Source organism: Allorhizobium sp. DMC15 (assembly GCF_056314065.1).
In genome coordinates this window covers 1-57,671 of record NZ_JBQUZB010000001.1, presented here as the reverse complement: position 1 = coordinate 57,671, position 57,671 = coordinate 1, and the positions used below count along the sequence as shown (strand labels likewise).

At 60.2% G+C, this 57,671-nt stretch carries 50 protein-coding genes and 1 tRNA gene (1 of these 51 running past the window's edge); 30 read left to right on the top strand and 21 right to left on the bottom strand.

Annotation, left to right across the window (positions count from 1 at the left end; translation table 11 throughout):
* The 6 genes in view from ACT53S_RS00255 to deoA are tightly spaced (at most 10 nt apart) and all read left to right on the top strand, a layout consistent with a single transcriptional unit that may run on beyond the window.
* Nucleotides 1-980, top strand: the 3' portion of a protein-coding gene (locus ACT53S_RS00255; protein ID WP_476065516.1) for an ABC transporter permease. It extends 124 nt beyond the left edge of the window; the window shows 980 of its 1,104 coding nt (coding positions 125-1,104); the start codon falls outside the window, past its left edge; the stop codon is at nucleotides 978-980.
* 10 nt (nucleotides 981-990) lie between these two features.
* Nucleotides 991-1,962: an ABC transporter permease gene (locus tag ACT53S_RS00250; protein ID WP_476065515.1), complete on the top strand. Its 972-nt coding sequence runs from the start codon at nucleotides 991-993 to the stop codon at nucleotides 1,960-1,962.
* Nucleotides 1,963-1,965: 3 nt separating this feature from the next.
* The gene (locus ACT53S_RS00245; protein ID WP_142072342.1) at nucleotides 1,966-2,358 is read left to right on the top strand and encodes a cytidine deaminase; all 393 of its coding nucleotides are present in this window, start codon (nucleotides 1,966-1,968) and stop codon (nucleotides 2,356-2,358) included.
* Nucleotides 2,355-3,161 carry a purine-nucleoside phosphorylase gene (locus ACT53S_RS00240; RefSeq protein WP_476065514.1) on the top strand — a complete coding sequence of 269 codons (807 nt, stop codon included), beginning with the start codon at nucleotides 2,355-2,357 and terminating at the stop codon, nucleotides 3,159-3,161. Before ACT53S_RS00245 ends, ACT53S_RS00240 begins: the two co-directional genes overlap by 4 nt.
* Entirely contained in the window at nucleotides 3,154-3,924 is a 771-nt protein-coding gene (gene deoC / locus ACT53S_RS00235) for a deoxyribose-phosphate aldolase (RefSeq protein ID WP_476065513.1), read from the top strand. The genes ACT53S_RS00240 and deoC overlap by 8 nt, the downstream gene beginning before the upstream one ends.
* A 2-nt stretch (nucleotides 3,925-3,926) precedes the next feature.
* Nucleotides 3,927-5,240: a thymidine phosphorylase gene (deoA, locus tag ACT53S_RS00230; protein WP_476065512.1), complete on the top strand. Its 1,314-nt coding sequence runs from the start codon at nucleotides 3,927-3,929 to the stop codon at nucleotides 5,238-5,240.
* Between the two features lie 9 nt (nucleotides 5,241-5,249).
* Here deoA and ACT53S_RS00225 read toward each other — a convergent pair whose 3' ends face one another.
* The 7 genes from ACT53S_RS00225 to ACT53S_RS00195 form a co-directional block, all read right to left on the bottom strand.
* On the bottom strand, nucleotides 5,250-5,768 hold the full coding sequence (locus ACT53S_RS00225; protein ID WP_476065511.1) for a TIGR02281 family clan AA aspartic protease: 519 nt from the start codon (nucleotides 5,766-5,768) through the stop codon (nucleotides 5,250-5,252).
* A gap of 123 nt (nucleotides 5,769-5,891) precedes the next feature.
* The gene (upp, locus tag ACT53S_RS00220) at nucleotides 5,892-6,521 is read right to left on the bottom strand and encodes a uracil phosphoribosyltransferase (RefSeq protein WP_476065510.1); all 630 of its coding nucleotides are present in this window, start codon (nucleotides 6,519-6,521) and stop codon (nucleotides 5,892-5,894) included.
* 104 nt (nucleotides 6,522-6,625) lie between these two features.
* Entirely contained in the window at nucleotides 6,626-7,600 is a 975-nt protein-coding gene (locus ACT53S_RS00215; RefSeq protein WP_476065509.1) for an adenosine deaminase, read from the bottom strand.
* The gene (locus tag ACT53S_RS00210; protein WP_476065508.1) at nucleotides 7,597-8,817 is read right to left on the bottom strand and encodes a phosphopentomutase; all 1,221 of its coding nucleotides are present in this window, start codon (nucleotides 8,815-8,817) and stop codon (nucleotides 7,597-7,599) included. The genes ACT53S_RS00215 and ACT53S_RS00210 overlap by 4 nt, the downstream gene beginning before the upstream one ends.
* A gap of 91 nt (nucleotides 8,818-8,908) precedes the next feature.
* Nucleotides 8,909-9,526, bottom strand: coding sequence for a TadE/TadG family type IV pilus assembly protein (locus ACT53S_RS00205; protein WP_476065507.1), 618 nt, complete (start codon nucleotides 9,524-9,526; stop codon nucleotides 8,909-8,911).
* Complete coding sequence (locus tag ACT53S_RS00200) at nucleotides 9,523-10,158, bottom strand: TadE/TadG family type IV pilus assembly protein (protein WP_113378389.1); 636 nt, start codon at nucleotides 10,156-10,158, stop codon at nucleotides 9,523-9,525. Before ACT53S_RS00200 ends, ACT53S_RS00205 begins: the two co-directional genes overlap by 4 nt.
* Before the next feature lie 108 nt (nucleotides 10,159-10,266).
* Complete coding sequence (locus ACT53S_RS00195; protein ID WP_476066609.1) at nucleotides 10,267-10,614, bottom strand: pilus assembly protein N-terminal domain-containing protein; 348 nt, start codon at nucleotides 10,612-10,614, stop codon at nucleotides 10,267-10,269.
* Nucleotides 10,615-11,138: 524 nt separating this feature from the next.
* Between ACT53S_RS00195 and ACT53S_RS00190 the strand changes: the two genes are divergently transcribed.
* From ACT53S_RS00190 to ACT53S_RS00145, 10 genes are all read left to right on the top strand, one after another.
* Complete coding sequence (locus ACT53S_RS00190) at nucleotides 11,139-11,309, top strand: Flp family type IVb pilin (protein ID WP_113378391.1); 171 nt, start codon at nucleotides 11,139-11,141, stop codon at nucleotides 11,307-11,309.
* Between the two features lie 53 nt (nucleotides 11,310-11,362).
* The gene (locus ACT53S_RS00185) at nucleotides 11,363-11,536 is read left to right on the top strand and encodes a Flp family type IVb pilin (RefSeq protein WP_476065506.1); all 174 of its coding nucleotides are present in this window, start codon (nucleotides 11,363-11,365) and stop codon (nucleotides 11,534-11,536) included.
* 138 nt (nucleotides 11,537-11,674) lie between these two features.
* Complete coding sequence (locus ACT53S_RS00180; RefSeq protein ID WP_142072327.1) at nucleotides 11,675-12,184, top strand: A24 family peptidase; 510 nt, start codon at nucleotides 11,675-11,677, stop codon at nucleotides 12,182-12,184.
* A 112-nt stretch (nucleotides 12,185-12,296) separates the two neighbouring features.
* The gene (cpaB, locus tag ACT53S_RS00175) at nucleotides 12,297-13,112 is read left to right on the top strand and encodes a Flp pilus assembly protein CpaB (protein ID WP_113378394.1); all 816 of its coding nucleotides are present in this window, start codon (nucleotides 12,297-12,299) and stop codon (nucleotides 13,110-13,112) included.
* Nucleotides 13,113-13,125: 13 nt separating this feature from the next.
* Nucleotides 13,126-14,682 (top strand): type II and III secretion system protein family protein, encoded by a 1,557-nt coding sequence (locus tag ACT53S_RS00170; RefSeq protein ID WP_476065505.1) that lies wholly within the window; start codon nucleotides 13,126-13,128, stop codon nucleotides 14,680-14,682.
* A gap of 19 nt (nucleotides 14,683-14,701) precedes the next feature.
* Nucleotides 14,702-15,418: a CpaD family pilus assembly protein gene (locus ACT53S_RS00165; RefSeq protein WP_476065504.1), complete on the top strand. Its 717-nt coding sequence runs from the start codon at nucleotides 14,702-14,704 to the stop codon at nucleotides 15,416-15,418.
* 34 nt (nucleotides 15,419-15,452) lie between these two features.
* The gene (locus ACT53S_RS00160) at nucleotides 15,453-16,742 is read left to right on the top strand and encodes a CpaE/TadZ family protein (protein WP_476065503.1); all 1,290 of its coding nucleotides are present in this window, start codon (nucleotides 15,453-15,455) and stop codon (nucleotides 16,740-16,742) included.
* Between the two features lie 26 nt (nucleotides 16,743-16,768).
* A complete protein-coding gene (locus ACT53S_RS00155) occupies nucleotides 16,769-18,253 on the top strand; it encodes a TadA family conjugal transfer-associated ATPase (protein ID WP_113378397.1) in 1,485 nt (494 codons plus the stop codon).
* Nucleotides 18,254-18,257: 4 nt separating this feature from the next.
* A complete protein-coding gene (locus tag ACT53S_RS00150) occupies nucleotides 18,258-19,262 on the top strand; it encodes a type II secretion system F family protein (protein ID WP_113378398.1) in 1,005 nt (334 codons plus the stop codon).
* A gap of 12 nt (nucleotides 19,263-19,274) precedes the next feature.
* Nucleotides 19,275-20,261 (top strand): type II secretion system F family protein, encoded by a 987-nt coding sequence (locus tag ACT53S_RS00145; protein WP_113378399.1) that lies wholly within the window; start codon nucleotides 19,275-19,277, stop codon nucleotides 20,259-20,261.
* Nucleotides 20,262-20,279: 18 nt separating this feature from the next.
* Here the strand turns inward: ACT53S_RS00145 and ACT53S_RS00140 are convergent, their stop codons facing one another.
* The 11 genes from ACT53S_RS00140 to ACT53S_RS00090 all read right to left on the bottom strand — a co-directional run bounded on the left by ACT53S_RS00140 (nucleotide 20,280) and on the right by ACT53S_RS00090 (nucleotide 30,550).
* Nucleotides 20,280-20,441 carry a hypothetical protein gene (locus ACT53S_RS00140; RefSeq protein ID WP_174238548.1) on the bottom strand — a complete coding sequence of 54 codons (162 nt, stop codon included), beginning with the start codon at nucleotides 20,439-20,441 and terminating at the stop codon, nucleotides 20,280-20,282.
* A gap of 86 nt (nucleotides 20,442-20,527) precedes the next feature.
* Complete coding sequence (locus ACT53S_RS00135; protein ID WP_476065502.1) at nucleotides 20,528-20,992, bottom strand: CoxG family protein; 465 nt, start codon at nucleotides 20,990-20,992, stop codon at nucleotides 20,528-20,530.
* 102 nt (nucleotides 20,993-21,094) lie between these two features.
* Entirely contained in the window at nucleotides 21,095-22,399 is a 1,305-nt protein-coding gene (gene pncB, locus ACT53S_RS00130; RefSeq protein ID WP_476065501.1) for a nicotinate phosphoribosyltransferase, read from the bottom strand.
* A 118-nt stretch (nucleotides 22,400-22,517) separates the two neighbouring features.
* Nucleotides 22,518-22,814, bottom strand: coding sequence for a hypothetical protein (locus tag ACT53S_RS00125; RefSeq protein ID WP_113378402.1), 297 nt, complete (start codon nucleotides 22,812-22,814; stop codon nucleotides 22,518-22,520).
* 91 nt (nucleotides 22,815-22,905) lie between these two features.
* Nucleotides 22,906-23,868 carry a 2-hydroxyacid dehydrogenase gene (locus tag ACT53S_RS00120; protein WP_476065500.1) on the bottom strand — a complete coding sequence of 321 codons (963 nt, stop codon included), beginning with the start codon at nucleotides 23,866-23,868 and terminating at the stop codon, nucleotides 22,906-22,908.
* 12 nt (nucleotides 23,869-23,880) lie between these two features.
* Nucleotides 23,881-25,509, bottom strand: a complete 1,629-nt coding sequence (locus ACT53S_RS00115) for an ABC transporter ATP-binding protein (RefSeq protein ID WP_113378404.1) — start codon at nucleotides 25,507-25,509, stop codon at nucleotides 23,881-23,883.
* Nucleotides 25,506-26,009 (bottom strand): type II toxin-antitoxin system VapC family toxin, encoded by a 504-nt coding sequence (locus ACT53S_RS00110; RefSeq protein ID WP_476065499.1) that lies wholly within the window; start codon nucleotides 26,007-26,009, stop codon nucleotides 25,506-25,508. The genes ACT53S_RS00115 and ACT53S_RS00110 overlap by 4 nt, the downstream gene beginning before the upstream one ends.
* Complete coding sequence (locus ACT53S_RS00105; RefSeq protein WP_142072317.1) at nucleotides 26,009-26,260, bottom strand: hypothetical protein; 252 nt, start codon at nucleotides 26,258-26,260, stop codon at nucleotides 26,009-26,011. Before ACT53S_RS00105 ends, ACT53S_RS00110 begins: the two co-directional genes overlap by 1 nt.
* A 67-nt stretch (nucleotides 26,261-26,327) precedes the next feature.
* Complete coding sequence (locus ACT53S_RS00100) at nucleotides 26,328-27,464, bottom strand: ABC transporter permease (protein WP_476065498.1); 1,137 nt, start codon at nucleotides 27,462-27,464, stop codon at nucleotides 26,328-26,330.
* On the bottom strand, nucleotides 27,464-28,558 hold the full coding sequence (locus tag ACT53S_RS00095; RefSeq protein WP_113378408.1) for a microcin C ABC transporter permease YejB: 1,095 nt from the start codon (nucleotides 28,556-28,558) through the stop codon (nucleotides 27,464-27,466). The genes ACT53S_RS00100 and ACT53S_RS00095 overlap by 1 nt, the downstream gene beginning before the upstream one ends.
* Before the next feature lie 135 nt (nucleotides 28,559-28,693).
* Complete coding sequence (locus ACT53S_RS00090; RefSeq protein WP_476065497.1) at nucleotides 28,694-30,550, bottom strand: extracellular solute-binding protein; 1,857 nt, start codon at nucleotides 30,548-30,550, stop codon at nucleotides 28,694-28,696.
* 179 nt (nucleotides 30,551-30,729) lie between these two features.
* Between ACT53S_RS00090 and mepA the strand changes: the two genes are divergently transcribed.
* The 7 genes from mepA (at nucleotide 30,730) to ACT53S_RS00055 (ending at nucleotide 46,087) form a co-directional block, all read left to right on the top strand.
* Nucleotides 30,730-31,794, top strand: coding sequence for a penicillin-insensitive murein endopeptidase (gene mepA / locus ACT53S_RS00085; protein WP_476065496.1), 1,065 nt, complete (start codon nucleotides 30,730-30,732; stop codon nucleotides 31,792-31,794).
* A 92-nt stretch (nucleotides 31,795-31,886) separates the two neighbouring features.
* A complete protein-coding gene (locus ACT53S_RS00080) occupies nucleotides 31,887-32,267 on the top strand; it encodes a methylglyoxal synthase (RefSeq protein WP_113378411.1) in 381 nt (126 codons plus the stop codon).
* Nucleotides 32,268-32,294: 27 nt separating this feature from the next.
* A complete protein-coding gene (locus ACT53S_RS00075; protein WP_476065495.1) occupies nucleotides 32,295-33,338 on the top strand; it encodes a glucokinase in 1,044 nt (347 codons plus the stop codon).
* A gap of 106 nt (nucleotides 33,339-33,444) precedes the next feature.
* Entirely contained in the window at nucleotides 33,445-35,235 is a 1,791-nt protein-coding gene (locus ACT53S_RS00070) for an ABC transporter ATP-binding protein (RefSeq protein WP_476066608.1), read from the top strand.
* A gap of 18 nt (nucleotides 35,236-35,253) precedes the next feature.
* Nucleotides 35,254-36,066: a 4-hydroxy-tetrahydrodipicolinate reductase gene (gene dapB, locus ACT53S_RS00065; protein ID WP_476066607.1), complete on the top strand. Its 813-nt coding sequence runs from the start codon at nucleotides 35,254-35,256 to the stop codon at nucleotides 36,064-36,066.
* A gap of 21 nt (nucleotides 36,067-36,087) precedes the next feature.
* The gene (locus ACT53S_RS00060; RefSeq protein ID WP_113378415.1) at nucleotides 36,088-36,723 is read left to right on the top strand and encodes a 2,3-bisphosphoglycerate-dependent phosphoglycerate mutase; all 636 of its coding nucleotides are present in this window, start codon (nucleotides 36,088-36,090) and stop codon (nucleotides 36,721-36,723) included.
* A gap of 655 nt (nucleotides 36,724-37,378) precedes the next feature.
* Nucleotides 37,379-46,087, top strand: coding sequence for a DUF5801 repeats-in-toxin domain-containing protein (locus tag ACT53S_RS00055; protein ID WP_476065494.1), 8,709 nt, complete (start codon nucleotides 37,379-37,381; stop codon nucleotides 46,085-46,087).
* A 169-nt stretch (nucleotides 46,088-46,256) separates the two neighbouring features.
* Here ACT53S_RS00055 and rhaI read toward each other — a convergent pair whose 3' ends face one another.
* Together rhaI and ACT53S_RS00045 are read right to left on the bottom strand one after the other, a co-directional pair.
* Nucleotides 46,257-47,549, bottom strand: coding sequence for an L-rhamnose catabolism isomerase (rhaI, locus tag ACT53S_RS00050; protein ID WP_476065493.1), 1,293 nt, complete (start codon nucleotides 47,547-47,549; stop codon nucleotides 46,257-46,259).
* 169 nt (nucleotides 47,550-47,718) lie between these two features.
* Nucleotides 47,719-49,815, bottom strand: coding sequence for a bifunctional rhamnulose-1-phosphate aldolase/short-chain dehydrogenase (locus ACT53S_RS00045; RefSeq protein WP_476065492.1), 2,097 nt, complete (start codon nucleotides 49,813-49,815; stop codon nucleotides 47,719-47,721).
* 201 nt (nucleotides 49,816-50,016) lie between these two features.
* Here ACT53S_RS00045 and ACT53S_RS00040 point away from each other — a divergent pair, with 201 nt between their 5' ends.
* The 7 genes from ACT53S_RS00040 to ACT53S_RS00010 all read left to right on the top strand — a co-directional run bounded on the left by ACT53S_RS00040 (nucleotide 50,017) and on the right by ACT53S_RS00010 (nucleotide 57,179).
* Nucleotides 50,017-50,829 (top strand): DeoR/GlpR family DNA-binding transcription regulator, encoded by an 813-nt coding sequence (locus ACT53S_RS00040; RefSeq protein ID WP_476065491.1) that lies wholly within the window; start codon nucleotides 50,017-50,019, stop codon nucleotides 50,827-50,829.
* Nucleotides 50,830-50,881: 52 nt separating this feature from the next.
* Nucleotides 50,882-51,877 (top strand): rhamnose ABC transporter substrate-binding protein, encoded by a 996-nt coding sequence (rhaS, locus tag ACT53S_RS00035; RefSeq protein WP_476065490.1) that lies wholly within the window; start codon nucleotides 50,882-50,884, stop codon nucleotides 51,875-51,877.
* A gap of 61 nt (nucleotides 51,878-51,938) precedes the next feature.
* Nucleotides 51,939-53,474, top strand: coding sequence for a sugar ABC transporter ATP-binding protein (locus ACT53S_RS00030; protein ID WP_476065489.1), 1,536 nt, complete (start codon nucleotides 51,939-51,941; stop codon nucleotides 53,472-53,474).
* Between the two features lie 9 nt (nucleotides 53,475-53,483).
* Nucleotides 53,484-54,476, top strand: coding sequence for an ABC transporter permease (locus ACT53S_RS00025; RefSeq protein ID WP_476065488.1), 993 nt, complete (start codon nucleotides 53,484-53,486; stop codon nucleotides 54,474-54,476).
* Entirely contained in the window at nucleotides 54,473-55,480 is a 1,008-nt protein-coding gene (locus ACT53S_RS00020; RefSeq protein WP_476065487.1) for an ABC transporter permease, read from the top strand. The genes ACT53S_RS00025 and ACT53S_RS00020 overlap by 4 nt, the downstream gene beginning before the upstream one ends.
* Nucleotides 55,480-55,803 carry an L-rhamnose mutarotase gene (locus ACT53S_RS00015; RefSeq protein ID WP_476065486.1) on the top strand — a complete coding sequence of 108 codons (324 nt, stop codon included), beginning with the start codon at nucleotides 55,480-55,482 and terminating at the stop codon, nucleotides 55,801-55,803. Before ACT53S_RS00020 ends, ACT53S_RS00015 begins: the two co-directional genes overlap by 1 nt.
* Entirely contained in the window at nucleotides 55,800-57,179 is a 1,380-nt protein-coding gene (locus ACT53S_RS00010; RefSeq protein ID WP_476065485.1) for an FGGY-family carbohydrate kinase, read from the top strand. Before ACT53S_RS00015 ends, ACT53S_RS00010 begins: the two co-directional genes overlap by 4 nt.
* 415 nt (nucleotides 57,180-57,594) lie before the next feature.
* On the opposite strand, the gene ACT53S_RS00005 is transcribed toward ACT53S_RS00010, so the two are convergent.
* Nucleotides 57,595-57,671 (bottom strand) — tRNA-Met (locus ACT53S_RS00005).

Genomic DNA, 57,671 nt, shown 5'->3' with positions numbered 1-57,671 from the left:
AGGCCCTGCAATTGATGCTGCAGGGTGCGCTCGGGCGCGGCGAAGGCATTGGCTTCACGCTGTTTTACGCGACCAACTTCATCTTCACCGGCCTGTCGGTGGCGGTCGCTTATCATGCCGGCCTGTTCAACATCGGCTCTGAAGGTCAGGCCTATGTCGGCGGCCTTGGAGCGGCACTGGCGGCGCTTGCGCTCGACCATTATGTGCCGTGGTATGTCACGATGCCCTTTGCGATCATCGGAGCAGCGCTGTTCGGCGCCGCCTGGGCGTTGATCCCGGCTTTGCTGCAGGCCAAGCGCGGCAGCCATATCGTCATCACCACCATCATGTTCAACTTCATCGGCGCGGCACTGATGGTCTATCTGCTGGTGAACGTATTCATCGTTCCCGGCAAGATGGCACCGGAAACCCGCACCTTCCTGGAAGGCGGGCAGCTGCCGAAGCTCGACTGGCTGATTGCGATGTTTGGCGGCAAGCTCGGGCCCGCTCCGTTCAACGTCTCCTTCCTGATCGCACTCGTGATGTGCTTCGTGGTTTGGGTGTTGATCTGGCGCACGAAGCTCGGCTTCGAGATGCGGACCATGGGGCTCAGCCGGTCAGCTGCCGATTATGCCGGAATTTCCTATACGAAGATCGTTGTGATCACGATGCTGATTTCCGGTGGTCTCGCTGGCATGATGGCGCTCAATCCGGTGCTCGGCGCCTCGGCGCGCCTGCAGGTGGAATTCGTCGGTGGCGCAGGCTTTGTCGGCATTGCCGTTTCTCTGATGGGGCGCAACCATCCGCTCGGCATCGTGATTGCCGCCATCCTGTTCGGCGTTCTCTACCAGGGCGGCGCAGAACTCTCCTTCGACATGCCGAATATCACCCGCGACATGATCGTGGTGATCCAGGGTCTCGTCATCCTGTTTGCCGGTGCGCTCGAATTCATGTGCCGGCCGATGATCGTTCGCGCCTACCAGTCTTTCGTGAAGGGTTGAGGATCAGACCATGGATACTTTCGACATCCTCATCAGCATTCTCGGATCCACCATCCGCCTGTCGATCCCGCTGATTTTCACGGCGCTTGCCGGTCTCTTCTCGGAGCGCGCTGGCATTTTCGATATCGGGCTTGAGGGCAAGATGCTGGCTGCCGCATTTGCGGCTGCGTGCACCGCCCATCTGACCGGTTCTGCCTGGGCTGGCCTTGCCGCCGGCATCGGCATTTCGCTGTTCTTCTCGCTGATCCACGGTTTTGCCTCGATCACCAATCGCGGCAACCAGATCGTCTCGGGCGTGGCGCTGAACTTCGTTGCGGCCGGCCTGACCGTCGTGCTCGGCCAGGCCTGGTTCGGCCAGGGCGGCCGCACGCCGCAGGTGACCAATGACGGCCGCTTTGCGCCGATCATCCTGCCGGGTGCCGACGCGATGCGCGACGTACCCTTCATCGGGCCGATCTATGCGAATGTGATTTCCGGCAACAACATCCTCACCTATCTTGCCTTCCTCGCCGTGCCGCTGTCCTGGTGGGTGCTCTACCGAACGCGTTTCGGGCTGCGGCTGCGCGCCGTCGGCGAAAATCCGGGCGCCGTCGATACGGCCGGCATCTCGGTAACCTTCCTCCGTTACCGCGCCGTTCTGGTGGCCGGCTTCCTCTGCGGTTTTTCCGGCACCTATCTGGCGATCGCGCAATCAGCGGCCTTCATCAAGGACATGTCGGCGGGCAAGGGCTACATCGCGCTTGCGGCGCTCATCTTCGCCAAGTGGAAGCCTGTGCCGGTCATGTTTGCCTGCCTGTTGTTCGGCTTTCTCGACGCGCTCGCCAACTTCATGCAGGGCAAAGCAATCCCGGGCATCGGCGAAGTGCCGGTGCAGATCTTCCAGGCTCTGCCCTATATCCTCACCTGTATCCTGCTGGCCGGCTTCATCGGTGCTGCCAACCCGCCGAAAGCCGGTGGCGTGCCCTACACCAAGGAGCGTTGATCCATGGCGCATGATCTGTTCGAAGCCGCGCGCGGCGCGATGCAATTCGCCCACGCGCCCTATTCCAAGTTCCCCGTGGGAGCTGCGATCCGGGCCGATGACGGCAAGATCTATACAGGCGCGAACATCGAGAACCTCTCCTTCCCGCAGGGCTGGTGCGCGGAACCGACCGCCATCGGCTGCATGATCATGGGCGGGGGCAAGAAGATCGTCGAGATGGCGGTCATTGCCGAGAAACTGGCGCTCTGCCCGCCCTGCGGCGGATGCCGGCAGAAAATCTCGGAATTCGCCTCTGCAGATACCAAGATCTATCTCTGCGACGAGGTGGGCGTGCAGAAGACCATGACCATGGACGAACTTCTGCCGCTGAGCTTCAAGACGGACGTGATTGGATGAAGCCCGCCGTCGATCTTCTCGTCGAGCGGCTGAACGGCCTCGTTCCCCGTCACGGCATCGTCCTGGGCTCGGGATTGGGCTCACTGGTGAACGAGGTTCGGGATGCGGTTCGTGTTCCCTATTCCGAGCTGCCCGGCTTTCCCTTGAGTGCCGTATCCGGTCATGCTGGCGAGCTTGTCGCCGGCATACTGGGGAAAACGCCGGTCATCATGCTTGCCGGTCGTGTGCACTATTACGAGCATGGCGATCCGACAGCAATGCGGATTCCCATCGAAGTGCTGATGGGGCTGGGGGTCACGACGCTGATCCTGACCAATGCGGCGGGGTCTCTGCGCGAGGACATGCCGCCGGGTTCGGTCATGCAAATCACCGACCACATCAATTTCTCCGGCAAGAACCCGCTGATCGGCGAGCCGAACGACGCGCGGTTCGTCGGCATGACTTCGGCCTATGACGCGCAGCTGCAAGCTGCCATGCGCGAAGCCGCAGCCGCAGAAGAAGTCCCGCTCTCTCGCGGTGTCTATATGTGGTTCTCCGGCCCCAGCTTCGAGACACCCGCTGAGATCCGCATGGCGCGGGTGCTGGGGGCTGACGCGGTGGGTATGTCAACCGTACCGGAAGTCATTCTCGCGCGCTTTTTCGGCCTAAGGGTTGCGGCAGCCTCCGTGATCACCAATTATGGAGCCGGCATGACCGGTGGCGAACTGAGCCACGAAGAAACCAAAGACATGGCGCCGATCGGCGGCGAACGTCTGGCCCGCATCCTCAAGCGGATGATCGGCGGAGGTAACGATATTGGATAACCAGGAACTGCGCGCGGTTGCGACCAAGGCGCTGTCGCTTCTCGACCTCACCAACCTGAAGGATGATTGCACGCCGGAGCAGATCGTTTCGCTCTGCGGCAAGGCCCAGACCGCTTATGGTCCTACGGCCGCGATCTGCATCTGGCCACGCTTCGTGATGCAGGCGCGCACGCTGCTTGGGCCGGACAGTCCGATCCGCATCGCGACCGTGGTCAACTTTCCCTCTGGCACGATGAAGATCGAGGATGTGCTGGCGGAGACGCGCGACGCTGTTGCCGACGGCGCCGACGATATCGACCTTGTCATTCCATATCGTGCCTTGGCTTCGGGTGACGAGAAGGCTGTGACGGACATGGTGACCGCCGTGAAGGCAGCCTGCGGCCATGCGATCCTGAAGACGATCCTGGAAACCGGCGAACTCAAGGACGTGGCTCTCATCCGCAAGGCATCCGACCTTGCCATCGCGGCAGGTGCGGATTTCGTCAAGACTTCGACCGGCAAAGTTGGCGTCAATGCCACGCTGGAGGCGGCAGACATCATGCTGCAATCGATCCGGGACAGCCGCAAGAAAGTCGGGTTCAAGCCGGCCGGCGGGATCTCGACGGTTGCGGACGCCGCCCTCTATCTGCGGCTCGCGGATACGATCATGGGAGAAGATTGGGTCATGCCGTCGACCTTCCGTTTCGGGGCATCCGGTTTGCTGGACGACATCCTCGCAGTGCTATCCGGCGAGCGATCGACCGCGGTGGCTTCAGGATACTGACCATGCTACTGCCGCAGGAGATCATTCGTCGGAAACGGGATGGGGAAGTGCTCTCGGCTGACGAGATTGCTGCCTTCGTCGAAGGGTTGTCGAATGAAACGATCTCCGAAGGCCAGGTCGCGGCCTTTGCCATGGCGGTCTTCTTTCGCGGCATGACGCCGGACGAAATCGTCGCGCTGACGCTGGCCATGCGTGATTCAGGCGACGTCCTCTCCTGGGCCGGAGTGGGCAAGCCCATCGCCGACAAGCATTCGACGGGAGGTGTCGGAGACAATGTCTCGCTGATGCTGGCGCCGATCGTGGCTGCCTGCGGGCTGGCGGTCCCGATGATTTCAGGGCGCGGGCTTGGGCATACCGGCGGCACGCTGGACAAGCTGCAGTCGATCCCCGGTTATGACGTGATGCCGGACAATACCATCTTCCGCCGCACGGTGGACCGCGCGGGCTGTGCCATCATCGGCCAGACGGGCGATCTCGCGCCGGCGGACAAGCGGCTCTATGCGATCCGCGACGTGACAGCGACGGTGGAATCCATCCCGCTGATCACGGCCTCCATCCTGTCGAAGAAACTGGCGGCCGGGCTGGACAGCCTGGTGCTCGACGTCAAGGTCGGCAATGGCGCCTTCATGGCCAAGGCGGAAGACGCCGAAGCGCTCGCCCGTTCGCTGGTGCGTGTGGCCAATGGCGCCGGTGTCCGGACAACCGCGCTACTGACCGACATGAATCAGCCGCTTGCCGACTGCGCCGGCAATGCGATCGAGGTGCAGAACGCGGTCGACTTCCTCAAGGGCCTGAAGGGCGGCACACGTCTTGAAGAAGTAACGCTCGCCTTTGGAGCGGAGATGCTGATCAATGCCGGCGTGGAGAGCGATCACGGCGTCGCCCTCAAACGTTGCGTCGAGGCTCTCGCCTCCGGCAAGGCGGCCGAGATCTTCGGAAAGATGGTGCGCGAGCTGGGCGGCCCCGCCGACTTCATGGACAAAGCAGAGCATTACCTGCCGCGTGCCAGGGTGGAAATTGCTGTGGAAGCGCCCGAAGACGGCTATCTCTCCGCCTGCGACACCCGCGCGCTCGGGCTTGCCGTGGTGACGCTTGGCGGTGGACGGCAGCGGCCGAGCGACAGCATCGATCACGGGGTGGGGATATCCGGCTTCAAGCCGCTCGGCACGAAGGTGACGAAGGGCGAGCCTATCGCCTTTGTGCAGGCCAATGACGAGGCTTCGGCAACACGGGCTGCGGAAACCGTCGCTCAGTGCTACCGCATCTCGCAAACGAAGCCGGCCGCGACGCCGGTGATCGGCCTCAGGATCGAGTAGGCCTCAACCTCACTGGATCAAGCGAAGCGTGCGATTTTCCGCCGTGTAGGACCTTAGCTTCTTCATGAAGCTCATGCCGACCAGCGTCGAAGAGAGGGCCTTGTCGTCGAGAACAAAGGCGTCGACCGCCCGGACACGGATGCTGCCGATCTCAATGCGGTCGAGCACAACATGGGCGGCCTTCAGCGAACCATTGGCCGTCGTTACGTCATAGCGGAAGTCGAGCATCGAAGGGCTGAAGCCTAGGCGACGGGCGGTAGAGATGTTGATTGCGACGAGCGAGGCTCCGGTATCGACCATGGCCTCGACGGGCTTTCCGTTCATCTTGAACGTGCCTTCGTAATGTCCACCTGGACCCATTGTCAGAACCGTCTGTCCCGACGATGCCTTGGCCGGCTGCGTTCTCGGCTCTTCCGGCGCTGCGGTTTCCCGCTGGTTCAACAACGCCTGGACCTTACCCGCGATCATCGGCCACTGGCTGGCAGACAGAGCGATCAACAAGACTGTGAACAGCGTGCGGGCGAACATCGGCACTCCTCAATGGGTTCGCGCTCACTGTAGCAGCAGGGTCTTTCCGGATGGATACTGGATAAATAAAACGGCCCGAAACAAGCGTTCCGAGCCGTCAAAGCCAGTGATCTGGTTAAGGAATCACTTCGTTCCGTACATCCGGTCACCCGCATCGCCGAGGCCGGGCATGATGTAGCCCTTCTCATTCAGATGGCTGTCGATCGAGGCTGTGAAGATCGGCACGTCGGGATGGACAGCCTGAAAGTTCTTGATGCCCTCGGGCGCCGCCAGCAGGCAAAGGAAACGGATGTTTTTCGCGCCGCGTTCCTTCAGTTTGTCGATGGCGGCGATCGAAGAATTGCCGGTCGCGAGCATCGGGTCGACGACGATGATCAAGCGCTCCGACAGGGCTTCGGGTGCCTTGAAATAGTATTCCACGGCCTGCAGCGTTTCGTGATCGCGGTAGACGCCGACATGGGCGACACGGGCTGCCGGAACCAGTTCGAGCATGCCTTCCAACAGGCCGTTACCGGCGCGCAGGATCGAGGCGAAGACCAGCTTCTTGCCCTCAAGGATCGGGGACTGCATTTCGGTCAGCGGCGTCTCGATCGTCTCCAAGGTCAGCTCGAGATCGCGCGTCACTTCGTAGCAGAGAAGGGTCGAGATCTCACGCAAAAGCCGGCGAAAGCTGGAGGTCGAGGTTTCCTTGCGGCGCATAATCGTCAGCTTGTGCTGAACGAGAGGGTGATTGATGACTGTTACGCCGTCCATGGATCGAACCTTCTTTTCTTCTTTGTCTTCGGATGGGTCTATTTTCACGTTCTCAGGGAGAGCCGCAAGAGCAGGCGTGGATTTTGCCCGGTCTTCAACAGCGCTCACGTTGCGAGTTTCGTCAGCAGCGCTTGTCGCGTCTTTTCGTCCACGAAGGCTGCCTCGATCGCCGTGCGGGTCATCGCGTCGATCTCCGCGTTCGAAAATCCAAATTCCGTCGCCGCCAGTTCATACTCGCGGGCGAGCGACGTGTGGAAGAATGGCGGATCGTCGGAATTGATGCAGACGCGGACGCCGGCATCCCGGAGCTTACGCAGGGGGTGGCTCTGGAAATCGGGATAGACCGACAGCGCAATGTTGGATCCAGGGCAGACCTCCAGAACCGTCCCGAGATCGGCGAGCCGCCGGACGAGTTCCGCATCCTCGATGGCACGCACGCCATGCCCAATGCGATCCGGCTTCACGAGGTCGAGCGCATCGGCGACGCTGAAGGCGCCGCAGACTTCACCGGCGTGGATTGTCAGGCCAAGCCCCGCCTCTCGAGCGATGTCGAAGGCACGGGCATAGTCAGCCACACGGCCCATGCGCTCTTCACCGGCCATGTTGAAGCCGGTGATCAGCGAGTTGGGGCTCCGGGCGGCATATTCGGCGGCGGCAATTACGCTTTCCGGACCGAAATGGCGCTCGCCCGTCACGAGAATGCGCACCTCGATGCCGGTGTCCGCCTTTGCTCGCTCGATACCAGCTGTAATGCCGGCCAGGTAATTGTCCGCACCGAGGCCGATCCGATCGCCATGATCCGGCGAGATAATCAGTTCACTGTAGATGGTGCCTGCCGATGCCAGTTCGCGCAGATAGGTCTCCGTGAGAAGCGCATAATCGTCTTCCGTCCGGAACAGGCCTGCGACCTTGTCATAGGCTTTGATGAACTCCGAAAAGTCGGTCCAGGCGTAGCGGTCACCGTCCATGAATGTGTCGGGATCGACGCCGTATTTGCGCGCCTGATCAAGGGTGAGTGCCGGGGGCGCCGCGCCTTCGAGATGACAGTGCAGTTCGGCTTTTTTCAGCTGTGTCGTCACAGGAAGCTCCGTCCGTGGCGGCCCGGCGCGATGCCGAGATGCGCCGCAATGGTTTCGCCGATATCGGCATAGGTCGTGCGCAGTCCGACATTGCGCGAGCGGATGCCTGGCCCGAAACACATGATCGGAACACGCTCGCGCGTGTGGTCGGTGCCGCGCCAGGTCGGATCGCAACCGTGATCCGCGGTCATCAGCACCATGTCTCCGGGCTTCAGTCTGCGATGGACCTCGGGCAGACGCCGGTCGAAGGCTTCGAGCGCGGCTGCGTAACCGGGGACGTCGCGACGGTGGCCATACAACATGTCAAAATCGACAAAATTGGTGAAGACGAGATCGCCATCGGCCGCTTCATCGATCGTCTTGAGGGTCGCATCCATCAGGGCTGCATTGCCATTCGCCTTGATCATGCGGGTAATTCCCTGATGAGCGAAAATGTCGGCGATCTTGCCCACAGCATGCACTTTCCGGCCGTCGTCGACGAGGCGATCGAGCAGCGTCGGCTCCGGCGGCAGGACGGAGTAATCGCGGCGATTGCCAGTGCGTTCGAAGCTCTGTGGCGTTTCGCCGATGAAAGGACGCGCAATCACCCTGCCGATGTTCAACGGGTCGAGCAGTTTGCGGACGGTCTGACAGAGCGAGAGCAGACGCTCAAGACCAAAATGGGTTTCATGCGCGGCGATCTGGAAGACGGAATCGCTGGAGGTATAACAGATGGGCTTGCCCGTCCGGATGTGTTCCTCGCCGAAGCGAGCGATCACGTCTGTGCCAGAGGCATGACAATTGCCGAGGATGCCGGGCAGGCTGGCTTCCCGGCAGATAGCTTCCACAAGATCCGCCGGGAAAGCTTCCTCGCCTTCGGGGAAATAGCCCCAGTCGAACATGACGGGGGTCCCGGCGATTTCCCAATGGCCAGACGGCGTATCCTTGCCATGCGACACTTCACTTGCCGCCCCGTGCAGCCCGAAGACACGTTCGGGCACGGGCATGCCGGCTGGAACCCGACCTGTGGCGAGTTTTGCCGCTGTCAGCAGACCAAGGGCGGACATGTTGGGCAGCACCAGCGGACCTTGCCGCAACCCCTTGCGATCTCCCGCGCCCGCCGCACAGAATTCAGCGATATGACCAAGGGTATCGGACCCGTCATCGCCGTAACCGAGTGCATCTGGCGCACCGCCGATGCCGAAGGAATCGAGAACAAAGAGAAATGCGCGTGCCATGCTCTATCCAAGGCCGGTCCGGAACGAAACGACGGCCGGCGTCTGCCCGCATCAATAACTGCTGAGCTCGGGCTTGGCAAATAGGGTGCGGTCAGCAGTCGTTGCAGGTGATCTGTGCACCCAGCCGCTGGCGGTAATAGAACTCGCGATAGAGGGTCAGGCTCTTCGTGCCGCCGCTGACCAGACCGGGCAGATAGGTCATCAACTCATGGGAAACGCTGAGTTCGCTACGGATCAGGAACGTATCCGCAATCAAGAGATCCGCAGGGACCGGCGCCTGGGTGCCCACGCCGTAAGGTGCGACACCGGTCGAAGACCAGGACCAGGCAACCTTGGCCGCCTTCGCACTGTCGATCTTGATCGCGGTGACCTTGATTAGAAGATTGGACGGAGGATAAGGCACAAAGATCGCCCTGGCCACATCGGGCATTGTGCCGAGAAATGCCTTCGTGACCTTCTCTTCCCGCGCAACGATATCGGCAACGGCATTGCTGGCCAGCGAGGCTTTCTTGGCTGCGCTGAAGCCCATGGTGAGCTCGAACGCCATCAGGTAAAGGACGAGAAGCATCGGTGCGACGAGGGCAAACTCCACACCGCCGACGCCCTGCCGGTCGCGCAGGATCGCTCCCAGGCGAATGAACAAGCCACTCTGTCGCCGGACAGGCCCTGCGGTTGCGTTTGTCGCAGTTTCGAGAAGCTTCCTCATCATGGATATTTCTCGTTCTTGAAGGCGGTGGTCGCCACGATCAGGAAATCGCTGGGCATCGAGCCGTCCGACGGCCGAATGGTCGTGATGTAGGGGCGAACGAGGTCCGTGATCACCTGCCAGCGGTAATAGGCGCGCAGCATGTTGATCGTATCGGGGCCGCCGGGCGTGAAGGCGAATGTAGCCGGATTGATGTCGGAATATGTCGCGCTGCTCATGCGCGGGATCGTCGTCGGGATCGCCGCGAAGGTCGAGAATGTCCGAGCATCGATGTAAAGCTTGGCAGCTGTTGCAACTTCCGTCGCCGAGCACTTGATGAGAATGCTGATCTCGTCACAAAAGCGCTGCCTGAACTGCTCCTTGGTCTTATCCGTCGAGCGGTTCAGCCCGTAGGTAATCTGCCCGGTACGGATCTCGCGTCCGAGGGTATTGACCGCATTCGTCACGAGTTGCTCGGCCGCAAATGCGATGAAGGTCTCTATGATGGCAAAGATGATGATGAAGTAGGGGATCGAGAGGATTGCGAATTCAATTGCCGCAGCGCCGTCGCGCGAACGTGCCAACCGCTTCCAAAGGCGGCCTACCCGAATCCTGGATGATCTTGCGCAATGCTGATCGTTTTCTCGGCCGCTCATAGCCCCACCCGCTCCAGATGTCGGAGTGAAGCTAAGCTGCAAGTATTGATTTTCCGTTTCCGAACTCTTTACACTTGTTTCAGCTTCAGAAACCGAAATGCAGCGTGACTATTGCGTCGGGCCGGTCTGGGCGTGCTGTTCACAGTTGGGCGTGCATGACAGCACAGTGCGGTCCGTCGCTTTATAGACGCGCACGGTGTTGGATTCATCGATCGAGACAAGTACGCGCTCGTCGACGATCGCATTTCCATCTGCATCGAGCAGAACGAGGTTCGTGGTGCCATAGGCGCGCCCGGTCAGGACGATCGTCTTTGCATCCGCCACCGTGGCATCTGCCACTTCCGAGTTGCCAACAATGACTTTGCTGACCGGACGGTCGAGCTTCAGAATGCGGGCGCTGTTCATATAGACGCGAAGAATGTCATCGGCTGCGGCAGCCGGCGCGGACACCACCATAACCGTCACCAGGGCGAGAACCGCAGCAAGAGCTGTGAAACGACGGTCGAAGTTGGACATGCCTGATAATCCGCGCGTGAGAGGGCTCAGGCGATGAGTATGGAGCCGCTTGGTGAATGAAGCGTTAAGCCTTCAGGTCGGTATTTTCGCCACCGAGCGTCTCACCTCACCGCCAGCCCTCTGACTAAGGCCTGTACCACTCCGACACAGGCAGGATGTCTCACGGGCATGATCGTGTCTCAAACCGGATTTCCGTACTCGGGATACCGATTGTCATCAGGCAGCATGGACTTGCCGCGAAAGCCCGGAATACGGGCCATTTGCCTTTGGTCACGCGACCGTTGCGCGCATTTGACTGAATGCGAGGATTCTTTGTTTACCACAGTTCTCGCAAAGACCGGTTCACGGGGCGGTAACCTTCTTTCTTAAGTCGATAGCAAGGGGGTCGATTTAGGTTGAGGACATCCGAGCAACGGAAACAGTTGCCGGCAGTGCTGATCAACCTCGCGGAGTAGGAGAATAACATGACCAAGCTTTTCGCACGTTTCGTCAAGGACGAGTCCGGCGCAACCGCTATCGAATACGGCCTCATCGCCGCCCTGATTTCTGTCGCCCTCATCACCGGCGCGACGACCCTCGGCAACGCTCTGAACACGCAGTTCACCAACCTTTCGGGCAAGCTCAACTACAAGTGAGCCTACGGACGCGCCCGGCGTCTGATGGGTAGCGTAATGTTCTGGAGAGACACATGAAATCCATGATTGAACGTTTCATCAAAGATGAATCGGGCGCTACTGCTATTGAGTATGGCCTGATTGCAGCACTTATTTCGGTCGCGCTGATCACGGGTGCAACCACCCTCGGCAACGCCCTGAATACTCAGTTCGACAACCTGTCCAAGAAGCTCAACTACGCGGGCTAAGACCTGGTTAACGGAAATCGACAAAGCCGTCTCGCGGAGCGAGGCGGCTTTGTCGTTTCGGGACCGCGGATGCGGCGTCAGCTTTGCCAATTCTTCACCTCTTTGCCGTAACATGAGAGTGGGTCAAGGATATCAGCCATGTATGCAGCCATCATCTTCGTGATACCGCCTATCTGCTTTGTTATGGCAGCGCTGACGGATTTCCTGGAGATGACCATACCCAACCGAATTCCGGTCATTCTCCTTTCAGCCTTTTTGCTTGTTGCGCCGTTCAGCGGCCTCACCCTGGGAGAATTCGGCTGGCATGTCGCTTCCGCCGCCCTCGTATTTGCGGTCTGCTTCGGGTTGTTTGCCTTGAACGTCATGGGCGGAGGAGACGCGAAGCTTCTTTCCGCCGCCGCCATCTGGTTCGGCTTCAACCATTCGCTTTTCGAGTTCCTCGCCTATACCGGATACTTAGGCGGCGTTTTGACAATCATGGTGATGCTCGTGCGAGCCAACTGGGCGAAGTTTGCAACGCTGGGCGTCAAGTTACCCAAGACGTTGATGGTCGCGAACAAGATCCCCTATGCGATTGCGATTGGTGCCGCGGGGCTTATGGCCTATCCGCAATCGCCTCTGATGATTTCAGTCATCGCAAGTCATTGAGCCAGTAGAAACCTTGCATTAACCACAAATGTAAGCGGCTTATTAACCATAAGTACACCAATTCCTGATCATTCTCTGCCGCAGAACCTATTGCGTCGTTCGAGGATCGATCATGAAACCCGCCCGCCTCATCATACTCGCTGTCGCCGTCGTGGCCGCCGGTATGGCCGGTCTCCTCGCCATGCAGCTGAGCGGCAACAAGACCATCGTCGTGCAGGAGAATGCCCCGGCGGAGAAGCAGCCCACCGTCGACGTCCTTGTTTCCGCGAAAAACCTACCTGTCGGCGCGCGTCTCGATGAAAGCGCCATGCGCTGGATGCCATGGCCCGCGGATAGCGTGGTCGACGGCTTTATCACGTCGTCGACACGAGCCGACGCGATCACGGAATTGCAGGGCGCTGTCGTGCGCCTCCCGATGTTCGAAGGCGAGCCGATGCGCCGCGAGAAGATCGCGGACTCGTCCTCACGCATTCTTTCTGCGCTGTTGCCATCCGGCAAGCGCGCCGTGTCGACAGAGATATCGGTGGCCACGGGTGCCGGCGGCTTCATCCTTCCCAACGACCGGGTCGACGTCATCATGGTCCGCAAGGGTGACGAGAACAATTTTCTGACCGAGACCGTCCTGTCCAACGTACGCGTGCTTGCGGTCGACCAGCAGATCGAAGAGGCCGCGGACGGTTCACGGTCGGTGATCGGAACGACCGCGACGCTTGAGCTTACTCCGGATCAGGCCAAGGTAATGGCGGTTGCGCAGCAGATGGCCGACCGTCTGTCACTCGCGCTGCGCTCGGTCGCCGACGCGCAAGAGGAAGACACGAGTGCAGCCGACTATCTGCTGAGCGGCGGTGACGGTCAGCCGACGATCCAGGTCATCAAGTCCGGCGAGGTGGTGAAATCCTCCGAACCGGCCGCCAATTCCATGAAGTGAGTGGGGACACATCGTGAAAAGCTCGACCAACAAACTTCGTGTTTCCTTGACCGCGGGATTGGCCATGGCCATCGCCGTTTCCGGCATGCCGACGCCCTTCGGCTCGACAATCCTCGACACACCTGCCGCCCAGGCCGCCCAGGAAAGCGTACTTCGGATCACCAATTCCGGTCCGGGCACGCGTCGGACTGTAAAGCTGGGTCTGAACAAGGCCCTGGTTGTCGACCTCCCGGCCGACGCTCACGACATTTTGGTGGCCGATCCGAGCATGGCCGATGCCGTGACCCGTTCATCACGGCGCATCTACCTGTTCGGCAAGACCGTCGGCCAGACCAACATCTTCATCTTCGGCGATAACGGCCAGGAAATTGTCAGCCTCGACATCGAGATCGAACGCGACATTGCAGGCCTTGAGGCCAATCTGCGGCGGTTCATTCCGGAATCCGACATCAAGGTCGAGATCGTGTCCGACAACATCGTGCTGACCGGCACTGTGCGAACACCGCAGGACGCCGCGCGTGCGCAGAGCCTCGCCAAGGCCTTCCTTCAGGGCGGTGAAGCGACGACCCGCAACACGACCGCTTCGAGCAGCCAGGAAGGCGGCGACGTCGCCATCTATGCGGAAGAGCGCCAGCAGTCGCAGATCGTCAACCTGCTGCAGATCGAGGGCGAGGACCAGGTAACCTTGAAGGTTACGGTGGCTGAAGTCAGCCGGCAGGTGCTGAAACAGCTCGGCTTCTCCGGCAGCATCTCCGACGGCACGAGCGGCATCAGCTATGCCAATCCCTCGAACCTCGGCAATGCGATCGATCCGACCGGCACCGCCAAGATTTCCAGCTCGATCGGCAATGTCGGCATCAGCGCCTATGTGAACGCCATGGAACAGGCTGGTGTCATGCGCACCCTGGCCGAGCCGAGCCTCACCGCCATTTCCGGCGAGCCGGCGAAGTTTTACGTGGGTGGCGAGTACCGTCTTGCGGCCGCGCAAGAGATCAACGTCGACGACAACGGGCAGGCCACGCTCAGCCGTACGACAGATACGGTTGACTACGGCATCGAGCTCAACTTCCGTCCGGTGGTGCTTGCACCCGGCCGCATCAGCCTCAAGATAGAGACCAACGTTTCCGAGCCGACCTGGGAAGGCAATGTGGTGACCGGCAACACCGCCCCGAGCATTCCCGGCTCTACCTATATGTCGATCCGCAAACGCGAAGCATCGACCACTGTCGAGTTGCCGTCAGGCGGCTCCATCGTGATCGCTGGTCTGGTGCAGGACAATATCCGCCAGGCCATGAGCGGACTGCCGGGCATCTCGAAGGTTCCTGTCCTCGGGGCTCTGTTCCGCAGCAAGGACTTCCAGCGCAATGAGACGGAACTCGTCATCATCGCGACACCCTATCTGGTGCGACCCGTCGCCCGCGGCGCACTTGCACGACCCGACGACAACTTCAATCCCGAAGGGGATGGCGCGACCTTCTTCCTGAACAAGGTGAACAAGGTCTATGGCCGCCGTGAAAGCAACGCCCCCGCTGGCCAATATCATGGCGCGGTCGGTTTCATCTACAAGTGAGCGAGGTTCAACGAGACACATGACGATCGTACCGCTCAAGACCATCGAAAGCCAGGAACCCATGGCCACGCGCACCCTGCCTCGTCTCGTTCTGGCGGCCGCCATCGCCGGCGCCTCCGTCATGCTTGCCGGTTGTGGCAACATGAACAAGGATGGCATGTCGACATCCGCCATTCCGGACGACTATCGAACCCGTCACCCGATCATGCTCAGCGAAGTGGAGCACACCCTCGATGTGCCGGTTGCCAGCGGCGACCGCAAGCTGACCAATGGACTTCGTGATTCGATCGGCGGCTTCGCCAATGACTATCTGTCGACGTCATCCGGTACGATCCAGATCATCTTGCCGCAGGGTTCTGCCAATTCCGGCGCCGCATCAGCCCTGCGCAAACAGATCCGTGACGTGCTCACCACACGGGGAGTGGCCGCAAACAAGATCATCGAGACAAGCTATCAGGCTCAAGCCAGCGGTGACGTGGCTCCTATCCGGCTGAGCTATGTCGCGATGACCGCGATGACCAATCCCTGCGGCGAATGGCCGGAGGACCTTACCAACAATACCATGGCCAACAAGAACTATCACAATTTCGGCTGCGCGACGCAGAGCAACCTGGCCGCGCAGATCGCCAATCCGATGGATCTCATGACGCCGCGGGCCATGGCACCGATCGACGCCACCCGTCGGTCGACGGTGATCGGGCTCTATCGCCAAGGCAGCGATACGTCGACCAAGTGACCGGTAACGCGTCCCTGAAGGACAGGAAAGCAGCATGAACGCGATCGACTACGAATTCGAGGACAATATCGGTGGAGACGGCTCCGCTGCCGAGAGATCTGTCGCCGGCGACGTCGAAGCCCTTCGTCCCCTGCCCCGCATTTCCGTCCACGCCTTCTGCATTAGCGAGGGCGTGCACACCATCATGCAGCAGTGTGCGGGTGACCGCCGCATGGCACGGGTGAGCCTGCGGGTGACGCGCGGCAATATCGCGGCGGCCGCAGCGATGTTCGCCACGACGCCGACACCGAACCTGATCATCCTGGAGACCGAGGCCGGCCCACGCGATCTGATGGCTGAACTGACGCCTCTTGCCGAAGTCTGCGATCCCAGTTCCCGTGTGATCGTGGTGGGACGGCACAACGACATCTCGCTTTATCGCGAACTCATTCGCAGCGGCATTTCGGAATACATCGTTTCGCCCTTTTCCATGGCGGACATCATGGGCGCGATTGCCTCCATCTTCGTCGATCCGGAAGCGGAGCCGCTTGGCCGGACTATCGCGTTCATCGGCGCCAAAGGGGGTGTCGGTTCCTCCACTATCGCCCACAACTGCGCCTTCGACATCGCATCCTTGTTCTCCACCGAAACGGTGCTGGCCGATCTCGACCTGCCGTTTGGAACTGCAAACATCGACTTTGACCAGGATCCGGCCCAGGGCATGGCAGAGGCCGTCTTTTCACCGGAGAGACTGGACGAGGTCTTTCTCGACCGTCTGCTCACCAATTGCGGACAGAACCTCTCGCTGCTGGCGGCGCCGTCGCTGCTCGACAGGGGCTACGACTACGAACGCGGTGCCTTCCAGCCGATCCTCGATCTTCTGCAGCGCAATGCCCCGATCAGCGTGCTCGACCTGCCGCATACCTGGGCCGACTGGACCCGCGCCGTGCTCGCGGATGTGGACGAAGTCGTGATCACCTGTGCGCCGGATCTCGCCAATCTGCGCAACATGAAAAACATGCTCGACGCTTTGAAGAAGCTGCGCCCCAACGACAAGCCGCCTCATCTGGTGCTCAACCAGGTCGGCATGCCGAAAAGGCCGGAGATTTCACCCCAGGACTTCTTCGAACCGCTCGAACTCGAGCCGGTGGCCATCATTCCCTTTGATGCGCAGCTCTTCGGCGGCGCCGCAAACAGTGGTCGGATGATCCCGGAAGTGGATGCCAAGTCGCCGATCGCGGAGACGTTCAGTCAGCTTGCACACCTCGTTACCGGACGGGCCACCATCAAGAAGCCGAAACGGGCCGGACTCGGATCGCTGCTTGAAAAGCTGCGGAAGAAATAGACCTCGGACAGGAATAGGTAGAACTCATGTTTGGCAAACGCGGAAACGACGGTTTCGGCAAGGGAGGTTCGGTTACCGGCACGATGCCGGCACCCGCGGCTGCCGTGCCTGCGGCGCGCTCAAGCACGAGCCTGATCGAGCCGGGAAGCCCCGAAGCCAGCACTCGCCTTCAAGTGACACCGCCCTCGATGCCCGGTGCCGTCCGCAAGAAGGCGCCCCGGACCGAGGACTATTACGATACCAAGAGCAAGGTCTTCTCCGCGCTGATCGACACCATCGATCTGTCGCAGCTGGCGAAGCTCGATGGCGAAAGCGCGCGCGAAGAAATCCGCGACATCGTCAACGACATTATCACGATCAAGAATTTCGCGATGTCGATCTCTGAGCAGGAAGAGCTGCTCGAGGATATCTGCAACGACGTTCTGGGTTACGGTCCGCTCGAGCCGCTGCTGGCGCGTGACGACATCGCCGACATCATGGTCAACGGCGCCGGCCAGACCTTCATCGAAGTCGGCGGCAAGACGATCGAGTCGGAAATCCGCTTCCGCGACAATTCCCAGCTTCTGTCGATCTGCCAGCGTATCGTGAGCCAGGTCGGCCGTCGTGTCGACGAATCGAGCCCGATCTGCGACGCGCGTCTGCCCGACGGCTCGCGTGTCAACGTCATTGCTCCGCCGCTCGCGATCGACGGGCCGGCGCTCACCATTCGTAAGTTCAAGAAGGACAAGCTGAACCTTGCCCAGCTCGTCAAGTTCGGCGCCATCACGCCCGAAGGTGCCGAGGTTCTGCAGATCATCGGCCGCGTTCGCTGCAACGTCGTCATCTCGGGCGGTACCGGCTCGGGTAAGACGACGCTTCTGAACTGCCTGACCGGCTTCATCGATTCAGACGAGCGCATCATCACCTGCGAAGACACGGCCGAACTGCAGCTGCAGCAGCCGCATGTCGTGCGTCTGGAAACGCGCCCGCCAAACATCGAAGGCGAAGGCGAGATCACCATGCGCGATCTCGTGAAGAACTGCCTGCGTATGCGCCCCGAACGCATCATCGTCGGTGAAGTGCGCGGACCTGAGGTCTTCGACCTGTTGCAGGCGATGAACACCGGTCACGACGGCTCGATGGGCACGATCCACGCCAACACGCCGCGCGAATGCCTGAGCCGTATGGAATCGATGATCGCCATGGGCGGCTTCTCGCTGCCGGCCAAAACCGTGCGCGAGATCATTTCCGGCTCGATCGACGTCATCATCCAGGCCGCCCGCCTGCGCGATGGTTCACGCCGCATCACCCACATTACCGAGGTCATCGGGATGGAAGGTGACGTGATCATCACCCAGGACCTGATGCGCTACGAAATCGAGGGCGAGGATGCGGGCGGCAAGATCATCGGCCGGCATATGTCGACCGGGATCGGCAAGCCGCATTTCTGGGATCGGGCTCGCTATTATAACGAGGATCGTCGCCTCGCGGCGGCTCTCGACGCCATGGAACAGAAATCGAAGGGGATCTGAGCCGATGAACCCGACCATACTCGGCATCGTCCTGCTGGTTGCGGTTTCCACGGCAGCGATCGCCTACAGTCTCCTCTACACCAGGATGGAGACCGAAAAGAAGACGGCAAACCGGATCAATCGGGTGAAAGCGGCCGAGACCGACATGGGTCAGGTCAAGGCCGCCAGGGACCGAGTCCAGGAGATATCGAAGCGTCGCAAGTCGGTTCAGGACTCCCTCAAGGAGCTTGAGAAGAAGCAGCAGGAAAAATCCAAGAAGGCAAACGAAACGAGCCTGAAATCACGGATCATCCAGGCCGGGCTGTCGATTACGCCGGTTCAATTCTATCTCTTCAGCGTTGTCCTGGGCGTTGTTGTTCTTCTGATGACCCTGCTTGCCGGCATGCCGCCGCTCGTCATGCTCGGACTGACCTTCGTTTCGGCCCTCGGACTGCCCCGGTGGGTCGTCAATTTCCTCGTCAAGCGCCGTCAGAAACAGTTTCTGGAGGAGTTTCCGAACTCGCTCGATGTCATGGTCCGCTCGATCCGATCGGGTCTACCCCTCAATGATGCGATCCGCATGATCGCATCGGATGGTCAGGAACCGGTCAAGACGGAGTTCCGCCGGGTTGTCGAGTCACAACAGCTCGGGCTCAGCGTACCTGATTCCATTGCACGCATGCATTCGACCATGCCGCTGTCGGAGATCAGTTTCTTCGCGATCGTCATCGCAATTCAGGGACAAGCAGGCGGCAACCTTTCGGAAGCATTGTCAAATCTATCCCGCGTGTTGCGCGACCGGAAAAAGATGAAGGCAAAGGTTCAGGCTCTGTCGATGGAGGCCAAGGCTTCCGCCGCCATCATCGGCGCCTTGCCGTTCATCGTGGCTTTCCTCGTCTACCTGACTTCGCCGCAATACATCATGATCCTGTTCACCGATTCCCGAGGTCATCTGATCCTTGGCGTCTCCGCCGTCTGGATGAGCATTGGCCTGTTGGTGATGCGCAACATGATCAACTTCGACATCTAGGAGCGCACCGATATGAGCGAAGACTGGGCAGCCCAAATCGCCAATCCTGCGCTGATCATGGCGGTGCTTGTGGCGCTGGCGGTTTTCGGCACCTTCTACACGCTGGTGATGCCCTATTTTGAGAAGGGTGACCTGAACAAGCGCATGCGTGCCGTTTCGACGGAACGCGACCAGATCCGGGCTCGCGAGCGCGCCAAACTGAACGCGGAAGCAGCGCAGAGCCGGACGAGCCTTCGCGCCAACAACAACAAATCCGTTCGACAGATTGTCGAGCGCTTTAATCTGCGCAAGGCCCTCGTCGACGACAAAACCGTCGACAAATTGAAAGCGGCGGGTCTGCGTTCGCAGAATGCACTGAATATCTTTCTGGTCGCGCGCTTCCTGCTGCCGTTCGCCACATTGCTGCTCACCGCATTCTGGATCTTCGTGCTGGGAAACCTGGCCGACAAAGGTCTGCCGATCCGCATATTCGCCACCATCGTCGGCGGCTATGTTGGCTTCTACCTGCCGAATATCTATGTTTCGAACCGCATATCCAAACGTCAGCAATCGATCCGGCGCGCTTGGCCGGATGCGCTGGACCTGATGCTGATCTGCGTCGAATCAGGCATTTCGCTCGAGGCTGCCATGCGTCGCGTCTCAGAAGAGATCGGTGATCAATCCCCTGAACTGGCTGAGGAAATGGTGCTTACGACCGCAGAGCTCTCCTTCCTGCCGGACCGTCGGCAGGCGCTGGAGAACTTGGGCACACGCACGCAGCTGGACAGTGTGAAAAACGTCGTACAGGCGCTGATTCAGGCCGATCGCTACGGGACGCCGGTCGCCCAGGCTCTGCGCGTGCTCGCACAGGAAGGCCGCGACGAGCGCATGAACGAAGCGGAGAAGAAGGCCGCCGCGCTGCCGCCAAAGCTGACGGTCCCGATGATCCTGTTTTTCCTGCCCGTGCTCGTTGCCGTCATTCTCGGCCCCGCCGGGATCCAGGTGTCCGACCGGTTCTGATCAAACCGGTCGACCGGATCAGTGGACGGTCGAGAATTCCTCGTCGAGCAGCTTCAGCGCGTCCTGAAGTGCTTCTACCAAGATGTCGGTCAGCTCGTCCGACTTGTTCTCGATCAGCATCAGCTTCACGGTCATGTCCTGCTGATCAAAATATTGATCCGGTCCCTCGTTCATCGTCATGTCCCCTTCTGGCCGAATCATTTCGGCTGGAGCCAGAGTGAGGTGACATGCTTGCGCAAAACTGTCACGCGAAGTCCTGGTGTCGGTCAGGTCGAGATGTCTGAATTTTCGGCGGCGACCGCAGCACCGAAATTGGCGAAGAACTCCGCCGCGAGCTTCTTCGAGGTGGACTCGATCAGCCGGCTGCCCAGCTGGGCAATCTTGCCTCCAACCTCCGCCTTCACAACGTAGGTCAGCACCGTTGCCGATGGCCCGTCACTCTCGAGCGACACATCCGCGCCGCCCTTGGCAAAGCCCGCGAGCCCTCCCTTTCCCTCGCCGGAAATCGTATAGGACCTTGGGGGATTGAGGTTCTGCAGTTCGACCGCGCCTTCGAACTTCGCCTTTATCGGCCCGATCTTCAGGACCACTTTGGCCACCATGGAGGTGTCAGAGATCTTTTCGAGGCTCTCGCAGCCAGGAATTGCGCGTCGCAATATGTCGGGGTCGTTGAGTGCATTCCAAACGGCATCAATGGGTGCTTCGATCTGCTCACTGCCTTGCATGTCCATGGTCAATCCTCCCTATGCGGACGGGTTTCTCCCTCCCGTCTGACTCAACAGAACATGGCAGAGGTGATGGATGCAAGGACCCTAATGGAGGCCTTCGGCTGATCACACGAGAACGGCCTGTTCGACCCTGTCCTGGGATCCGAAGAACCGCAGGTAACGCTCGACTTCCGCCGGTTCACCGGTTGCTTTGCGCGGATTGTCAGACAGCTTCACCGCCGGCCGACCATTGGCTTCCGAAACTTTGCAAACGATGGAGATCGGCTTCAGCCCATCGATCTCGACCGGTGCGCAACCGGCAAAATCATTCGTGAGATTGGTACCCCAGCCGAAGCTCATGCGGACTCGACCGGCAAAATGCCGGTAGGTATCGACAATGGCATCGACATCAAGACCGTCGGAGAAGATCAGCAATTTCTTGCGGGGATCGCGTCCCATCTTCTTCCACCACTCGATGATCTTCTCGCCACCTTCGATCGGTGGAGCGCTGTCGGGACGGAATCCCGTCCAGTCGGCCACCCATTCGGGTGCATCGCGGAGAAAAGCGGTCGTGCCAAAAGCATCCGGCAGGACAATCAGCAGATTACCACCGTAGAGGCGGTTCCAATCTTTCAGGACGCGGTAGGGCGCGGCGGCGAGTTCTTCATCATTGCGCGCCAAGGCGGCGACGACCATCGGCAACTCATGGGCATTGGTGCCAACAGCCTCAAGGTCCGAATCCATAGCCAGCAATACATTGCTGGTGCCGGTAAATGCGGGGCCAATGCCTTCCTTCAGAGCTTCGACGCACCAGCGCTGCCACAGGAAGCTGTGGCGACGTCGCGTACCAAAATCCGAGATCCTGAGGCCCGGTAGCTCCTTCAGCCGCTCGACCTTGGACCACATCTTGGCCTTGGCGCGGGCGTAAAGAACATCAAGGGTGAAGTAGCCCAACGACCGCATGGCGGCGCGTGAACGCAATTCGTTGATGATGGCGAGCGCTGGGATCTCCCACAGCGTCGTCTCCATCCAAGGGCCATGAAAGGTCAGCTCGTATTGGCCATCACGCTTGGTCAGCTCGTATTCCGGAAGCTGCAAATTGCCCAGCCAGGCCAGGAATTCGGGTTCAAAGATCTGCGCGCGGCCATAGAAGGTATTGCCGGCAAGCCAGATCATCTCCTTCTTGGATAGCCGCAAAGCCCTGACGTGGTCGAGTTGATCGCGCAACTCCTGCTCGTCGATCTCGTCTGCAAGCCGAACAGAGGTCGTTCGATTGATCAGCGTGAATGTCGCGTGGACGTCGGGATAGAGCTTCCAGATCATCTGGAGCATCAGCAGTTTGTAGAAATCGGTATCGATCAGGCTGCGGATGATGGGGTCCAGCTTCCAGGCGTGATTGTAGACCCTGGTTGCGATATCAGTCTTGGTCATTGGCCGCTGCCTTATCGATCATCGACCGGAGGTCGAGATCAGCGGCCGCCATGTGCAGCCGCTTCTGGTGTCTGTTATCGGCAATCGGTTCAATCTTGTCCAGTCACCCACGCCAGGATCACTGCCCAGGCGTCGGGTTTGATTGCGGCATGTTCTGGCTGCCTGACTCGCTGGCATTGGGGGCCGGGGCGGTCTGCGCTGGGGGCTCATTGGCCGGATTGCTCGGGGCGATGGAGTTTCCCCACCATTCTGCGGGTATCCAGACGAGCATCGCCAGCACCAAGCCCGCGAGAAGAACAATCAGCACCGGCTTTCCGCGGAAGCCTTGTCTTGCTTCGGTGGGAGTCATTGGCTCAGGCTTCAAGCCGCGTGTCCGTCGGTCGGTGGCGTCGGGAAGGTCGGTTCGGCTGCTCATGGGGCTCTCCCTGCGTTGCGGTGAGGACGTTCGAGACGTCGTCTTCATCAAGCAAACGGGAAGACCCCCTGATTGTTCCGAGTTTCAGGCGTCAGTAACCGGAAAGCCGATCCACGACGAACTGCAGCGGCTCGCCGTTTTCCAGCCGGCGTACTTGCTGTTCGACATGGCGAAAGAGGGCGCGCACATCGGAGGAAGCAGCCGCGTGGGGGGTGATCAGAACATTCGGCAAGCCCCACAGCGAACTGTTTCGTTCGAGCGGTTCCTTTACGAAAACGTCGAGCGAGGCGGCCTTCAGCGTTCCGTCAGACAGGCAGGCGACGAGATCGTCTTCGTTCTGGCTGCCACCGCGACCGGCATTGAGAAAAATGGGACCACCCAGCACTCCGGAACGCGACAGTCTGGAGAACAGCGATCTGTTGTAGATCCCGCGGGTATCGTCTGTCAGCGGCAATAGTCCGACGAGGATATCGGTCTGACCCAAAAACTCGTCCAGACCATTCGCGTCAAATGTTTCAACGCCCGAAATGTCCTTCTTGCTGCGTGACCAGCCAATGACACGAAAGCCCAAAACCTTCAGCTTCGCCGCAGCATCGGCGCCAAGGACGCCAAGTCCCATGATGCCCACCGTCACATCTCGGGCCTCCGGCTGCTCAGCAATTTCGCGCCACACGCGGGAGCGCTGCTGATCGGCGTAGACAAATCCGTTGCGCAGGTGGTGCAGGGATTGCCAGACCACCCATTCGCTCATGCGATCCGTCAGGCTGCGGTCGACAAACCGGACGATGGGCAGGTCCGGCAGATTGTAATTCGACAGGATATGGTCGACGCCCGCGCCACCGGAGAAAATCGCCTTCAAGCCGCTTGCACGCCGGAAAAGCTCGGGATCCGGTTTCCAGACAACCGCATAGGATGCACTGGAGAGATCGCGATCACGATTGGCAGGATCCCCCATATCGATGACCGTCCGGTCCGGAAAGGCTTCCGGCAGGGCGCGCAAGACGCTTTCGCGATCAAACCGGAGATCGATGAGGATGGCGCTTTTGTCTGTCATGTCTGTCTTCCGTTACTGACGGATGCCGCCGATCTCGGCGGCCTCAAGATTGAAGGCGGCGGCCAGCAAGCCACGGGTATAGTCTGCCTTGGGCGCCGAAAAGACATCCGTTGCAGGGCCTTTCTCCACGACCTTGCCACCGCGCATGACGATCAGTTCGTTTGCCAGCGCCTTCACGACCTTCAGATCGTGGCTGATGAACAGATAAGCGAGATCATGCTTGGCCTGAAGGTCACGCAGGAGATCAACGACCTGGGCCTGAACGGTCATATCGAGTGCCGAGGTCGGTTCATCCAGCATAACGAAGCGCGGCTTGAGGACCATGGCGCGGGCAATCGCAATGCGCTGGCGCTGCCCGCCGGAGAATTCGTGCGGGTAGCGCCAGCGGGTGGCGGGATCGAGCCCGACCTCCTCCAGCGCTGAGGCGACGCGACTGTCGCGCTCCGCGGCGGTCAACCGGCGCTCATGCACCTTGAGCCCCTCGGCAATGATTTCCCCCACGGACATGCGCGGGCTGAGCGAGCCGAAGGGGTCCTGAAAGACGATCTGCAGGCGATCACGAAGCGGGCGCATTTCGCGATAGGAGAAGGCGTGGATATCCTTGCCGATGAAGCTGATGCGGCCCTTCGACGAGATGAGGCGCGCGAGGGCTAGACCGAGCGTGGTCTTGCCGGAGCCGGATTCGCCGACGACGCCGAGCGTTTGGCCGGCACGAAGCGTGAGATCCACGCCATCGACCGCCTTCACGTGGTCTACGGTGCGACGCAGGAAGCCGGCCTTGATCGGGAACCAGACACGGATGTCTTCGCCCTGCATGACGACCGGTTTCGTCTCGTCCAGCATGGGTGGTTCGCCGCGCGGCTCGGAGGCGAGCAGCTTCCTCGTGTAGGCGTGCTGTGGCCGTTCGAAGATGTCTTCAACGGCTCCGGCCTCGACGATCTTGCCCTTGGTCATGACGCAGACCCGGTCCGCGAATTTGCGGACGATGCCGAGATCATGGGTGATGAAGAGCATGGACATGCCGTGCTCCGACTTCAGGCGTCCAAGGAGCTCCAGGATCTGCGCCTGAACGGTGACGTCGAGCGCCGTGGTGGGCTCGTCGGCGATCAGGAGCTTAGGCCTGTTGGCGAGCGCCATCGCGATCATGACGCGCTGGCGCTGGCCGCCAGAGAGCTCATGCGGGAAGGCTGTCAGGCGCTTTTCCGGCTCGCGGATGCCGACCTGATGCAAAAGCTCGAGCACGCGGGCGCGGGCGGGTGCGCCTTCAAGGCCCTGATGCAGCGCCAGGATCTCGCCGATCTGCCGCTCGATCGTGTGCAGCGGATTGAGCGAAGTCATCGGCTCCTGGAAGATCATGGTGATGTCGTTGCCGCGCACGGCGCGAAGCTCAGGCTCGCTTGCCGTCATCAGGTCGCGGCCGTCGAAGAGGATTTGCCCCGACGGGTGGCTCGCAGCGGGATAGGGCAGAAGCTTCAGGATCGACGCGGCGGACACCGATTTGCCGGAGCCGGATTCCCCGACCAAGGCAACAATCTCGCCGCGGCCGACCTCGAAGGAGATACTGTCAACTGCCAGGCTCTCGCGGGCACCCTGGTGGAAGGCGACGGAGAGATCGCGCACGGAAAGCAGGGGTTCGGTCATGCGGACAGGCTTTCGATCAGGGAAGTGAGCGTGGGTTCGTCGGGGCGGAGGACGGTGAGGGTGGGTGCAGAGTGATTGAACCCATTTCGTCTGTGTACGAGATCGTAGCGATCTTTGATGCCATGATCATCAGACAGGAAATGTGAGCAATCTTGCCCGATCGCGCTGGACACATGGATTGCATCCGGCAGCTTCAAGTGGCGGTATTGAGCGCGAAGGGCAGCGGCATAGTAAAGTACGGCGCGATCCACCGGGCGCACATCGAGCCATTCGCTGTTCAGTATCAGCGACTCGTAACCATTGATCAGCGTGTCGTCGCCAGCTTGATACGGCTTTACCAGAAGTTCCGACAGCGTCAGTTCACTGGTTGCGAACTTCGGCGGCTTTTCAGAGGGTTGCGACGAAATCATCCGCACTAGCAGTTGCTGCAGACGATGGTCCTTCTCAGGGAGCATGATGAACACGTTGGTGTCCAGATAGACACGTTCAACGGCCGTCATTAATCTTCCCATTCATCTCGAAGCGCCCGGATCCTTGAAACTGCTTCCGCAACGTCGGTGTCGGGAACGCGGCCTTGTCGTATGTTTTCCAAGTGCTCCAGAGTTTGTTTGACCGAGCGCCGTCTATGATCATCGGGTGTTACCCCGTCGACCTCGATTACGACCCGCACTGTCGCACCATCACCGAGCCCTTCTCTGAGGTCAGCCGGCAAATTCTCAACCGGATAATGCTCTCTGACGATCTTATTCATCGCATCGCGCTCCTGATCAGGCCTGCGCCCATCATGCCACAAATGCGTCTCCATGACGAACCCGCGCTCATCGGAAGGTCTTCCTAGGATCGAAGGCATCGCGGACGGCTTCGCCGATGAAGATCAGGAGCGAGAGCATGATCGACATGGTGAAGAAGGCCGTCAAGCCGAGCCAGGGGGCCTGGAGATTGCGTTTGCCCTGGGCGATGAGTTCTCCGAGCGAGGGCGAGCCCGGGGGCATGCCGAAGCCGAGGAAGTCGAGCGAGGTCAGCGTGGTGATCGAGCCCGAGAGGATGAAGGGCAGGAAGGTGAGCGTCGCGACCATGGCGTTCGGCAGCAGGTGGCGGAACATGATGGTACCGTTGCCGACGCCGAGCGCGCGGGCGGCGTTCACGTATTCGAAGTTTCTCGCGCGCAGGAATTCGGCGCGGACGATGCCGACGAAGCCGACCCAGGAGAAGAGCAGCATGATGCCGAGCAGGACGAAGAAGCCGGGCGGCAGGATGGCTGCGATGATGAGCAGGATGTAGAGCACCGGCATCGACGACCAGATCTCGATGAAACGCTGCATCAGAAGGTCAGTCCAGCCACCGAAATAGCCTTGCACGGCACCGGCCGTTACCCCGATGACGGCCGAGGCAAGCGTCAGCGCCAGACCGAAGAGGATCGAGATGCGGAAGCCGTAGATCATACGGGCCATCACGTCCCGCGCCTGATCATCAGTACCGAGCCAGTTCATGTTGCCAAGCACGCAATTCGGATCTTCGGCCTTCAAAGGATAGGCCGCGCAGCGGGTTTCCTTGTCCATCAGCCAGAAGGGCGGCGTCGGGGCGGAATGGGGCACCTCGGCATTGACTGTGCGGTAGGAGTAACGGATCGGCGGCCAGACCATCCAGCCATTGGCGTTGATCTCGTCGGCGATAAAGGGTGAACGATAATCTGTCACCGCGAGGAAGCCGCCGAATTTTTCCTCCGGATAATCGACGACCACAGGGAAGAGGATCTCGCCCTTGTAGGATGCGATGATCGGCTTGTCGTTGGCAATGAACTCGGCAAACAGGCTGAGCACAAACAGGACCATGAAGATCCAGAACGACCAGAAGCCGCGGCGGTTCGCCTTGAAATTCTCAAGCCGACGGTGGTTGGTGGGGTTGAGCCAACCCTTCTTTGGCGGGGCGATGGTGGCGGTTTCGGCGGCGGACATCAGACATCCCTCCGGTCGAAATCGATGCGTGGGTCGATCCAGGTATAGATGAGGTCCGAAATCAGACCGACGACCAAGCCCATCAGCGAGAAGATGTAGAGCGTGGCAAACACGATCGGATAATCGCGATTGACGATCGCGAGGTAACCCAGGCGGCCGAGGCCATCGAGCGAGAAGATATTTTCGATCAAAAGCGAGCCGGTAAAGAATGCCGAGATGAAGGCGCCCGGAAGACCGGCAATGACAATCAACATGGCATTGCGGAAGACGTGTTTGTACAGCACCTGCCGCTCACCGAGCCCCTTGGCTCGGGCGGTCACTACATACTGCTTCTTAATCTCATCGATGAAAGAATTCTTCGTCAGCAGCGTAGTCGTGGCGAAGGCCGAAAGCAGCAGCGCGATCAGCGGCAGGGTCAGATGCCAGAAGTAGTCGAGGATCTTCTGCCACCAGGACAACTCGGCGAAATTGTCTGACGTGAGACCGCGCAGCGGGAACCAGTCGAAGAAGGATCCGCCAGCGAAAAGTACGATCAGCAGAATGCCGAAGAGGAAGCCGGGAACAGCATAGCCGACGACAATGACACCGGAGGTCCAGACATCGAAACGGGAGCCGTCGGATACGGCCTTCTTGATGCCGAGCGGAATCGAGATCGCGTAGGAGATCAGCAGAACCCAGATGCCGAGCGAAATCGACACCGGCATCTTCTCGATGATCAGATCGATGACCGAGGTGTTGCGGAAGAAGCTCTCGCCGAAGTCGAAACGGATGTAGTTCCACATCATTTCGAGGAAGCGCTCAAGCGGCGGCTTGTCAAAGCCGAACTGTTTCTCGAGCTTGGCGATCAGTTCCGGATCGAGCCCCTGGGCCCCGCGATAGCGAGAACCGCCCTCCTCCGTGCCGGTCTGCTGGCTCAACATGTCACCGCCGCCAGACAGCCGGGCGTCCGCGCTGTCACCCTGACCGCTCAGTTGGGCGATGACCTGCTCAACCGGGCCGCCCGGTGCGAACTGGATGACGATGAAGGAAATGCCCATGATGCCGACGATCGTCGGGATCATCAACAGAAGACGACGCAGGATATAGGCGGTCATGAGACGTACCTCATGACGGACGTCCTGCCGCTGTCAAATCCCTGTCCCTTTCCGTCAGCCAACCCGTCGGTCCTCCTGCAATGCGATTCGCCTGTCGTTCCTAGATAACCGGCTTCACTGCGGATGTCCTACCGTTTAGTTTTGCGTCGGTTTTGCCCACCAGATAGACGGAAAGCCGATGGCATAGGCCGGCAGCTCGGCATGATCGACCTTGTCCCAATAGGCGATACGGGATGAGCGCAGCGTGTAGCTCGGCACCGTATAACTGCCCGCCAGCAACAGACGATCGAGCGCCTTGACGGTCGGGATCAAGGTGTCACGATCTTTGGCGAAGATGATCTGATCAATCAGCGTATCGATGGCGGGATTCGAAATGCCGGCGTAGTTGCGTGAGCCTTGTTGGTTGACCGACCGCGAGCCCCAATAATCGCGCTGCTCGTTTCCGGGGTTCAGGCTCTGCGCCCACCCGAGATAGATCATGTCGTAGTCGAAGCTACGGACCCGGTTTGCGTACTGTGCGGAATCAACCGTTCTCACGGAGGCCTGGATGCCGATCTTCTTGAGATTGTCTGCGAACGGAAGGGCGACCCGCTCGATGGTGGGGCCGTTCAGAAGGATTTCGAACTGCAATGGTGCGCCCGTCGCGGCCTGCACCATCTTTCCATCACGTAGTTCATAACCGGCCTGCTTGAGCAAGGCGAGCGCCGATCTCAGGTTCTCGCGCAGCTTGGCACCGTCGCCTCCGATCGGATTTCTGTATGGCTTCGTGATAACTTCTGGCTGGACATCGGGCCCAAGCGACTTCAAGATTTCCAGCTCTTTGCCCTCGGGCAGTCCCTGCGATGCCAGCTCGGAGCCGTAGAAATAACTGTCTATCCGCTTATACTGATCGAAGAAGATGGTCCTGTTCAGCTCTTCGAAGTCGAAGGCGTAGTTCAGCGCTTTGCGGACGCGGACGTCTTTGAACATCTCCCTGCGCATGTTGGGAATGAAGCCGACAAGCACACCGGAGGTCTTGTATTCATTGTCCAGGACCTGGCGTTTCACCCGACCCTCTACAACAGCCGGAAAATCATAAGACCGCGCCCAGCGCATCGCTGAGTTCTCAGCCCAATAATCAACTGCCCCGGAGCGGAAGGCTTCGAATTCGACATCCAGATCTGCGTAATAGGTGTAGGTCTGCGTCCTAAAGTTGTTATAGCCAATGTTGACGTTCAGATTCTTACCCCAGTAATCATCCCGCAGCTCGTACGTCACCTTCGCCCCTGGCGTAAACGACGCTATCCTATAGGGCCCCGATCCCATGATGGGTTCGAGCGTGGTGCGGGAGATATCGCGTGGTTTTCCATCGGGTCCGTTGGCCGTCCACCAGCGCTTTGGAACAATGTCGAGCTCACCGACGATGATCGGCAGTTCCCGGTTGTTTTTTTCGTCGAAGGTAAACGTCACCTCCCGCTCGCCTGTCTTCTCCGCTTTCAGGACATGGGCGTAGTAGGTGGTATAAAGCGGATTGAGATCCTTGAATTTTTCGAAGCTGAAAATGACATCTTCCGGCGTCACCGGCGTGCCGTCAGCCCACTTTGCTTCCGCTCTCAGGCGGAAGGTCGCATAGGCGTAATCGGGCGGAAAAGAGACCGCTTCGGCCAGAAGACCGTAGACTGCGTCCACCTCGTCCATCGACGGTTTCAGCAGGGTTTCCGTCACAAGAGATAATCTGGGAGACAACCCCGCGGCAAGCTCACCTTTGTCCAGAACCGGATTGAAGCTATCGAAGGTGCCGGATGCCGAGAGATTGATAACGCCACCTTTGGGCGCTGCGGGGTTCACATAGTCAAAATGGGCAAAGCCGGGCGGATATTTGATGTCTCCGACAATGGCGAGTGCATGGCGAAAGGTATCTGCCGGCGACTGGTCCTGGGCTACCGCGTTGTTGGCCCACAATGTCACGCCCGCAACGACAAGCAAGTCTAGAAGTCGCCTCGTCAAATTCATATCGGTTCCCTTCGTTTTCGTTGGCCTCAGAATAGGACAAAACCCTCAGGAATACAGGCTGGATTACAGAGAATTGAATGAGTGCGTCTCCGCAGTTTCACCCGAATCTTTTTTCACGCTAGCATCTCGATGTGATTCATCCGGGAAACCGGATCGTTCAACCGCTAGGAATATCGTTGATGTCATTCCCCGACGCCTGCCGACGCCTCACCTCAAGCCTGATGTTCGTGGGAGCTTTCTCCAGTTTCGCCGCGGATGCTGCGCTGGCAGAAGGACGACCTGCCAAGGAACTGTTCGGCGGCATGGCGCTGCCGGCCAAGGCGGCACCGTCCCCTTATGGCTCCTATGCCAAGGGGTGTATTGCCGGTGCGGTGGCGATTCCGACCGACGGGCCGACATGGCAGGCGATGCGCCTGTCGCGCAACCGTCGCTGGGGGCACCCCGAGATGATCGCGTTACTCGAGCGCTTCTCGAAAGATGCGGTGCAGCTCGGCTGGGGTTCGGGCATTCTGATCGGCGATATCTCGCAGCCGCGCGGTGGGCCAATGTTGTCCGGCCATGCCTCGCACCAGATCGGGCTTGACGCCGATATCTGGTTCACGCCGAAGCCGGCCAATCCGCTGTCACCGCAACAGCGCGAGGACATGCCGTTCACTTCGATGCTGGTACCGGACAAGTTTCTCACGGTCGACAAACGGCTGTGGACGAATACCCATGCGCGGCTGGTTGTGCAGGCGGCGAGCTACCCGCAGGTGGAGCGCATCTTCGTCAATCCTGCAATCAAGAAGAAGCTCTGCGATACGTGGACAGGCGACCGGGCGGTGCTCGGCAAGATCCGTCCGATCTACGGGCATGACGCGCATTTTCACATCCGGATGCGTTGCCCTGAGGGTGCGAGCGGCTGCAAGCCGCAAGCGGCGGTGCCGCCCGGCGACGGCTGCGACAAGTCGCTTGCCTGGTGGTTTACGAAGGAGCCGTGGGCCGCTCCAAAGAAGGATCCGGATGCCAAACCGGCTCCGAAGCCGCGGGCCATGCAGATCTCCGATCTGCCGAAGGCCTGCGCCATGGTCCTCGATGCAAGAGGTCCGGCAAGCGAGTTCGAAGTGACGTATCGGGCGAGCGGCGGGATCATGCCGGGCAACAGCGCAGCTTCGGCTTTCGTTGCTCCCGCACCCGCTCAGCAGACAGGTTTCGAAATACCGGCCGTCGTTCCCGTTCCGGCACCCCGTCCGGCGGGATGGTGAACGACCTGCTCTCACCGCGGGGTGCCTTTTCAAGTCCGCTAGCCTGCGCTAGATGGGTTATCAAATCGATTTAAATCAATTGGGGACCCGTCGTGAGCCGCACCCGTTGCATCGCCCTGATCGCGCATGACCAGAAGAAGGATGACATGGCGGATTTCGCCCGTCGTCACCAGGCGAAACTGCAAAGCTGGAAGATCGTGGCGACGGGCACGACGGGCGGGCGGATCAAGGATGCCGTGCCGGTGCTCGACGTGACCCGGCTGAAAAGCGGGCCTCTCGGCGGCGACCAGCAAATCGGCGCGTTGATCTCGACGGGGGAAGTCGACATGCTTGTCTTCTTCGTCGACCCCTTGACTCCGATGCCCCATGATGTGGATGTCAAGGCGCTGATGCGACTTGCGACTGTCTACGACATTCCGATGGCGCTGAACCTCGCGACCGCCGACATCCTGATGCAGACCCTCACTGCCTGAGCAGCAGGGCCAAAGACCGGACAAACCATGGCCAACACACAGCGCGACGATACCCTGCCCTTCCCGATCCTGATCGGCGACATCGGCGGCACCAATGCCCGCTTCTCGATCCTGATCGACGAAAGCGGCGAGCAGATCAGCTTTCCGAACGTGGTGAACAAGGATTTCGCGACGATCGACGAGGCCATCCGCGTGAGCGTGCTGGAAACGACTGACTACAAGCCGCGCTCGCTGATCCTGGCACTGGCTGGCCCAATCAAGGGCGACGAGGTGCCGCTGACGAACTTCCCGTGGGTCGTGCGGCCGAAGATCCTGATGGCCGATCTCGGCTTTTCGGAAGTGCTGCTCCTTAACGACTTCGAGGCCCAAGCGCTCGCGGCCGCGACGCTCGGTGAAAACGACCGACAACACCTCGGGTCGTTGAGCGAGGCCCCGCTCGGTTCACGCGTGGTCCTTGGTCCCGGCACGGGATTGGGAGTGGCGGGGCTTCTGCGGGCGCGGGATACCTGGTTCCCGGTGCCGGGCGAAGGCGGACATGTCGATGTCGGGCCACGGACGGCCCGAGATCATGCCCTATGGCCATACCTGACCCCGGTTCATGACCCCAATGCCGCGCTCGGACGAATTTCTGCAGAAGAGCTGCTTTCTGGTCGCGGTCTGATGAACATCTATCGCGCCCTATGTAAGGTGGAGGGCAATCTTACGCCGCGTTATACCGAGCCGGCGGAGGTGTCTGCGGCCGGAATTTCCGGTTCAGACGGTCTGGCTGGGGAGGCGCTCAGCCTGTTTGCCACCTATCTCGGCCGGGTGGCCGGCGATCTTGCCCTGATCTTCATGGCCAAGGGTGGCGTGTTTCTCGCCGGGGGAATCTCGCCGAAAATTCTGCCGGCGCTGCAGAGCGGAGAATTCCGCGCCGCTTTCGAGGACAAGGCGCCGCATCAAAGTCTGCTGCACGGGATCCCGACCTTCGTCGTGACGCATCCCCAGGCGGCCCTGCACGGGCTTGCGGCCTTTGCGATGACCCCATCCGAATTCGGGCTTGCCACCGAGGGCCGCCACTGGCGACGCTGAGCCGCAAGGCGGGCACTATGGTCAAATGTGCGGCAACTGGCTATAGAGCGGCGGCCCCTAAGGGCTCTGGCCGGAGCAACAGCACAGGACACCTCTCTTGACCGCCATTGGCACTTCCAACGAAACGCTGGACAACGACAGCATCACCGTCGTCCTGCGCCGCGTGATCGCCGAAAACGGTCGCGAGCATCTGGGCGCTTACGCCTTTGCCATAGCCTGCCTCCTCACCGTGGCCATGACGACCGCTTTTACGGCATGGATCATGGAATCGGTGATCAACGAGGCTTTCGCCAATCGCCGCGCAGATCTGATCTGGACCATCTGCGGATCGATCTTTGCCGCATTCGTCATTCGCGGCTTTGCCGGTTACGGCCAGGCCGTTACACTGGCCAAGATCGGCAACAACATCGTCGCCAACTATCAGCGGCGCCTCTTTGCGCATCTGATGACGCTTTCCGTGGGTTATTTCAACGAAGCGCGTTCTGCGCGTCTCTCCGCCCAGATCAACCAGAATATCAATGGCGTGCGAGACGTGCTCAACCTCACCGTCACGTCACTTGCCCGCGACCTCGTAACATTGGTCTCGCTGATCGGAGTTATGTTCATCCAGGACGTGGTGCTGTCGCTCATCGTCTTCACGGTGGCTCCGCCGCTGCTCTTTGGACTGCGTTATCTCGCCAAGCGGCTGCGCACAGCCACTCGAGACGCCGTGATCCTGAACTCGCACGTGCTCGGCGCCATGCAGGAGACCGTTCAAGGGATCTCCATCGTCAAGGCATTCACGATGGAGAAACAACTCGAGCAGAAGATCCAGTCGACGATCGATGCCGCAGAGAGGCGCTCCAACCGTATCGCCCGGCTTAGTGAGAGAAACGGTCCGCTGACGGAGTCACTGGCTGGACTCTCCGTCGCAGGCGTCATGGCTTATGCCGCGTTCCAGGCGATCTATGGAGGCGTGCTACCGGGTGCGTTCTTCTCCTTCATCACCGCGCTTCTGCTCGCTTATGAGCCGGCTAAGCGACTGGCGAAACTGCAGGTGCAAATGGAGCGTGCCGCGGTCAACGCGAAGATGATCTACGAGATTCTCGACATGCAGACGCATCAGCGGGACAAGCCGGGCGCCGGCCAACTCGTCGTTGGCGAAGCACGTATCGAGTTCCGCAACGTCACTTTCGCCTATGGCAGCAATGGACCTGTGCTGCACGACCTGAGCTTCGTCGCGGAAGGCGGAAAGACGACCGCCCTTGTCGGCCCTTCCGGAGCCGGCAAGTCAACTGTCATCACCCTCGTGCCCCGGTTTTACGATCCCGCTGCTGGGGAGATCCTGATCGACGGGCAGAACATCGCTGACGTTACCAAGTCGTCACTGCGCCACCATCTGGCCTATGTCTCGCAGCAACCCTATCTCTTCGAGGGTACGATCCGTGATAACATCCGCTATGGTCGCCCGGAGGCGACGGATGAAGAGATCGAGGAGGCAGCCCGGCTTGCCAATGCGCACGAATTCATTCTCGCGCAGCCAATGGGCTATGACACCCCCGTTGGCGAGAACGGGCTGACGCTGTCAGGCGGCCAAAGACAGCGGCTGTCGATTGCACGCGCTCTGGTGCGCAATGCACCGATCCTGCTCCTGGACGAGGCCACTTCCGCGCTCGATACGGAATCGGAGGCCGCAGTCCAGCAAGCTCTGGAAGCTGCAATGGTCGGGCGGACCGTGATTGTCATCGCTCACCGGCTTTCAACCATCATCAAGGCTGACAAGATCATCGTCATGCAGGGCGGCCAAGCGGTGGAAGAAGGCACGCATGAGAGCCTTGCACAGCAGCCGGGTGGTCTTTACGCTCGCCTCAACAACCTTCAGGCCGCGCCTACCGGCCCGCTCAGCAGCCAGGAATAATTTCGCATGGATACGCCCATGAAGCTCGTCGTCGTTGGTGCCGCCGGTCGCATGGGCAAGACGCTGATCAAGCTGATCAGTGAAACCCCGGGCCTTGTTCTCCATGCGGCGGTGGAACGGGCGGGCTCTGCCGCGCTCGGCCAGGATGCGGGCGAGCTGGCGGGTGTGCCCAAGCTTGGCATTGCCGTGACCGACAATCCGCTGGCGGCATTCCTGCACGCCGATGGCGTCATCGACTTCACGACACCGGCCTCAACTGTCGAATTCGCCGCCCTCGCGGCGCAGGCGCGCATCGTGCATGTGATCGGTACCACGGGCTGCCTGCCGGAGCATGAGGCAAAGATCGACGCGGCAGCACGGCATGCGCGGGTGGTGAAGTCGGGCAATATGAGCCTTGGCGTCAATCTGCTCTCGGTTCTGATCAAGCAGGCGGCGCGCGCGCTCGATGCCGCCGGCTGGGATATCGAAGTGCTTGAAATGCACCACAAGCACAAGGTGGACGCGCCGTCGGGCACCGCGCTGCTGCTTGGTGAAGCTGCGGCCGAGGGCCGGGGTATTTCGCTGGCCGATCATTCGGTTCGCGTGCGCGACGGCCATACCGGGCCGCGCGAAGAAGGCTCGATCGGCTTTGCCACGCTGCGCGGCGGCTCGGTGATCGGCGAACATCAGGTGCTCTTTGCCAGCGAAGGCGAGTTGATCACGCTGTCTCACAGCGCGACCGATCGCTCGCTCTTTGCCCGCGGCGCGCTGAAGGCTGCCACCTGGGCCCGGGACAAGAAGCCCGGCCGCTATACCATGCTCGACGTGCTCGGGCTCAACTTCACCCCCTGATCGTCAAGAGAGGAATTGTCGATGACCGGTACCCTCGTGCTCGTGCGCCATGGCCAGAGCGACTGGAACCTGAAGAACCTGTTTACCGGCTGGCGTGACCCGGACCTGACCGAGCTCGGCGTGCAGGAAGCCAATGCCGGCGGCAAGGCGCTTGCCGACTACGGCATCAAGTTCGATATCGCGTTCACGTCCGTGCTCACCCGTGCGCAGAAGACCTGCAACATCATCCTGGAAAATGTCGGTCAGACCGGTCTCGAGACGATCAAGGACCAGGCGTTGAACGAGCGCGACTACGGCGATCTCTCCGGCCTCAACAAGGACGATGCCCGCGCCAAGTGGGGCGAGGAGCAGGTGCATATCTGGCGCCGTTCCTACGACGTTCCGCCGCCGGGCGGCGAAAGCCTGCGTGACACCGGTGCCCGCGTCTGGCCCTATTACCTGACCGAAATCCTGCCGCGCGTGCTGCGTGGCGAGAAGGTGCTGGTTGCGGCGCATGGCAACTCGCTGCGCTCGCTGGTCATGGTTCTCGACAAGCTGACCAAGGAGCAGATCCTCGGCGTCAATCTCGCGACCGGCGTTCCCATGGTCTACAAGCTGAACGCAGACTCGACCGTCGCTTCCAAGGAAGTCCTGGGCGACATGTCTGCGGCGCATTGATTGACATAGCGCCGTCCCAGCGGAAGAAATTCGGCTGGGACGGCACTCCATCCATAGAGTTTCCGTACTCTCGGAATCGGCCAGACGGCTTGCCCGCTACATGAGGGCATTGGCTCACGACCGCATGGCAATCCTGTGATCTTCTGATCTTCGTGGACGTGTCACAGCGATACGACGCTGCGCTATGGGCTCATCCCGAGCGCGTTGTTTCATCGAGAGCCCCGAACCAAGACAACATCCATCAGAGACTTGGACCCGGTCGGTAAGCGCCTGCTGAGGTTTGCGCGGCAACGCTTACCGGCGTTGAGCTACCGTGGGGTGAATGAGACCCCTAGTCAACATGGTGAAATTCGGACGAAGAACGGGTCAGACTTGGCGTAATGCCATGGCTTTCGGCTCCCCACCCTCCGCCGAAAGATAAGTCGGTCCAGACCTTACACTTCCCGATGTTCGGGCCGGCCCTGGGGTTTGGCGGTCTCATTCAAGGAAGCACCTCGCTGTTGGACCCTTGTCGCGCGATAGCCCTCCGCGGCGCAAACCGGCTTAACTTTGGCCGACAAAAACATAACAGGTTATGCAAATGTTTTGGTTTGTTCGTTGCCGCGATTGCCCGCCGGCGCTTTAAGTCAGCTGAAACATTTACAGTTGAGTTACCATGTCAAATCCGCGCCAAGCCAATGTGATCCTCTCCACCAAGATCAACACCTTGGACGAGGACGCTGCCCTCACCCACAGCTCTGCCTCGGCCCAAACTGCTGATCCTGCGCAGGTGCCGACCATTGAACTTGCTGCATCCAGTCAGTCTGCGAATGCGAACCCAGCGGCAGTCACCTATCTGACCCCCGGCGCCGATCATTCCGTGACGCTTCCAGCCGGCTTCGATCTCGAGAATGCCGACTTCCGGATCGAAGGCTCCGACCTCGTTCTTGTGCTGGCCGACGGCTCTGAACTCGTCATCACTGGTGGCGCCGCCCATATTCCGACCTTTATCATCGGTGACGTCGAACTGCCGCAGGCGACCGTTGTGGCCGCTCTGGAATCGAGCAACATCAATGTTGCAGAAGGCCCCGATGGTTATTCAGCCTCGGTCCGCGCACCGGGTTCCAGTGCCGATTTCGATGACAGCGCAATCAGCGCGACCCCGGAAGACTTCACCATGGCGTCGTTGCTGGAAGGCACCGCCTTTGCAGACAACGTCGCCGCAGAAAGGCCCTCCTTCGCTTACGACGGCCGCCCATCCATCATTCCTATGAACGATCCCATCCCGCTTAATGAAGCGGTGATCGCCGATCGCGACGAGGGCAACCAGACCTATTCGGGCAAGCTGGGTTTCGATCCTGGCTCCGATCTGGGCGCAATCTCCGCCATTGGCTTTGCTGGCGCAAGCAATGTCGATGAAGCGGGGCTCGGCGGCGATCAGACCCTCGCGCTGACCTCCGGTGGTTTGCCGGTCACTATCGAGACCTATCCAGCCACCAGCGATACGTCTGTGCCCTACGTCGCCCTTCGAGCCGTCGACAGCGAAGGTAATACCGTGTTCACGGTGACGATCGACAATCGTTTGACCGGTGCGTTCACATTCGAACTGTCCGGCAAACTCGACCATCCGGATCCGGGCCATCACGGCGAGCAGATTGATCTGGAGGACATCATCAGCCTCGGCTTCACCTACACTGTGACTGATCGCGACGGTGACTCGGCAACCGGCACGTTTCATGTCGACATCAGGGACGATGGACCGACGATCGTGAACCTACCGTCGAAAAGCCTCGATGAGGAAGATCTGGCAGGCGTTATAGGGAATCCCGGTGACAGCTATCCTGCAGGCGACCTCGATGGCGAGCCGGGTGTCGAGAATGGCGACGGCAGGACGGTCTCGGCTTCGCTCGGTATCGACTGGGGCGCGGACGACAATTCCGGCCATACAGGTGCCCTTTCCTTCGTCGGCTATGAACCGGACGTCGTGATCGATGAAGAGAGCGGAGAGCCGGTCGAGCAGCTAGACTATCAGCGCGTCCATGTGAATTCCGAGGTGCCGCTGACTTCTGGGGATCAGGCCGTTTTCTATTTCGTGACCGAAATCAACGGCCAGCCGGCTCTGATCGGTTTCACCGGCACCGATCCGTCAGCCGAAGAGAACTGGATATTCACGGTCACGCTCGACAACAGCGGTTCGACCGGCGCCTATTACTTCACGCTGCTGCAACCGATCGATCACAATGGCACAGATGTCGAAGATGACCTGCGTTTCGACTTTAACTTCCGTGCCACGGATTCAGACGGAGACAGCACCGACGGACGTTTCTCTGTGGTCGTGAACGACGACGCACCCGTGGCCAATCCCGAAGCCATCCCTTCGGACGGTCTTGAGGACGCAGCACAGGGCACCGCCGGCGCCGAGAGCAAGATTGACGAGGTTGTTGCCGGGCGGATCGTCGGCGGCGAGGCCGGAGACCTGTTCAGCGCGGGTGCGGACGGATTTGGTGACGTCACCATCAGCAAGGGCAATTTCTCTGTCATATGGCAACCCGAGGAAGGGACGGCCTTCACCGAGACCGTGACTTGGGGCGAGGGAAAGACAGGGGCTGATGGCAGCACAGTCTTTGTTGCGACAGGTACGGACTCGCACCAGACAGCCGCAATCCTGATCATCAACGCGGACGGATCCTACAGCTTCGAGATGACGGCAGCCTACGCGCATGCCGAGGGCAGCGACAGCGGCTCGATCAACATCAGTTTTACGGTGACCGACAAGGATGGTGACACGGCGTCCGGCGAGCTGTGGTTGCATGTCGAAGACGATGTGCCTGTCGCTACGGAAACCGTTCTGTTCCCGAAAATGGCAGAAGGCAGTGAAGTTTCGGGCGACTTGTCACGCGTCGTAGACTTTGGCGCGGATGGTGTGGGCGGATACATCGTTGAAACCGACAATCTCTCGAGCACGCTCACCAATCTCACGTCCAATGGCCACGCCCTCTCTTATTCGGTGATCGACAATACCCTTTATGCCAAGGTCGACGGCACCGTCATCTTTACCTTCGCCGTTGATGCCACCACCGGAGCTTATAGCTTCAAACAATACTGCGCGCTCGATCACGTTCTGCCGGGCACCAAAATCTCCGGAAACGATGACGGCGGTCCCATGCTTGTCGGTCCCGAACCCGTAGAAGGTGGACCCACAGGCATTCCGACGGACAAGCTGACCCTGGATCTTTCGACGGCCGTGACCGTTCGCGACGGCGATGGCGACACACTGCCTATGAAGAACCAGCTTCAGATCACGATCAACGACTCCCATCCCTCCTTCGCCCCGACCGTGCCGTCCCTGCTCAGCGAAGACGGCCCCTGGTCGGTCACCGCTGGCACGGGAATAAGCTTCGGTGTCGATGGCGGGCCGGCGAGGGAACTCTCCCTCGGCGCGGAGGTCGTCGCGACGGATCAAAACAACGCAACCGTCAGCCTGACATCCGGCAGCCAGATCGTTAACGTCGCTCTGGTTGGCTCGATCCTGGTCGGCTATCTCGGGAACGAGGCTCCCCAGGACCTCACGGATCCCAACAGCGTCTTCAGCGTCTCGGTTGACGTATCCAGCGGCAATTACGTGTTCGAACTGTACCGTCCCCTCGACCACGGCGCGCACACCGCTGGCAGCCAATATCTGGACCTGACACTTCAGCTGCATGCAAAGGATGCCGATGGTGATGAGAGGAGCGGCACGATCACCGTCCGGATCGACGCTTCCGGCAAGATCAACGGTACATCACTGAGCTATGCGGCCCTGGACACCGGCGTTTTCGTCAACCTTGGAACGACGGAAGCCAGCCGCGACGGCCACGTCATCGCCGCCGGGACCTCGGTGGATGCCGGTAACGGTAAGACCATCGGCCGGGACAGCGTCGCCGGCATCGTAGATGTGGAAGGCGGCAAGGCCGACGACATTCTGGTCGGCGGCGATGAAGCAAACCACTTGAAGGGCGGTGCAGGGGACGATCTGCTCGTCGCTGGCAAAGGTGCGGACACACTCGACGGCGGTAGCTGTGACGACACGCTGATCGTTTCGGCAGACGTTGACGATCTGGCCGGCTCCGCCCCCATTGTGTTCACCGCAGGCGACGGCAGCTCGACACCTATCATTATCTCGGGCGGCTCCGGCGAAAACGATGCTCTCATCGGTGGTTCGGGTAACGATACGCTGCGCTTCGAACCTGGCAGTCAAGGCCAGGGCTTTGTCTTCGACCGTGCCGATGCAGCTGGGGAACTGTCCGGCATCGAGACATTCATCGGCACGAATGGCAACGACATCATCCTTCTTCCCAAGGGGTACACAACTTCGGACGCCGCCTCCATCTCGATTGAGGGGGGCAGCGGCAACGACATCCTTCAGGGTTCAAACAGCCAGTCTGACAGGATTGATGGCGGAGCCGATGATGATTGGATCTCCGGTCTTGGCGGCGATGACGAGCTGCATGGCGGAACCGGCAATGACCAGATCTGGGGCGGCAGCGGCGATGACACGATTTTCGGCGGCGACGGCGACGACATCATCTACGGTAATGCCGGCAATGACACCATCAATGCCGGATCTGGCGATGACAGGATCGTCTATTCCGTTGGCGATGGACGCGACACCATAAGCGGCGGCACAGAAACATCGGGCGGGCGCGACCTCCTGACCATCGAGGGCTCCGCATCCTTGGAAGCCTATGTGGTCTGGACACGGGCTGCCTATAATGCCGCTCATGGCGAAAGCTATGTCGGATCGTCGGAAATCCTCGTCACGATCAACGGCAGCATAGTCGCCGAAGTCAACGAGATCGAAGACTTTGCGATCGCTGGCAATGGTGGCACCGACAGCTATAGCGTCATCGGCGACTTCACTGGAACTTCGCTACTGACCTCGACCATCACACTGTCCGGCAGCGATTCCGCCGAGCGTTTCGATGTCTCCGGTCTCAGTTCAAGCCACTCGGTTGTCGTCCACGCGGGAGGCGGCGACGACCGTCTCGTGATCGCCGAGGCTAACGGCGATATCCGCTGGCAGGACGTCAAGGTTCTGAAGGATGCTACGACGGGCGAATTCTCGCTTTCGCTCCCGAATGGCGCCGTCATCAAGGCAACTGGCGTGGAGAGCTTCCAATTCTCCAACGGCACGGTGGCCGCCTCGCAACTGGCAGAGGAAGCCCCCAGCGATCTGACCTCGACGGCCCTCACAGTTCAAGAGAACAGCGATGGCGGCACTGCGGTTGGCAAGGTTTCAGGGCTTGATCCCAATGGCGAGATCGATCCCTTGACCTATGCCTTCGTCAAGGATGGTGGGGCATCTCTGGTTTCGCCGGATGGTCGCTTTGTCATCGACGCCGACACAGGTGTGATTTCCGTCGCGGCAAACGCCGTTATCGACTACGAAAAAACACCGTCCATCGACCTCGAAATCCGTGTCACAGACAGCCAAGGCCTATTTCTCGACAAGACGTTTGCGGTGGACGTCATCAATCTGAACGAGGCTCCCGAGACTGCGGATGTCACCGCGACCGGCAAGGAAGATGGCCTCGTCACGGTAACGTTTGCGAGTACCGATACCGATGGTGACCAATCGAGCTATGTCATCAAGACCCTGCCGGGCAATGGCCAGCTCTACCTCTCCGCAGGCTCAAGCGATCCACTGAAGGTTGGCGATGTCGTCAACAGCACCACGGTCTATTTCAAGCCAACCGCCGACTATGCGGGAATGGACCACTTCACCTATGCCGCAAAGGATGCCGGCGGCCTTGAGGACAAAACGCCGGCGACAGCCACAATTACGGTCTCGTCAGAACCCGATGACTTTACCTTCACGCTTCAGCCGGCAGTCGGGTTGGAAGACAAGCCCATCGCTCTCGATTTCACCTCGGCTACCAAGGATAGCGACGGATCTGAACATCTGGTGGTGACACTGAACACCATTCCGGTGGGCACCACGATTTTTGACGACAAGGGCCACAGCTTCACCTCCACCAGTCTCACCGATACCGTCGACATCAGTAGCTGGGATCTCGACAGTCTGCAGGTTTTGCCGCCCGCAAATGTGGACAGGCAGTTCGCTTTCTACGTGACCTGGGGTTATCAGGACGCCTTCGACGGCTCCAGCCATCCCATCAAGTCCTACTGGCTTGTGAGCGTTTCTGGCGTGGCAGACACGCCAACGGCGACCGTGACGCCGGCATTCGGCTCGGAAGACAGCAAAATTCCCCTCTCCATTGAGGGACACCTGTCTGACACGGACGGTTCCGAGACCCTCGCCTACACGATCTCGGGACTACCGGGAGGAAGTTTTCTCTCCGATGGCAAGGGTCATGGTGGCTTCTCCGGAAGCGTCGACGTGACCGGATGGGATCTCTCCAGCCTTGTCCTCACGCCACCCTACAATTTCTCCGGTACCATCGACCTCAAGGTCACGGTGACGGCCGTGGAAAGTGGGAGCGGTGACAGAGCCTCCATGTCCTACGACCTGCCGGTGACCGTGGAAGCCGTTGCCGACAAGCCTTCAGTTGCTCTGGTTACCGTCATGGGTACCGCTGAAGATGGTTCAGCTCGGCTCTCCTACGATGCAACCCTCATGGATACCGACGGGTCCGAAACGCTCAAGCTCCTGATTTCGAAGATTCCGGCCGGAACGACAATCAAGGACAGTGACGGGCACGAATTCACTGCAACTGACGGGTATTCCGAAGTCGATGTGACAGCATGGAATCACAAGTATCTCTCGGTCCTGCCCCCGGCAAACTTCAACGGCGATCTGAAGCTGGATCTGGTGATGGTTTCCACCGAGACAGCCAACGGTCATGCCGCCTCCACGACCTTGCCGATCACTGTTCCCGTCTATTCCGTCAATGACACCCCGAACGTTGCCGGACTTGAGGGAGGAAGCGCCATAGAAACCGACAAGGGCGGGATCCTGATCGACAGCTTCACGGTTTCGGATGTAGATGCAAAGACCGACCTATCGTTCCGCGTGCTGAAGGCAGATGGGGTAACTGTCGATGATCGCTTTGAAATCGTCGCGGCCGGGGGAACCACGGCAGGAGAGACGGGCTCTTACGAGTTGCGCCTCAAATCCGGCATCGCTCTCGATTATGAAAAAACGAGTTCCATCCAGATTACTGTCGAAATCACTGACAATGACGGCAGCAGTAAACTGGTGACCGCCAAGCCGGTGACGGTCACGGTTATCGATAAAGTCGACGAATCGGTTCCGACGAGCGTCAACGAGAACACGACCATCACAGGCCACATGGCATATCAGGCTGGTCATGCCGGAACGAATACGATCCAGATTTCGACAGCGGGCCTGTTCAAGGACCTGCCAAGCGGCACGACCTACACTTACGAAAAGGTCTTCGCCCAGAATAGCGATGCGTGGCTGACTTTCTCCAGCAAGGGCACCATCAGCGGAACGCCGAGCGAATCAAGCTCGGGCATCTACGTCTACAAGGTTATCGCCACGGAACCGAATGGCGACACCCATTTCACCTATACCCCGATCATGGCGCTCCATCACAATGCCTCCGCTGTCAACGTGGAAGTCGCAGGCGGTTATGGAAACTCCTATGGCTTCATCGACAGCTTCCGCAACTCGGAAGAGCACATGATCATCACCCTTGCGGAAACGGCGCCGAGCATGGATCTCAATGCGGGCAAGGGTAATGACATCGTCATCGGCAACAGCAGCGGCAATGCAATTTATGGCGACGCGGATTCCGATATCCTGCTCGGCATGGACGGCAATGACACAATTGTCGGCGATAGTGGACGGACCCCATCCGCCGGCAGCTTTGACTTCATCGACGGCGGCAACGGCGACGACCGGCTGTCAGGTGGCAGGGGAGACGCACTTGTCCTTGGCGGCGCTGGCAACGATACGATTTCTGCTGGCCGTGGCTGGGACGTGATGGTCGGCGGCTCCGGACGGGATACGTTCGCCTTCAAGATCGGCGGAGGCGGCGCGACGATCACCATGGTCGACGGAAAGGTCGCCGGCATCAAAAATGATACCGTCATGGACTTCCACTATGGCGAGGATCGGCTCGCAACGGCACCGGTCATGGTGAGAGTTGCGGACGGCAACTATAACGACACCACCGCATCCGCCGCTGCGGCGTCAGATCCGTCCTTCGTGATCCGCTCTCATGCGGTCGTCAATGGCATGGTCGTCTTCGACGACAACACGAATTTCGGTTCCCCGCTTGTCATCAACTCGAATGAAAAAGCCGCCGTGGCAATTCAATATCTGATGAACAACGATCTCGGTGTGCAAGGAGCGACGGTTGCCTTTACGGCCCGTTTCGATGGCGTCTCCCACACATTTGTCTACCAGCAGACTGGGAATGTGTCGGCGGCAAAGTCCGGTGACTATTCCGTATTCGACCTCCGCGACACCGATTTCAACGACATCGGCGACATCTTGCGGAACAGCATTCTCGACCCCATCGTCCTGGACCTCGACCGCAACGGCTTTGCCTTCTCCTCCGTCGACCACGGTGTCGCCTTCGACATCAATGCCGATGGCCACAAGGACCAGATTGCCTGGACCAGCGGTGACGGCATCCTTGCCTATGACCTGAATGGCAATGGCACGATCGACAATGGCTCGGAAATCTTCACGCCGGACTTTAACGGGGGGAAGTATGCCAGCGGCATTGAGGCACTGGCTTCGCTCGACACCAATGGGGATGGCAAGATCGATGGCCATGATGCCGCCTACACCGATCTCACGATCTGGCTTGATTCGAACAATAACGGCATCAGCGATGCCGGCGAGCTCTTGAGCCTCACCGATCACGGCGTGACGGAAATCTCCCTGTCGACCGACCAGACGGGCGGCACGGAAGATGGACAGATGGTATTTTCCAAGGGAGAATTCACCTTTGCCGACGGCTCGACGGGCAGTTTCCTCGAGGTTGGTTTCGACACGATCTTCGGTTCGGGTGGCGATGGCCATGCCCTGTTCGGCACAAATGGCAATGACGTGTTGCACGGTGGCATGGGTGCAGTCACCGTCACCGGCGGTGCAGGGGCCGACACTTTTGTTTTTGACGAGACGGCGCTGAGCAACCTCGACGTTGCTGACGTGATCACAGATTACAGCCTGACGGATGGCGACGCTCTGGATGTTTCGGCCCTCCTCGACGCTCTTCTCGGCGAACAGACCAGTCAGACCGAGATCGCCGCGCATGTGAGTCTAAAGAGCGACGGCACAGACACGACGCTGAGCGTGGATCTGGGCGATACCGGCTGGAAAGACGTGGCCGTTCTGCAGAACCACACTGAAACCGTTAAGATCCTGTTCGACGACAAGCATCTTGTCGTCGACTCCCATACGAGTTGATTGCAGGAGCCGTCCTATAAGCTCAACGGCGCCATCTGCCCGGCACATGGCCTGGCAGATGGCGCCGTTGCGTTTGTATGCATCCATGTCATCCATGGCGCCGTGCCGGATGACCATCGACCGGACTAAGGCACCGCGTGCGCCAGCATCCAACTGATGCCTGACAATCTCAGACGATGCCGCCTGAGCCGCCCTTCACGGCCGGCCGTTCTGCGGCGACCCTCGCGCGGTAGCCGCTGGCGCGATAGGTGGCGACAGGGTCGATCGCGCCACCGGTCCGACGGCGCGCCTCGGCCAGGATGGGTTCGACATCGGTGCGATAGGCGCGCTTCAGCGTTTCCGTCGCCATCAGCGCGTCATTGTCGGACTGGTAGCCTTCGAGCGCTGTACGATCGACCAGAAGCGCCTGCGCATAGGCGCGGCGGATCTCGTTGGCGCTTGCAATCAGGCTCTCGATCGGGTCCGTCACATTGTGGCTCTGGTCGATCATATGCGCCGGGTGGAAGCCCTTCACGCCGCGATGCTCGGCATCAACGAGTTCGTTAAAGACGAGGAAGAGGCGGTAGGGCTCGACCGAACCGGCATCCAGATCGTCATCCCCATATTTCGAGTCGTTGAAGTGGAAGCCACCGAGCTTGCCGAACTGAATCAGGCGCGCGACGATCATCTCGATATTGGTGTTCGGCGCATGGTGGCCAAGGTCGACGAGGCAGTAGGCCTTCTCGCCCAGCGTCTGGGCGATGAGATAGTTGGTGCCCCAGTCCTGCACGACCGTCGAATAGAAGGCCGGCTCGTACATCTTGTGCTCGGAGAACAGCCGCCAGTCATCCGGCAGCGCCTTGTAGATATCGCGCATCGCCTCGAGATAGCGCTCGAACTGGCGGGTGAAATTGCTCTGCCCGGGGAAGTTGGAACCGTCGCCGATCCAGACCGTCAGCGCCTTGGAGCCGAGTGCGGCGCCGAGTTCGATGCATTCGATATTGTGCTCGACCGCCTGGCGGCGGGTCGCTACGTCCACATGGCTGAGCGAACCGAATTTGTAGGAATGCGCCTGATCGGCGCCATCCGAGAAGGTGTTCGAGTTCATCGCGTCGAAGCCAAGCCCGAGCGCGTCTGCCTTGGCCTTCAGCTCCTTCGGATCTGCCTTGTCCCAGGGGATATGCAGCGAGACGGTCGGCGTCGCGCGGGTCAACTGCTGGATCACGCTACAGTCGTCGAGCTTGTCGAAGATATGCCGCGGCTCCCCGAGACCGGGAAAGCGAGCAAAGCGCGTGCCGCCTGTGCCGACACCCCAGGAGGGAACGGCAACGAAAAAGTCCGCCACCATGGCCGTTATGGCCTCGATGTCGATCGACTGACGGGAAAGCCTGGCGCCCAGCGCCTCATAGTCGCTGTAATGGGCGCTTTGACGACGCTCGTTTTCTGCCGCGATGACATCTGCGGCGATCCGGGTCTCGGTCATTTCATCCTCCTTCGCGCATGAAGAACCGTGCTTCAGCGCATCTGTCGCATTTCAGGGGACATCATGCGAGGGGCGCAACCGCCCCTCTCCTCCACACCCCATTTCATTTAATCGCCCGAGAGAGCGGCTGGCAGCCTCGCGGCGATACCGCCGCGAGGCTCTTGGGAGGTCAGCGGGTGAAACTCTGTGCGTTGCCGGCATCGACATTGATGATGTTGCCGGTCGATTTCGCGGAAAGGTCCGACGCCAGGAAGTAGATGGCTTCGGCAATGTCTTCCGGGAAGACATTCAGCTTCAGCATAGAACGCTTGCGATAATGCTCCTCGAGATCATCCACTTCGATCTTCGAGGAGGCCGCGCGCTGCTCGCGCCACTCGCCGTTCCAGATCTTCGAACCGCGCAGCACGGCATCGGGATTGACGGTGTTGACGCGGATACCAGCTTCCGCCCCTTCGAGCGCCAGGCAGCGGGCGAGATGGATCTCGGCAGCTTTCGCCGTGCAATACGCGGACGCATTCGGCGAAGAGGCAAGGCCGTTCTTCGAGGCAACGAAGACGACGTTACCGCCAAGCTTCTGACGCCGAAACAGGCGGAAGGCCTCGCGGGAAACGAGGAAATAGCCGGTTGCCAGGATGCTGATATTCTTGTCCCACATGGCAAGCGTCGTGTCTTCGACCGGGGCCGACGAGGCGATCCCGGCATTCGAGACCAGGATATCGACGCCACCGAATTCCACGCAGGCTTCGGCGAATGAGCGGATAACCGCATCCTCACGCGTCACGTCGAGCTGGACGGAACGGACCACGTCCGCGCCATGTCTCTTCGAGAAGTCGGCGACCGTCTGCTCCAGTGCCGCAGCATCAATATCGGCCAGCACCACGCAGGCACCTTCCGCCATCAGCCTGTCGGCGGTCGCCCGGCCAATGCCGCCGGCGCCACCGGTGACGAAGGCAACGCGACCGGCCAGGCTCTTCGGCTTCGGCATGCGCTGCAGCTTTGCCTCTTCGAGCAGCCAGTATTCGATGTCGAACGCTTCCTGCTCCGGCAGTCCCTGATATTCGGACACCGTCGAGGCGCCGCGCATCACGTTGATGGCGTTCACATAGAACTCACCGGCAATGCGGGCCGTCGCCTTGTCCTTGGCAAAGGACAGCATGCCCACGCCCGGAACCAGGAAGATCACCGGATTCGGATCGCGGATCGCAGGCGAATTGTCGTGTTTGCAGGTCTCGTAGTAGCGGGTGTAGTCGGCTCGATAGGCTTCGAGCGCCTTGTCGAGACCCGCAAGAACCGCATCGACATCCGGCTTTGCCGGATCGAAATCAACGATCAGCGGCCGGATCTTGGTGCGCAGGAAGTGGTCGGGGCAAGAGGTGCCGAGGCTGCCCAGCGGCTGCAGGTTCTTCGAATTGACGAATTCGAGCACGGCATCCTGGTCGTCGAAATGGCCGAGTTTGCGCTCCGCCTTGCCGATGCGGCCGCGGATCTCGGGCATCAGGCGCGCGGCAATCGCACGGCGCTCCTCTGCCGGCAGGCTCTTCGATACCGCACCGCCAAAGATCGTTTTGCCCTCGGTCTCCTTGGCAAACCACGCGATCGCCTTGTTGATGATCTCGAGCGTCAGCAGGTAGCAATCCTTGGCGTCGTTTGCCCAAGTGAACAGGCCATGGCTTTCGAGCACGACACCCTTGGCGGTCGGGTTGGCCTTCACGAAGGCTTCGAGGTCGAGGCCGAGCTGAAAGCCGGGACGGCGCCAGGGCAGCCAGCCGATCTCCGAGCCGAAGATCTCTTCAGTCAATTCCTTTGAATTCTTCGAGGCCGCAATCGCGATGATCGCGTCCGGATGCATGTGATCGACATGCGTGAACGGCACGAAACCATGCAGCGGCGTATCGATCGAGGCTGCACGTGGGTTCAGGTTGAAAGTGCAATGCGGCAGGAAGCCGACCATGCGGTCTTCGTCATGCACACCCTTGTAGATGCCCTTCAGCGCTTCGAGCTTCTCCTGATAGAGCGTCGCAAAGCCATCGAGCTTGATCGTTCCGACGTCACCGCCTGAGCCCTTGACCCAGAGCACCTTGACCGTTTCGCCGGTCAGCGGGTCGATCTCCATCACCTTGGCGGAGGTGTTGCCGCCACCGTAATTGGTAATGCGCTTGTCGGCGCCCAAGAGATTGGAACGGTAAAGAAGCTTGCCGGGCTCATCCAGCTTGGCCGCGTGGACATCATCCCAACGGTTTTCGAGAAGGCGGGTTTGGCCCGTCATGACATCCTCCCTGCATTGATTTTCATGAGCGGTCAGCGACGGCTCATCTCCTTCTTGTTCGCAGGTATCGCGCAGCCATCCCGCGATTGTCAATCAGTTTCGATCATTTCTTTTCATTGTGCGATGCAATATAATTATTTTTGATCGTTTCTGATTGACAGCGTAAAAACATTACGAATAAATCACCGTCAGGAGGACCCCATGCACGAACGCGAACGCCATCGCATTATTCTGAGCGCGATCCAGGAAAAGCCTGTGATCACGGTGCAGGATATTGCCGAGCTGACCGAGGCTTCAGAAGCCACGATCCGCCGGGATATCGCGTCTCTTCACGTGCAGGGAAAGCTGAGACGCGTCCGCGGTGGCGCAGAAGCCGTCCACCCGCCGCAGCTCGGCAATCTCGCCGCCCGCCCCTTCCGCGTTTCCGAATCGGTCAATATCGATAAGAAACGCGCAATTGCGCGCGCAGCGGTCGATCTCTGTGACGAAGGTGATTCGATCATCATCAACGGCGGCACCACCACCTTCCAGATGGTGCATTTCATGTCGGCCCGCCGCCTGCAGGTGATGACCAATTCCTTCGCCATTGCCGAGCACTTGGTGAAGCACTCGAAATGCACGGTTTCGGTTCCTGGCGGCGCGATCTACCGCGACCAGAGCCTGATCCTGTCGCCTTTCGATAATGACGCGATCCGCAATTTCTATGCCCGCCGCATCTTCATCGGCGCACAGGGCATCAATGCACTCGGCGTGATGGAGTCCGACGCGCTCGTCATTCAGAGCGAACAGAAGCTGGTGCGCCAGGCCGAAGAGCTGATCGTCATGGTCGACTCCAGCAAGTTCGCCAAGCGCTCCAGCCTGATCCTGTGTGCGCTCGACAAGGTGTCGACGATCATCACCGATGACGGAATTTCCGACGAGGCGGCCGCCATGGTCACCGACGCCGGCGTGAAGCTCATAACCGTGAAGCCGATGGCTTCGTCGGCAAGGGAGGATACCTCGTCGGTCGCCTAGAGGAGGCGCCGGGAGGGAGAGGGAAAGCAGTTCATCAACCTGGGAGGAAAACATGAAACTGACGAAAATGTTGCTGGCCGGTGCAGCGATTGCACTCGCAACCATGGGCTCGGCCGCACAGGCCGCCGACATGAAGATCGCGCTCGTGGTCAAGTCGCTCGGCATCGGCTTCTTTGAAGCTGCCAACAAGGGCGCACAGGAAGCAGCCAAGGAACTCGGCGGCGTAGAAGTGATCTATACCGGCCCGACCTCGACGACGGCTGAAGGCCAGATCGAAGTCATCAACTCGCTGATCGCCCAGGGCGTCGACGCCATCGCGATTTCAGCAAACGATCCGGATGCCGTTGTCCCGGCCCTGAAGAAGGCCATGGACCGCGGTATCAAGGTCATCTCCTGGGATTCCGGCGTAGCGCCTGAAGGCCGCATCATGCACCTCAACCCGTCGTCCAACGCGCTGATCGGCAAGATGTGCCTGCAGCTCGCCGCCAACCATCTCGAAGGTGGCAAGGGTGACTTCGCGATCCTGTCCGCCACCACCACCTCGACCAACCAGAACATCTGGATCGAGGAAATGAAGGCACAGCTGAAGGACTTCCCCGGCCTCAATCTCGCGACCACCGTTTATGGTGACGACCTCGCCGACAAGAGCTACCGAGAAGCCAATGGTCTCCTGACTTCGCAGCCGAACGTCAAGGTCATCGTTGCCCCGACGACCGTCGGCGTTCTCGCAGCGTCCCAGGCTGTCAAGGATGCCGGCAAGATCGGCCAAGTCTACGTAACCGGCCTTGGCCTCCCCTCCGAAATGGCGGGCGCCATCAAGTCCGGAGCAACGAAGGAATTCGCCATCTGGAACCCGATCGACCTCGGCTACTCGGCAACCCAGATTGCCTATCGCATCGTCAAGGGCGAGACCGACGCAGCTCCGGGTTCTGAAATCGAGGCCGGTCGCATGGGCAAGATCAAGGTTGGCGACAACGGCGAAGCCGCGATGGCAGATCCCTTCGTCTACAATGCCTCGAATGTCGAGGAATTCGCCAAGATCTTCTGATCGTGGCAGACCAGACCCGGCGGCCTTTGCCGCCGGGATTCTCCTTCAGTCGGTAAGTAAGATGATGACCGTTCAATCTGCCAAGCTCGCGGCGGGCGCGATCCCGGCTGGCGAGCCTATTCTCGAAATGCGGGGCATTTCCCAGATCTTCCCGGGCGTCAAAGCCCTGGATCAGGTGAACATTGCCCTCTATCCGGGCAAGGTCACCGCGCTGATCGGCGAGAACGGCGCCGGCAAGTCGACGCTCGTCAAGATCCTGACGGGCATCTACCGCCCGAACGAAGGCGAGATCCTGATCGACGGCAAACCGACTACCTTTGCCAATGCTCAGGACGCCATCGATGCAGGCGTGACGGCCATCCATCAGGAAACCGTGCTGTTCGACGAACTCACCGTCGGCGAAAACATCTTCCTCGGCCACGCGCCGCGCACGCGCTTCGGCCTGATCGACTGGCGCACCATAAACGAGCGGTCCCGGCAGCTGATGAAGGCGCTGGAAAGCGACATCGACCCGACCACCAAGCTCAAGGACTTCTCGATCGCCCAGCGCCATCTGGTCGCGATCGCCCGCGCACTCTCCGTCGATGCCCGCATCGTTATCATGGACGAACCGACGGCCGCCTTGTCGCGCAAGGAGATCGACGATCTCTTCCGCATCGTCGAAGGTCTAAAGCGCCAGGGCAAGGCCATCCTCTTTATCAGCCACAAGTTCGACGAACTCTACGAGATCGCCGACAACTACGCCGTTTTCCGCGATGGTCGCATGGTCGGCTCCGGCGTTCTCAAGGACACGCCCCAGGACGAGATCGTGCGGCAGATGGTCGGACGCGACGTGCACGACGTCTTCCCGAAGATCGAGGCCGTGATCGGTGCAGCGGTCCTCAGTGTCGTGGGCTACAGCCACGAAACAGAATTCCGCGATATCAGCTTCACCCTGCGCAAGGGCGAGATCCTCGGCGTCTACGGCCTGATCGGTGCCGGCCGCTCGGAGCTCTGCCAGTCGATCTTCGGCATCAGCAGGCCAAAATCCGGCAGGTTGGAGCTCGAAGGTCGCGAGATCGCCATTCGCAACACCTCCGATGCGATCACAGCCGGCATCGTCTACGTGCCAGAGGAACGGGGTCGCCATGGTCTGGCGCTGGAATTGCCGATCTACCAGAACATGTCGCTGCCCTCGCTGATCCGCACCTCGGTTGCAGGCTTCCTGAAGGCGACCAACGAGCTGAAGCTCGCCCGTCGCTTCGCCGAACGGCTCGATCTGCGCGCGGCGGCCCTCTCGGTGCCGGTCGGCACGCTCTCGGGCGGCAACCAGCAGAAGGTCGTCATCGGCAAGTGGCTCGCCACCTCGCCCAAGGTCATCATTCTCGACGAACCAACCAAGGGCATCGACATCGGCTCCAAGGCCGCCGTCCACGCCTTCATATCGGAACTCGCAAGCGAAGGTCTTTCGATCATCATGATCTCGTCCGAACTGCCAGAAATCCTCGGCATGTCGGATCGCGTGATGGTCATGCGCGAGGGCCTGCAGGCCGGCATTTTCGAGCGCGAAGGCCTGACCGCAGAGACGCTAGTGCGCGCCGCCACCGGCAATGCGTGAGGAATGACAATGCAGAACCTTTTGAAAAACCGGGAAATGCTGCTGGGTCTGATCATCATCGGCATGATCCTCGGCTTCACCACCCGCGCGCCCAATTTCGCCAACCCGGACAATCTGGTCACGATCTTCAACGACACCTCGATCCTGATCATCCTGGCACTCGGCCAGATGGTCGTGATCCTGACCAAGTCGATCGACCTCTCGGTTGCCGCCAATCTCGCCTTTACCGGCATGGCGGTTGCCATGCTCGACAGCGCCTTTCCGGGCCTGCCGCTGGCACTCCTCGTTCTCGTCGCGATCGGCATTGGGGCCGCCCTTGGCGCGATCAACGGCTTCCTCGTCTGGGCTCTGCAGATCCCGCCGATCGTGGTCACGCTCGGCACGCTGACCATCTATCGCGGCATGAGCTTCGTGCTCTCGGGCGGCGCCTGGGTCAATGCCCACCAGATGCAGCCGGACTTCCTCGGTGTACCGCGCTTGCCTCTGCTGGGGCTGCCGATCCTTTCCTGGGTCGCGATCGCGGTGATCCTGCTCATCGGCTTCATTCTTGCCCGCACTGCCTTCGGTCGCTCGACCTATGCCGCCGGCGGCAATCCGGTCGCGGCCATCTATGCCGGCATTGATGTCGGTCGCGCCCGCTTCCTGGCCTTCGTGCTCTCCGGGGCGCTTGCCGGCCTATCCGGTTACCTCTGGGTCTCGCGTTATGCGGTCGCCTATGTCGATATCGCCGCCGGCTTCGAGCTCGACAGTGTCGCGGCCTGCGTTATCGGCGGCATTTCGATTGCAGGTGGCATCGGCACCGTGATCGGCACGGTCCTGGGCGCCCTCTTCCTCGGTGTCATCAAGAATGCGCTCCCCGTCATCGGCATTTCGCCCTTCGCCCAGATGGCGATCTCGGGCATCGTCATCGTGCTCGCCGTCGTCTTCAATGCCCGCGCCGAAGCCAAGAAGGGCCGCATCATTCTGCGCGACCGCGCAGCCGGAAAGGAGGCGACGGCATGAGCACCGCACATGAACACACAAAGCGCGTCATCCCCGACCGCCTTGAGACGCCCTTCCGCAGGCTGCTCGGCAGCTGGGAAGTCCTGCTTTTCTGCGTGGCGATCCTCATCTTCATCGCCAATTCGCTGGCCTCCCCCTATTTCCTGAACGCCTGGAACCTGTCGGACGCCACCTTCAACTTCACCGAAAAGGCACTGATCGCCTTTGCCATGGCGCTTCTGATCATCGCCGGCGAGATCGACCTCTCGGTCGCCGCGATCATCGCCCTTGCCTCCACCGCCATGGGCTATGCCGTTCAGATGGGGGTCGGGACACCGGGGCTGGTCGCAATCGGCATTACCATCGGCCTCGCCTGCGGCGCCTTCAACGGCCTGCTGGTAGCAGGCCTGAAACTACCGTCGATCGTCGTGACGATCGGCACCATGAGCCTCTTCCGTGGCATTTCCTACATCGTGCTCGGCGATCAGGCCTTCGGCAAATATCCCGCCGATTTCGCCTATTTCGGCCAGGGATATGTCGTCTGGGTCTTCTCCTTCGAATTCGTCCTCTTCCTCGTCATGGCGTGCCTCTTCGCGATCCTGCTGCACCGCACGAATTTCGGCCGCCACGTCTATGTCATCGGCAACAATCCGCTCGCCGCTCGCTTCTCCGGCATCCCGGTCGAGCGGGCCAAATTCATCCTTTTCCTTCTGACCGGCCTGATGAGCGGGATCGCTGCCGTCTGCCTCACCTCCCGGCTCGGCTCGACCCGCCCTTCCATTGCCCAGGGCTGGGAGCTCGAAGTCGTCACCATGGTCGTGCTCGGCGGCGTTTCCATCCTCGGCGGTTCGGGCACCATCGTCGGCGTCGTCATCGCCGCCTTCGTCATGGGCCTCGTCACCTTCGGCCTTGGCCTGCTCAACGTGCCCGGCATCGTCATGTCGATCTTCATCGGCCTGCTCTTGATCATCACCATTGCCCTGCCGATCGTCGCCCGCCGGATCAAGCATGCGAGGAACGCGTAATGAGCGAGACCGAACGCCACGTCTTCAAGATGAAGCTTAATTCCGGCATGGAGGCCGAATACAGGAAGCGCCATGACGAGATCTGGCCTGATCTCGTCGACCTCCTGCATGACGCCGGCATCAGCGACTACACGATCCATCTCGATCCCGAGACAAACCTTTTGATCGGCGTTTTGACGCGCACCAAGACGCATAAAATGGCCGACTTGCCCTCTCACCCGGTGATGAAGCGCTGGTGGGCACATATGGCGGATATCATGGCCACCAACCCTGACAGCTCCCCCTGGGCGGTCGATCTGAAACCCGTCTTCTACATGCCATGAGCCAGTCCTTCGAACGAATCGCCGTCATCGATATCGGCAAGACCAATGCCAAAGTGGTCGTGGTAGACGCAGCAACGGGGAGCGAAATCGCCGTTCGCAAGACCGCAAACGAGGTCGTCTCCGGCGGGCCCTACCCGCATTTTGATACGGAGCGGCTCTGGGCCTTCATCCTGCACTCCCTCTCGGATTATGCGCGACAGCCCGGCTTCGACGCCCTTTCGATCACGACTCACGGGGCAAGTGCTGCCCTCCTCGACGAGACGGGAGCGCTGGCTATGCCGGTGCTGGACTATGAGCATATGTATCCGGCAGAGGTGATCAGCACCTACGACGCTTTGCGACCCGACTTTACTGACACCTTCTCGCCAAGACTCACCGGCGGGCTGAATGTCGGCGCCCAATTGCACTATCAGCGCACCTGCTTCCCCGCAGACTTCTCTCGGGTCAGGACAATCATCACCTATCCGCAATACTGGGCCCTGCGCCTCACGGGGGTCGCTGCAAACGAAAAAACATCGCTCGGTTGCCATACCGACCTCTGGCTGCCTTTCACCGACGGATTTTCACCTCTGGTCGAAAAGCTGGGCCTTTCGGAAAAAATGGCGCCGATCCGCTCTGCCTTCGACGTCCTCGGCGAGATTCGCGCGGATGTCGCCCGCCAGATCGGATTGTCGAAACCTGTCCCGGTCTATTGTGGCATCCACGATTCCAATGCCTCGCTTCTGCCCCATCTCGTCGATCGCAAAGAGCCTTGCACCGTCGTGTCGACCGGCACCTGGGTCATCTGTTTTGCGCCAGGCGGACAACCCTCCAAACTCGATCCAGCCCGCGACACCCTCGTCAATGTCGATGCCTTTGGCACGCCCGTGCCGTCGGCCCGCTATATGGGCGGACGCGAATGGGAGATGACAACCGCGGATGTCTCCGCCGTGAACCCGGAGCAGGAATGGACCGCACTTGATGCCGTTCTTGACAGAAAGAGCTTGCTGCTGCCCAGTACGGTGAAGGGCACCGGCCCCTTCCCTCTGGCACAGGGCAAATGGATTGCGGAGCCGGGCAATGCTGCTGAACGTCGTGCCGCAGCCAGCCTTTACCAGGCGCTGATGACCGCGACCTGTCTGGAGATGATCGATTCCAAGGGGAAGATCATCGTCGAAGGTCCCTTCGCGACAAATCCGATCTTCCTCGCCGGTATCCGCAGCCTGACCAACCGTCCCGTCCTGGCCTCCGCATCACAGACCGGAACCGCCCTTGGCGCTGCAATTCTCGCAGGGATGCGGCCCGAGCATTCCATGCGTCGGATTGAGAAAACTGTACCAGATCTCACCGAATATGCTGAAGCGTGGCGAGGCCATATCCCTAACCTCCTCCCCTGACAGTCCACGTTTCGTCTGGTTTTTCTGGGGCTTTGGCCCGGACGACTCTGCCGTCTTGAATGCACTTCGGCGGTCCTAGATACAGCAGGGTGGCGGTCACGACGGTCCGTGGGGCCAACCCATACCGATCAGGTGAACCTGCATCAATTCGCGGTTTGATGGTTGGAGCAGGCTCGGCCAGTCTGTAGTGACTGTTTGTCCCGATGATCTGCCCCCGCGTGAACCATGTACACTTCATTCGTCCGTCACCTTGATGTGACAGACTCCACCAATTCTAGAGGGAGATTGGGGACTCAGGTCACAGCCAGTTCTCTGGAGAGATCGACACGGAGACCGAGAAGCAAAAGCTCCTCGCGGGTCACGCTGAGGAGCTTCGATGAAAATTGCCGAAGTAGGAGAATTTGGGATTAGAATTTGGTTGCGGGGGCAGGATTTGAACCTGCGGCCTTCAGGTTATGAGCCTGACGAGCTACCGGGCTGCTCCACCCCGCG

Excerpts from the sequence above, each read along its gene's own strand:
- ACT53S_RS00250 (WP_476065515.1), top strand. The coding sequence starts at position 991 with ATGGATACTTTCGACATCCTCATCAGCATTCTCGGATCCACCATCCGC.
- ACT53S_RS00245 (WP_142072342.1), top strand. The coding sequence starts at position 1,966 with ATGGCGCATGATCTGTTCGAAGCCGCGCGCGGCGCGATGCAATTCGCC.
- ACT53S_RS00240 (WP_476065514.1), top strand. The coding sequence starts at position 2,355 with ATGAAGCCCGCCGTCGATCTTCTCGTCGAGCGGCTGAACGGCCTCGTT.
- deoA (WP_476065512.1), top strand. The coding sequence starts at position 3,927 with ATGCTACTGCCGCAGGAGATCATTCGTCGGAAACGGGATGGGGAAGTG.
- ACT53S_RS00225 (WP_476065511.1), bottom strand. The coding sequence starts at position 5,768 with ATGTTCGCCCGCACGCTGTTCACAGTCTTGTTGATCGCTCTGTCTGCC.
- upp (WP_476065510.1), bottom strand. The coding sequence starts at position 6,521 with ATGGACGGCGTAACAGTCATCAATCACCCTCTCGTTCAGCACAAGCTG.
- ACT53S_RS00210 (WP_476065508.1), bottom strand. The coding sequence starts at position 8,817 with ATGGCACGCGCATTTCTCTTTGTTCTCGATTCCTTCGGCATCGGCGGT.
- ACT53S_RS00205 (WP_476065507.1), bottom strand. The coding sequence starts at position 9,526 with ATGATGAGGAAGCTTCTCGAAACTGCGACAAACGCAACCGCAGGGCCT.
- ACT53S_RS00200 (WP_113378389.1), bottom strand. The coding sequence starts at position 10,158 with ATGAGCGGCCGAGAAAACGATCAGCATTGCGCAAGATCATCCAGGATT.
- ACT53S_RS00195 (WP_476066609.1), bottom strand. The coding sequence starts at position 10,614 with ATGGTGGTGTCCGCGCCGGCTGCCGCAGCCGATGACATTCTTCGCGTC.
- ACT53S_RS00190 (WP_113378391.1), top strand. The coding sequence starts at position 11,139 with ATGACCAAGCTTTTCGCACGTTTCGTCAAGGACGAGTCCGGCGCAACC.
- ACT53S_RS00185 (WP_476065506.1), top strand. The coding sequence starts at position 11,363 with ATGAAATCCATGATTGAACGTTTCATCAAAGATGAATCGGGCGCTACT.
- ACT53S_RS00180 (WP_142072327.1), top strand. The coding sequence starts at position 11,675 with ATGTATGCAGCCATCATCTTCGTGATACCGCCTATCTGCTTTGTTATG.
- cpaB (WP_113378394.1), top strand. The coding sequence starts at position 12,297 with ATGAAACCCGCCCGCCTCATCATACTCGCTGTCGCCGTCGTGGCCGCC.
- ACT53S_RS00165 (WP_476065504.1), top strand. The coding sequence starts at position 14,702 with ATGACGATCGTACCGCTCAAGACCATCGAAAGCCAGGAACCCATGGCC.
- ACT53S_RS00160 (WP_476065503.1), top strand. The coding sequence starts at position 15,453 with ATGAACGCGATCGACTACGAATTCGAGGACAATATCGGTGGAGACGGC.
- ACT53S_RS00155 (WP_113378397.1), top strand. The coding sequence starts at position 16,769 with ATGTTTGGCAAACGCGGAAACGACGGTTTCGGCAAGGGAGGTTCGGTT.
- ACT53S_RS00150 (WP_113378398.1), top strand. The coding sequence starts at position 18,258 with ATGAACCCGACCATACTCGGCATCGTCCTGCTGGTTGCGGTTTCCACG.
- ACT53S_RS00145 (WP_113378399.1), top strand. The coding sequence starts at position 19,275 with ATGAGCGAAGACTGGGCAGCCCAAATCGCCAATCCTGCGCTGATCATG.
- ACT53S_RS00140 (WP_174238548.1), bottom strand. The coding sequence starts at position 20,441 with ATGACGATGAACGAGGGACCGGATCAATATTTTGATCAGCAGGACATG.
- ACT53S_RS00135 (WP_476065502.1), bottom strand. The coding sequence starts at position 20,992 with ATGGACATGCAAGGCAGTGAGCAGATCGAAGCACCCATTGATGCCGTT.
- pncB (WP_476065501.1), bottom strand. The coding sequence starts at position 22,399 with ATGACCAAGACTGATATCGCAACCAGGGTCTACAATCACGCCTGGAAG.
- ACT53S_RS00125 (WP_113378402.1), bottom strand. The coding sequence starts at position 22,814 with ATGAGCAGCCGAACCGACCTTCCCGACGCCACCGACCGACGGACACGC.
- ACT53S_RS00120 (WP_476065500.1), bottom strand. The coding sequence starts at position 23,868 with ATGACAGACAAAAGCGCCATCCTCATCGATCTCCGGTTTGATCGCGAA.
- ACT53S_RS00115 (WP_113378404.1), bottom strand. The coding sequence starts at position 25,509 with ATGACCGAACCCCTGCTTTCCGTGCGCGATCTCTCCGTCGCCTTCCAC.
- ACT53S_RS00110 (WP_476065499.1), bottom strand. The coding sequence starts at position 26,009 with ATGACGGCCGTTGAACGTGTCTATCTGGACACCAACGTGTTCATCATG.
- ACT53S_RS00105 (WP_142072317.1), bottom strand. The coding sequence starts at position 26,260 with ATGAATAAGATCGTCAGAGAGCATTATCCGGTTGAGAATTTGCCGGCT.
- ACT53S_RS00100 (WP_476065498.1), bottom strand. The coding sequence starts at position 27,464 with ATGTCCGCCGCCGAAACCGCCACCATCGCCCCGCCAAAGAAGGGTTGG.
- ACT53S_RS00095 (WP_113378408.1), bottom strand. The coding sequence starts at position 28,558 with ATGACCGCCTATATCCTGCGTCGTCTTCTGTTGATGATCCCGACGATC.
- ACT53S_RS00090 (WP_476065497.1), bottom strand. The coding sequence starts at position 30,550 with ATGAATTTGACGAGGCGACTTCTAGACTTGCTTGTCGTTGCGGGCGTG.
- mepA (WP_476065496.1), top strand. The coding sequence starts at position 30,730 with ATGTCATTCCCCGACGCCTGCCGACGCCTCACCTCAAGCCTGATGTTC.
- ACT53S_RS00075 (WP_476065495.1), top strand. The coding sequence starts at position 32,295 with ATGGCCAACACACAGCGCGACGATACCCTGCCCTTCCCGATCCTGATC.
- dapB (WP_476066607.1), top strand. The coding sequence starts at position 35,254 with ATGAAGCTCGTCGTCGTTGGTGCCGCCGGTCGCATGGGCAAGACGCTG.
- ACT53S_RS00060 (WP_113378415.1), top strand. The coding sequence starts at position 36,088 with ATGACCGGTACCCTCGTGCTCGTGCGCCATGGCCAGAGCGACTGGAAC.
- ACT53S_RS00055 (WP_476065494.1), top strand. The coding sequence starts at position 37,379 with ATGTCAAATCCGCGCCAAGCCAATGTGATCCTCTCCACCAAGATCAAC.
- rhaI (WP_476065493.1), bottom strand. The coding sequence starts at position 47,549 with ATGACCGAGACCCGGATCGCCGCAGATGTCATCGCGGCAGAAAACGAG.
- ACT53S_RS00045 (WP_476065492.1), bottom strand. The coding sequence starts at position 49,815 with ATGACGGGCCAAACCCGCCTTCTCGAAAACCGTTGGGATGATGTCCAC.
- ACT53S_RS00040 (WP_476065491.1), top strand. The coding sequence starts at position 50,017 with ATGCACGAACGCGAACGCCATCGCATTATTCTGAGCGCGATCCAGGAA.
- rhaS (WP_476065490.1), top strand. The coding sequence starts at position 50,882 with ATGAAACTGACGAAAATGTTGCTGGCCGGTGCAGCGATTGCACTCGCA.
- ACT53S_RS00030 (WP_476065489.1), top strand. The coding sequence starts at position 51,939 with ATGATGACCGTTCAATCTGCCAAGCTCGCGGCGGGCGCGATCCCGGCT.
- ACT53S_RS00025 (WP_476065488.1), top strand. The coding sequence starts at position 53,484 with ATGCAGAACCTTTTGAAAAACCGGGAAATGCTGCTGGGTCTGATCATC.
- ACT53S_RS00020 (WP_476065487.1), top strand. The coding sequence starts at position 54,473 with ATGAGCACCGCACATGAACACACAAAGCGCGTCATCCCCGACCGCCTT.
- ACT53S_RS00015 (WP_476065486.1), top strand. The coding sequence starts at position 55,480 with ATGAGCGAGACCGAACGCCACGTCTTCAAGATGAAGCTTAATTCCGGC.
- ACT53S_RS00010 (WP_476065485.1), top strand. The coding sequence starts at position 55,800 with ATGAGCCAGTCCTTCGAACGAATCGCCGTCATCGATATCGGCAAGACC.